The sequence below is a fragment of the Halorubrum ejinorense genome, assembly GCF_039522565.1.
Lineage (GTDB): Archaea > Halobacteriota > Halobacteria > Halobacteriales > Haloferacaceae > Halorubrum > Halorubrum ejinorense.
Genome location: NZ_BAAADQ010000001.1, coordinates 1 through 54029, shown reverse-complemented (window position 1 = coordinate 54029; position 54029 = coordinate 1). Strand labels below are relative to the sequence as shown.

58 protein-coding genes (1 of these 58 running past the window's edge) are annotated in these 54029 nt (G+C 70.8%); 37 read left to right on the top strand and 21 right to left on the bottom strand.

Going from position 1 to position 54029, the window contains the following annotated elements; translation table 11 throughout:
- From ABDZ89_RS00290 to ABDZ89_RS00265, 6 genes are all read left to right on the top strand, one after another.
- Nucleotides 1-959, top strand: partial view of a b(o/a)3-type cytochrome-c oxidase subunit 1 gene (locus tag ABDZ89_RS00290; protein WP_343775389.1) — the 3' portion only. 832 nt of this gene lie to the left of the window's left edge; 959 of the gene's 1791 nt are visible here — the last part of the coding sequence; the start codon falls outside the window, past its left edge; it ends in the stop codon at nucleotides 957-959.
- A complete protein-coding gene (locus tag ABDZ89_RS00285) occupies nucleotides 956-1171 on the top strand; it encodes a CbaC protein (RefSeq protein WP_343775387.1) in 216 nt (71 codons plus the stop codon). Before ABDZ89_RS00290 ends, ABDZ89_RS00285 begins: the two co-directional genes overlap by 4 nt.
- 91 nt (nucleotides 1172-1262) lie before the next feature.
- Nucleotides 1263-1514 (top strand): DUF7542 family protein, encoded by a 252-nt coding sequence (locus ABDZ89_RS00280; protein WP_343775385.1) that lies wholly within the window; start codon nucleotides 1263-1265, stop codon nucleotides 1512-1514.
- A gap of 90 nt (nucleotides 1515-1604) precedes the next feature.
- Complete coding sequence (locus tag ABDZ89_RS00275; protein ID WP_343775383.1) at nucleotides 1605-2003, top strand: thioredoxin family protein; 399 nt, start codon at nucleotides 1605-1607, stop codon at nucleotides 2001-2003.
- Nucleotides 2004-2088: 85 nt separating this feature from the next.
- Complete coding sequence (gene sufU / locus ABDZ89_RS00270; protein ID WP_343775381.1) at nucleotides 2089-2511, top strand: Fe-S cluster assembly sulfur transfer protein SufU; 423 nt, start codon at nucleotides 2089-2091, stop codon at nucleotides 2509-2511.
- Between the two features lie 83 nt (nucleotides 2512-2594).
- Complete coding sequence (locus tag ABDZ89_RS00265; RefSeq protein ID WP_343775380.1) at nucleotides 2595-3302, top strand: Sjogren's syndrome/scleroderma autoantigen 1 family protein; 708 nt, start codon at nucleotides 2595-2597, stop codon at nucleotides 3300-3302.
- 51 nt (nucleotides 3303-3353) lie between these two features.
- Here the strand turns inward: ABDZ89_RS00265 and ABDZ89_RS00260 are convergent, their stop codons facing one another.
- Entirely contained in the window at nucleotides 3354-3644 is a 291-nt protein-coding gene (locus ABDZ89_RS00260; protein ID WP_343775377.1) for a hypothetical protein, read from the bottom strand.
- Between the two features lie 177 nt (nucleotides 3645-3821).
- Entirely contained in the window at nucleotides 3822-5186 is a 1365-nt protein-coding gene (gene glmM / locus ABDZ89_RS00255) for a phosphoglucosamine mutase (protein WP_343775375.1), read from the bottom strand.
- A 111-nt stretch (nucleotides 5187-5297) separates the two neighbouring features.
- Here glmM and ABDZ89_RS00250 point away from each other — a divergent pair, with 111 nt between their 5' ends.
- Nucleotides 5298-5888, top strand: coding sequence for a hypothetical protein (locus ABDZ89_RS00250; RefSeq protein WP_343775373.1), 591 nt, complete (start codon nucleotides 5298-5300; stop codon nucleotides 5886-5888).
- 62 nt (nucleotides 5889-5950) lie between these two features.
- Here ABDZ89_RS00250 and ABDZ89_RS00245 read toward each other — a convergent pair whose 3' ends face one another.
- The 4 genes from ABDZ89_RS00245 to ABDZ89_RS00230 all read right to left on the bottom strand — a co-directional run bounded on the left by ABDZ89_RS00245 (nucleotide 5951) and on the right by ABDZ89_RS00230 (nucleotide 8278).
- Nucleotides 5951-6559 carry a DUF7504 family protein gene (locus ABDZ89_RS00245; RefSeq protein WP_343775371.1) on the bottom strand — a complete coding sequence of 203 codons (609 nt, stop codon included), beginning with the start codon at nucleotides 6557-6559 and terminating at the stop codon, nucleotides 5951-5953.
- 43 nt (nucleotides 6560-6602) lie between these two features.
- Nucleotides 6603-6995 (bottom strand): DUF8057 family protein, encoded by a 393-nt coding sequence (locus ABDZ89_RS00240; protein WP_343775368.1) that lies wholly within the window; start codon nucleotides 6993-6995, stop codon nucleotides 6603-6605.
- Nucleotides 6995-7690, bottom strand: coding sequence for an RAD55 family ATPase (locus ABDZ89_RS00235; protein ID WP_343775366.1), 696 nt, complete (start codon nucleotides 7688-7690; stop codon nucleotides 6995-6997). The genes ABDZ89_RS00240 and ABDZ89_RS00235 overlap by 1 nt, the downstream gene beginning before the upstream one ends.
- A 114-nt stretch (nucleotides 7691-7804) precedes the next feature.
- Nucleotides 7805-8278: a chemotaxis protein CheW gene (locus ABDZ89_RS00230; RefSeq protein ID WP_343775362.1), complete on the bottom strand. Its 474-nt coding sequence runs from the start codon at nucleotides 8276-8278 to the stop codon at nucleotides 7805-7807.
- Between the two features lie 102 nt (nucleotides 8279-8380).
- Here ABDZ89_RS00230 and cheB point away from each other — a divergent pair, with 102 nt between their 5' ends.
- From cheB to ABDZ89_RS00185, 9 genes are all read left to right on the top strand, one after another.
- Nucleotides 8381-9475: a chemotaxis-specific protein-glutamate methyltransferase CheB gene (cheB, locus tag ABDZ89_RS00225; protein ID WP_343775360.1), complete on the top strand. Its 1095-nt coding sequence runs from the start codon at nucleotides 8381-8383 to the stop codon at nucleotides 9473-9475.
- Nucleotides 9475-11847, top strand: coding sequence for an ATP-binding protein (locus ABDZ89_RS00220; protein WP_343775358.1), 2373 nt, complete (start codon nucleotides 9475-9477; stop codon nucleotides 11845-11847). The genes cheB and ABDZ89_RS00220 overlap by 1 nt, the downstream gene beginning before the upstream one ends.
- Entirely contained in the window at nucleotides 11844-12668 is an 825-nt protein-coding gene (locus ABDZ89_RS00215; RefSeq protein ID WP_343775355.1) for a CheR family methyltransferase, read from the top strand. Before ABDZ89_RS00220 ends, ABDZ89_RS00215 begins: the two co-directional genes overlap by 4 nt.
- Complete coding sequence (locus ABDZ89_RS00210) at nucleotides 12668-13879, top strand: HEAT repeat domain-containing protein (RefSeq protein WP_343775352.1); 1212 nt, start codon at nucleotides 12668-12670, stop codon at nucleotides 13877-13879. Before ABDZ89_RS00215 ends, ABDZ89_RS00210 begins: the two co-directional genes overlap by 1 nt.
- Entirely contained in the window at nucleotides 13880-14752 is an 873-nt protein-coding gene (locus ABDZ89_RS00205; protein WP_343775349.1) for a CheF family chemotaxis protein, read from the top strand.
- Between the two features lie 108 nt (nucleotides 14753-14860).
- Nucleotides 14861-15574, top strand: a complete 714-nt coding sequence (locus tag ABDZ89_RS00200; protein ID WP_343775347.1) for a ribulose-1,5-bisphosphate 5-phosphatase — start codon at nucleotides 14861-14863, stop codon at nucleotides 15572-15574.
- Entirely contained in the window at nucleotides 15571-16260 is a 690-nt protein-coding gene (locus ABDZ89_RS00195; RefSeq protein ID WP_343775345.1) for a ribulose-1-phosphate aldolase, read from the top strand. The genes ABDZ89_RS00200 and ABDZ89_RS00195 overlap by 4 nt, the downstream gene beginning before the upstream one ends.
- Before the next feature lie 91 nt (nucleotides 16261-16351).
- Nucleotides 16352-17323, top strand: coding sequence for a ribose 1,5-bisphosphate isomerase (locus tag ABDZ89_RS00190; RefSeq protein WP_343775344.1), 972 nt, complete (start codon nucleotides 16352-16354; stop codon nucleotides 17321-17323).
- A complete protein-coding gene (locus tag ABDZ89_RS00185; protein WP_343775343.1) occupies nucleotides 17320-18570 on the top strand; it encodes an ATP-dependent ribose-1-phosphate kinase in 1251 nt (416 codons plus the stop codon). Before ABDZ89_RS00190 ends, ABDZ89_RS00185 begins: the two co-directional genes overlap by 4 nt.
- A gap of 37 nt (nucleotides 18571-18607) precedes the next feature.
- Here the strand turns inward: ABDZ89_RS00185 and ABDZ89_RS00180 are convergent, their stop codons facing one another.
- The gene (locus tag ABDZ89_RS00180; RefSeq protein ID WP_343775341.1) at nucleotides 18608-19855 is read right to left on the bottom strand and encodes a hypothetical protein; all 1248 of its coding nucleotides are present in this window, start codon (nucleotides 19853-19855) and stop codon (nucleotides 18608-18610) included.
- A 99-nt stretch (nucleotides 19856-19954) separates the two neighbouring features.
- Nucleotides 19955-21064 (bottom strand): asparaginase domain-containing protein, encoded by a 1110-nt coding sequence (locus ABDZ89_RS00175; protein ID WP_343775340.1) that lies wholly within the window; start codon nucleotides 21062-21064, stop codon nucleotides 19955-19957.
- A gap of 281 nt (nucleotides 21065-21345) precedes the next feature.
- Between ABDZ89_RS00175 and ABDZ89_RS00170 the strand changes: the two genes are divergently transcribed.
- From ABDZ89_RS00170 to ABDZ89_RS00160, 3 genes are all read left to right on the top strand, one after another.
- Nucleotides 21346-21567 (top strand): DUF8028 family protein, encoded by a 222-nt coding sequence (locus ABDZ89_RS00170; RefSeq protein ID WP_343775339.1) that lies wholly within the window; start codon nucleotides 21346-21348, stop codon nucleotides 21565-21567.
- Between the two features lie 180 nt (nucleotides 21568-21747).
- On the top strand, nucleotides 21748-23406 hold the full coding sequence (locus tag ABDZ89_RS00165; RefSeq protein WP_343775338.1) for a DUF255 domain-containing protein: 1659 nt from the start codon (nucleotides 21748-21750) through the stop codon (nucleotides 23404-23406).
- A 158-nt stretch (nucleotides 23407-23564) separates the two neighbouring features.
- The gene (locus ABDZ89_RS00160) at nucleotides 23565-24371 is read left to right on the top strand and encodes a TrmB family transcriptional regulator (RefSeq protein WP_343775337.1); all 807 of its coding nucleotides are present in this window, start codon (nucleotides 23565-23567) and stop codon (nucleotides 24369-24371) included.
- Nucleotides 24372-24472: 101 nt separating this feature from the next.
- Here ABDZ89_RS00160 and mptA read toward each other — a convergent pair whose 3' ends face one another.
- The gene (gene mptA / locus ABDZ89_RS00155; RefSeq protein ID WP_343775336.1) at nucleotides 24473-25399 is read right to left on the bottom strand and encodes a GTP cyclohydrolase MptA; all 927 of its coding nucleotides are present in this window, start codon (nucleotides 25397-25399) and stop codon (nucleotides 24473-24475) included.
- Between the two features lie 225 nt (nucleotides 25400-25624).
- Here mptA and ABDZ89_RS00150 point away from each other — a divergent pair, with 225 nt between their 5' ends.
- Together ABDZ89_RS00150 and ABDZ89_RS00145 are read left to right on the top strand one after the other, a co-directional pair.
- Complete coding sequence (locus ABDZ89_RS00150) at nucleotides 25625-25918, top strand: 50S ribosomal protein L21e (protein ID WP_343775334.1); 294 nt, start codon at nucleotides 25625-25627, stop codon at nucleotides 25916-25918.
- A 1-nt stretch (nucleotide 25919) separates the two neighbouring features.
- Nucleotides 25920-26276: an RNA polymerase Rpb4 family protein gene (locus ABDZ89_RS00145; RefSeq protein WP_343775331.1), complete on the top strand. Its 357-nt coding sequence runs from the start codon at nucleotides 25920-25922 to the stop codon at nucleotides 26274-26276.
- Between the two features lie 69 nt (nucleotides 26277-26345).
- On the opposite strand, the gene ABDZ89_RS00140 is transcribed toward ABDZ89_RS00145, so the two are convergent.
- Together ABDZ89_RS00140 and ABDZ89_RS00135 are read right to left on the bottom strand one after the other, a co-directional pair.
- Nucleotides 26346-27062, bottom strand: coding sequence for a class I SAM-dependent methyltransferase (locus tag ABDZ89_RS00140; protein ID WP_343775328.1), 717 nt, complete (start codon nucleotides 27060-27062; stop codon nucleotides 26346-26348).
- The gene (locus ABDZ89_RS00135; RefSeq protein WP_343775325.1) at nucleotides 27020-27868 is read right to left on the bottom strand and encodes a hypothetical protein; all 849 of its coding nucleotides are present in this window, start codon (nucleotides 27866-27868) and stop codon (nucleotides 27020-27022) included. The genes ABDZ89_RS00140 and ABDZ89_RS00135 overlap by 43 nt, the downstream gene beginning before the upstream one ends.
- A gap of 103 nt (nucleotides 27869-27971) precedes the next feature.
- Here ABDZ89_RS00135 and ABDZ89_RS00130 point away from each other — a divergent pair, with 103 nt between their 5' ends.
- The 7 genes from ABDZ89_RS00130 to ABDZ89_RS00100 all read left to right on the top strand — a co-directional run bounded on the left by ABDZ89_RS00130 (nucleotide 27972) and on the right by ABDZ89_RS00100 (nucleotide 34362).
- A complete protein-coding gene (locus ABDZ89_RS00130; RefSeq protein ID WP_343775322.1) occupies nucleotides 27972-28604 on the top strand; it encodes a DUF655 domain-containing protein in 633 nt (210 codons plus the stop codon).
- A 69-nt stretch (nucleotides 28605-28673) separates the two neighbouring features.
- Nucleotides 28674-29573: a 16S ribosomal RNA methyltransferase A gene (locus tag ABDZ89_RS00125; RefSeq protein WP_343775320.1), complete on the top strand. Its 900-nt coding sequence runs from the start codon at nucleotides 28674-28676 to the stop codon at nucleotides 29571-29573.
- Nucleotide 29574: 1 nt separating this feature from the next.
- The gene (locus ABDZ89_RS00120; protein ID WP_343775317.1) at nucleotides 29575-30780 is read left to right on the top strand and encodes a mechanosensitive ion channel family protein; all 1206 of its coding nucleotides are present in this window, start codon (nucleotides 29575-29577) and stop codon (nucleotides 30778-30780) included.
- Nucleotides 30777-31400: a HemK2/MTQ2 family protein methyltransferase gene (locus ABDZ89_RS00115; RefSeq protein WP_343775315.1), complete on the top strand. Its 624-nt coding sequence runs from the start codon at nucleotides 30777-30779 to the stop codon at nucleotides 31398-31400. The genes ABDZ89_RS00120 and ABDZ89_RS00115 overlap by 4 nt, the downstream gene beginning before the upstream one ends.
- Before the next feature lie 78 nt (nucleotides 31401-31478).
- The gene (locus ABDZ89_RS00110) at nucleotides 31479-32495 is read left to right on the top strand and encodes a 5-methyltetrahydropteroyltriglutamate--homocysteine methyltransferase (protein ID WP_343775313.1); all 1017 of its coding nucleotides are present in this window, start codon (nucleotides 31479-31481) and stop codon (nucleotides 32493-32495) included.
- The gene (locus tag ABDZ89_RS00105) at nucleotides 32495-33568 is read left to right on the top strand and encodes a methionine synthase (RefSeq protein ID WP_343775311.1); all 1074 of its coding nucleotides are present in this window, start codon (nucleotides 32495-32497) and stop codon (nucleotides 33566-33568) included. The genes ABDZ89_RS00110 and ABDZ89_RS00105 overlap by 1 nt, the downstream gene beginning before the upstream one ends.
- A gap of 44 nt (nucleotides 33569-33612) precedes the next feature.
- Nucleotides 33613-34362 (top strand): sugar phosphate isomerase/epimerase family protein, encoded by a 750-nt coding sequence (locus ABDZ89_RS00100; protein ID WP_343775309.1) that lies wholly within the window; start codon nucleotides 33613-33615, stop codon nucleotides 34360-34362.
- Nucleotides 34363-34371: 9 nt separating this feature from the next.
- On the opposite strand, the gene ABDZ89_RS00095 is transcribed toward ABDZ89_RS00100, so the two are convergent.
- The 3 genes from ABDZ89_RS00095 to ABDZ89_RS00085 all read right to left on the bottom strand — a co-directional run bounded on the left by ABDZ89_RS00095 (nucleotide 34372) and on the right by ABDZ89_RS00085 (nucleotide 37814).
- A complete protein-coding gene (locus ABDZ89_RS00095; protein WP_343775306.1) occupies nucleotides 34372-35256 on the bottom strand; it encodes a DUF7547 family protein in 885 nt (294 codons plus the stop codon).
- 78 nt (nucleotides 35257-35334) lie between these two features.
- Complete coding sequence (locus ABDZ89_RS00090; RefSeq protein WP_343775303.1) at nucleotides 35335-36615, bottom strand: GNAT family N-acetyltransferase; 1281 nt, start codon at nucleotides 36613-36615, stop codon at nucleotides 35335-35337.
- Nucleotides 36616-36710: 95 nt separating this feature from the next.
- Nucleotides 36711-37814 carry an NADH:flavin oxidoreductase/NADH oxidase gene (locus tag ABDZ89_RS00085; RefSeq protein WP_343775300.1) on the bottom strand — a complete coding sequence of 368 codons (1104 nt, stop codon included), beginning with the start codon at nucleotides 37812-37814 and terminating at the stop codon, nucleotides 36711-36713.
- 113 nt (nucleotides 37815-37927) lie between these two features.
- On the opposite strand from ABDZ89_RS00085, the gene ABDZ89_RS00080 reads away from it, so the two are divergent.
- Nucleotides 37928-38089 (top strand): DUF7331 family protein, encoded by a 162-nt coding sequence (locus tag ABDZ89_RS00080; protein ID WP_343775298.1) that lies wholly within the window; start codon nucleotides 37928-37930, stop codon nucleotides 38087-38089.
- Between the two features lie 111 nt (nucleotides 38090-38200).
- Here the strand turns inward: ABDZ89_RS00080 and ABDZ89_RS00075 are convergent, their stop codons facing one another.
- The 5 genes from ABDZ89_RS00075 to tbsP form a co-directional block, all read right to left on the bottom strand.
- Entirely contained in the window at nucleotides 38201-38767 is a 567-nt protein-coding gene (locus ABDZ89_RS00075; protein ID WP_343775296.1) for a response regulator, read from the bottom strand.
- 224 nt (nucleotides 38768-38991) lie between these two features.
- On the bottom strand, nucleotides 38992-40269 hold the full coding sequence (locus ABDZ89_RS00070; RefSeq protein WP_343775293.1) for an aminotransferase class V-fold PLP-dependent enzyme: 1278 nt from the start codon (nucleotides 40267-40269) through the stop codon (nucleotides 38992-38994).
- 135 nt (nucleotides 40270-40404) lie between these two features.
- Complete coding sequence (locus tag ABDZ89_RS00065) at nucleotides 40405-40743, bottom strand: cupin domain-containing protein (protein WP_343775290.1); 339 nt, start codon at nucleotides 40741-40743, stop codon at nucleotides 40405-40407.
- A 99-nt stretch (nucleotides 40744-40842) separates the two neighbouring features.
- Nucleotides 40843-42534, bottom strand: a complete 1692-nt coding sequence (locus tag ABDZ89_RS00060) for a YcaO-like family protein (RefSeq protein ID WP_343775288.1) — start codon at nucleotides 42532-42534, stop codon at nucleotides 40843-40845.
- A 235-nt stretch (nucleotides 42535-42769) separates the two neighbouring features.
- On the bottom strand, nucleotides 42770-43597 hold the full coding sequence (gene tbsP, locus ABDZ89_RS00055; protein WP_343775285.1) for a transcriptional regulator TbsP: 828 nt from the start codon (nucleotides 43595-43597) through the stop codon (nucleotides 42770-42772).
- Between the two features lie 265 nt (nucleotides 43598-43862).
- On the opposite strand from tbsP, the gene glyA reads away from it, so the two are divergent.
- The 8 genes from glyA to ABDZ89_RS00015 all read left to right on the top strand — a co-directional run bounded on the left by glyA (nucleotide 43863) and on the right by ABDZ89_RS00015 (nucleotide 51382).
- Complete coding sequence (gene glyA / locus ABDZ89_RS00050; RefSeq protein WP_343775282.1) at nucleotides 43863-45110, top strand: serine hydroxymethyltransferase; 1248 nt, start codon at nucleotides 43863-43865, stop codon at nucleotides 45108-45110.
- Between the two features lie 101 nt (nucleotides 45111-45211).
- Nucleotides 45212-45622, top strand: a complete 411-nt coding sequence (locus ABDZ89_RS00045; protein WP_343775280.1) for a DUF3054 domain-containing protein — start codon at nucleotides 45212-45214, stop codon at nucleotides 45620-45622.
- 215 nt (nucleotides 45623-45837) lie between these two features.
- Nucleotides 45838-46050, top strand: coding sequence for a DUF8015 family protein (locus ABDZ89_RS00040; protein ID WP_343775277.1), 213 nt, complete (start codon nucleotides 45838-45840; stop codon nucleotides 46048-46050).
- Nucleotides 46051-46141: 91 nt separating this feature from the next.
- The gene (locus tag ABDZ89_RS00035) at nucleotides 46142-47143 is read left to right on the top strand and encodes an ornithine cyclodeaminase family protein (RefSeq protein WP_343775274.1); all 1002 of its coding nucleotides are present in this window, start codon (nucleotides 46142-46144) and stop codon (nucleotides 47141-47143) included.
- Nucleotides 47144-47209: 66 nt separating this feature from the next.
- A complete protein-coding gene (locus ABDZ89_RS00030) occupies nucleotides 47210-47752 on the top strand; it encodes a metallophosphoesterase (RefSeq protein WP_343775271.1) in 543 nt (180 codons plus the stop codon).
- 140 nt (nucleotides 47753-47892) lie between these two features.
- Nucleotides 47893-49062, top strand: coding sequence for an inorganic phosphate transporter (locus tag ABDZ89_RS00025; RefSeq protein WP_343775268.1), 1170 nt, complete (start codon nucleotides 47893-47895; stop codon nucleotides 49060-49062).
- A 103-nt stretch (nucleotides 49063-49165) separates the two neighbouring features.
- The gene (locus ABDZ89_RS00020; RefSeq protein WP_343775265.1) at nucleotides 49166-49585 is read left to right on the top strand and encodes a universal stress protein; all 420 of its coding nucleotides are present in this window, start codon (nucleotides 49166-49168) and stop codon (nucleotides 49583-49585) included.
- A 75-nt stretch (nucleotides 49586-49660) separates the two neighbouring features.
- A complete protein-coding gene (locus ABDZ89_RS00015; protein ID WP_343775262.1) occupies nucleotides 49661-51382 on the top strand; it encodes an aldehyde ferredoxin oxidoreductase family protein in 1722 nt (573 codons plus the stop codon).
- A gap of 52 nt (nucleotides 51383-51434) precedes the next feature.
- Here ABDZ89_RS00015 and ABDZ89_RS00010 read toward each other — a convergent pair whose 3' ends face one another.
- Together ABDZ89_RS00010 and ABDZ89_RS00005 are read right to left on the bottom strand one after the other, a co-directional pair.
- On the bottom strand, nucleotides 51435-53099 hold the full coding sequence (locus ABDZ89_RS00010) for an ATP-binding protein (protein ID WP_343775259.1): 1665 nt from the start codon (nucleotides 53097-53099) through the stop codon (nucleotides 51435-51437).
- On the bottom strand, nucleotides 53096-53914 hold the full coding sequence (locus ABDZ89_RS00005) for a DUF5806 family protein (protein ID WP_343775256.1): 819 nt from the start codon (nucleotides 53912-53914) through the stop codon (nucleotides 53096-53098). Before ABDZ89_RS00005 ends, ABDZ89_RS00010 begins: the two co-directional genes overlap by 4 nt.
- Between the last annotated feature and the right edge of the window lie 115 nt (nucleotides 53915-54029).

Genomic DNA, 54029 nt, shown 5'->3' with positions numbered 1-54029 from the left:
CGACGCCGGTCGGGATCCACCACCAGTACCTCGATCCGGGGATCGCGGAGGGGTTCAAGTTCATCTCGATGACGAACACGATGTTCCTCCTGTTGCCGAGCCTGCTCACCGCGTTCACCGTCGTCGCGAGCGTGGAGTACGGCGCCCGCAAGAACGGCGGCACCGGACTGCTGGGCTGGCTCACGAACCTCCCGTGGCGGAAGCCGGAGTTCACCGGCATGATGCTCGCCGGCCTGATGTTCGCCGCCGGCGGCTTCTCAGGCATGGTCAACGCGGGGATGAACATCAACTACCTGATCCACAACACGCTGTGGGTCCCCGGACACTTCCACCTCACCGTCGGGACCGCGGTCGCGCTGACGATGATGGCCGGGACCTACTGGATCTGGCCGCAGATCAGCAACAAGCCGATCTACAGCAGCCAGATCGGGCTGTTCCAGGTCGTGCTCTGGTTCATCGGCATGGCGCTGATGTCGAACGCGATGCACGCGCAGGGACTGCTCGGTGTCCCGCGGCGGACCGCCGAACCGGAGTACTCCGGGTTCGACTACCCGACGATGTTCGGCGGGTTCGAGGAGCTTAACATCCAGATCGCGATCGGCGGGACGCTGCTTTTCGTCTCGACGATCCTCTTCCTCGGGAACCTCGCGTTGACGATGGGGAACCCGAAGGTCTCCGGGCTCGCGGAGCCGCTTCCGAACCCGGTCTCCGGCGCGGAAGACGCCCCGAAGGTGCTCGATAACCTCCGGCTGTGGGTGAGTATCGCGGTCGTCTTAGTCGTCCTCGCGTACGCGCTCCCGATCGCGGCGATCGTCCAGCGCGGCGGACTGCTCGGCCCCGGCGTCGGCACGTATCCCGTGTGGCTCTCGCCGGTCCTCGACGCGCTCGCGAACGTCGCGACCGCGGCGTTCGGCACGGTCGCCGACGCCTCGGCCTCGGTCGTCGAGGTGATCCGATGAGCGTCGACATCAGCCGCGGCGGCCTGCTGGTGACGCTCGCGGTCTTCGGCGTGATCGTCTACGAGTTCCGGACGGTCCTCGACTTCCTCGGCGTCGAGCTGCCGCTGATCCCGTACATGGCGGCCGTCTTCGCGCTCGCCGGCGTCACGGTCTGGCTCATCACCCTGACGGGCGGCTGGCGGACCGACCCCGAGCGCGATAAGCCGGCGTAAGCCGCCTCCCGGCCTCGGTCCGCGCTCCTTCTGGCGACCGCGCTCCTTCTGGCGACCGCGACGGTTATGACTGTACAGCGCAAGACGGGGTATGGACGAGACGCGCGTCACGGTTCGGTGCCGCGACTGCCCGTTCGCGACGGCCCACGACAGGCTCCGCGACGCCCGAACCGCCGTCGACGAGCACGAGTCGACGACCGGACACGACGTCACGTGGGAGATCGAGTCCCTCGACGCGGGCGTCTCGCGGGCCGGCGCGGACGCCGGCGTCTGTGGCCGTCCCGAGTGCGTGAACGACGACTCCCCGCTCGTCGACCCCGACCCGCCGGAGCCGGAGTCGTAGCCCCGGTCGGCGTGTAGCCCCGGACAGCGGCGTTTCGCGCGATCGGCGACCGACGCGAGGATTTATACCCCGACGCGCCCAATAATGTATATGGAATCCAATACTGTGTCCGACGGCGCCGACACGGCCGGGCCCGCGGACGCGAACCGGTCGACGGCGCCGGGGCGACCGGTCTCGCTGGCCGACGAGGACGCCCTCGACGCCTTCGTCGACGACGCGCCGGTCGCGCTCGTGGAGTTCTACACCGACGGCTGCGGCATCTGCGCGAGCATGGAGCCGGTGCTCGGCAACGTCGCGCGCGGCGTCGCGGCCGACGTCGCGGTCGGCCTCGTTAACCCCCGCGACGACCCGCCGCTCGTCGAGCGGTTCGACGTCCGGAGCGTCCCGCTTTTCGTCCTCTTCGTCGACGGCGAGCCGGTTGCGCGGCGGGCCGACGGGTTCGTTCCGGGCGACGACCTCGCGGCGTGGATCGACGAGCACGCGCCCTGAGATCGCCGCGAGCCGCCGTCGAACGGACCGGTCCGTCCCTCTCGACGGAACCCTTTTGAGCCGGAACGGCGTACTCGGAACTAACATGGGACTGGGCTCGGACATGTACCGGCAGCAGATTCTCGACCACTACAAGAACCCGCGCAACTACGGGGAGCTCGAGGACCCGGACTACACCCACGTCGGTGAGAACCCCTCGTGCGGCGACACGATCCGGATGGACGTTCGACTCGACGACGACGAAGAGACCGTCGAGGCGGTCCGCTTCACCGGTGACGGCTGCGCCATCTCGATGGCCTCCGCGAGCATGCTCTCCGAGCGGCTCCACGGCATCTCCGTCGACGAACTGGACGACCTCGACACCGACGACGTCACGGAGATGCTCGGCGTCGACATCTCGCCGATGCGCGTGAAGTGCGCGGTGCTCGGCCGGCAGGTGGCACAGGACGGCGCGAAGATCCACCGCAGCGAACTCGATCCCGACGACCGCACGATCACCGAGGAGTAGCGCCTCCCGTTCGGCGGCCGTCGACTCCGGCCGCTCGTCCCGAGCCCACCGGACTTTTGCCCGCGAACCACGTTCACCCGCCCATGAGCGACGGCTTCGACAAGGAAGCGGAACGCGAGAAGCTCCGCGAAAAGCTCGCGGACGACGAAGAGAAGCGCGAACACACCCAACGGATGTCCGAGCTCCTGTTGAAGGGCGCGACGATGACGAACCGTCACTGCGAGGACTGCGGCGACCCGATATTCCGACACGACGGCCGCGAGTTCTGCCCCTCCTGTGGGAACGAGGCCGGGAACGCGGCACGCGCTGGCGGCGACGCCGCCCCCGCAACTGACGGCACCGCGACCGACGGAACTGCGACCGGCTCTGACGCGCCCCCGCGCGTCGATGCCGGGGCCGACGCGAACCCGTCCGAGGGCGCGGTCGACGCGGGCGCGGTCGACGCGGGCGCGACGACGCCGGCGGACACCGCCGGCGGGGGGCGAGCGGAGCCGAACCCCCCGGGCGCCGACCGCGGCGCGACCGGGACCCCGGAGGCGCCGTCGTCGACCGGAGCGTCGCCGCAGTCCGCGTCACGGGCCGCCGAGCCGCAGCGACCCGCGGAGTCGCGGCCGACGCCGTCGCGGTCCGGGAGCGACGTCGAGGGCGTCGCGGCCGCTCGCGCGTCGCTGACGCGCACCCTGAACAAGTTCGCTCGCGCCGCCGAGGAGACCGACGACCCTCGACGCGCCCGCGACCACCTCGAAGCCGCGCGCGAGGCGGCCGAGACGCTCGCGGCGCTCGACGGCTAACCGCCGACCACAACAGACGCGAAGGCTGCTTCCCGACGACTCGACGCCGGTTTACACTCGCACCGGCGAACCGGCCGGCTCCATCTTTTCCCACTTCGGCGCGTCGTCGGACAGCAGCGAGCCAACGATCCTGATCACGGCGTCGACGCCGTCTAATCCGTCGACCTCGCCGCGTTCGACGCGGTCGGCGAACCGTTCCAACTCCGCGACGGTCACGGTCCCGGCGGCCACGGCGCCGGTGACGGTCCGCGTGTCGCTTTCGAGGACGGTGAGTAGCTCCGTCGAGGCGGTCGTGCTGCAGGAGTCGGTGCGGGGTTCGACGTCGGGGGGTGTGGCGGCCATCTCGATTATTACTACACATCGAGTTAATATATTACTACCGGTACCCATACGAGATCTGTCATCACCGTTCGAGCGACGTAGACTCCTCTGGGAAGGCTCCCCGGAACGGCGGCGTCCATCGGCGTCGCTGCCGAACTTCTGTCTATCGCGCCGGCAGAAGGGGCGACCGCGTCCCGTCTATCGCCCGCTCTCGACGGCCACGCGCATGTCCGTCGCCAGCCGCTCCGCGCGCTCGGCGTCGGCCGACTCCGCGTAGATGCGGATCTTCGGCTCGGTGCCCGAGGGTCGGACGAGCACCCACGCGTCGCCGTAGTCGAGCCGGTAGCCGTCGGTCGTGTTCGGCTCGGCATCGGCGGTCTCGACGTGCGCCCGAGCCGCCGAGAGCATCTCGTCGCGCTCGTCGTCGTCCTCGTACTCGACGTTCGCCCGCACGAAGTGGTAGTCGGCGTACGGCGCGACGACCTCGCTGACGGGTGCGCCGTCGGCGGCCGCGAGCAGTTCGAGGAAGCGAGCGCCGATGTACGCCCCGTCGCGCGAGAGCCGGTACGGCGGGAAGAACACCCCGCCGTTCCCCTCGCCGGCGATGGGGACGTTCGTCCCCTCGTCGTGAAGCTCTCGGGTCCGAGTGATGATGTTCGTGGCGCCGATGGGGGTCAGCTCCAGGTCCGCGCCGTTGGCGGCGCAGACGTCGACGAGCCGCTGGGAGACGTTGACCGCGCTGACGACCGCGTCGCCGGGTTCGAGGCAGGCGTCCGCCATCGCGGCGAAGGAGGTGTCGCCGTCGACGAACGACCCGTCCTCGCCGACGAACACCGCTCGGTCCGCGTCGCCGTCGTGGGCGACCCCGACGTCTGCGTCCGAGGTCGCGACCAGCCGCGAGAGCGCTTCCAGGTTCTCCGGAACGGGCTCCGAGTCGCGGCCGGGGAAGTGGCCGTCCGGCGTCGCGTTCACGGTCAGCACCTCGCAGCCGAGTTCGCGGTAGATCCGGGGCGCGGCGACGGACGCGGCACCGTGGCCCGGGTCCACCGCGACGGTGAGGTCGGCGTCGGCGATCGACTCGCGGTCGACCGCGGCGATCAGCTGGTCGGCGTAGTCGTCGACGACTCCCTCTATCGGCGTCGTCTCGCCCGCGGCCCGCCAGTCCGCGTGGTCGTACTCGTCGTCGAGCACCCGCCGCTCGATCCGCTCTAACACGTCGACCGACAGCTCCACGCCGTCGTCGCCGACGAGCTTGATCCCGTTGAACTCCGGCGGGTTGTGGGAAGCGGTGACGAGGACGCAGGGCACGCCGGTCGCCTCGCAGTAGTTGCCGACCGCGGGCGTGGGGACGACGCCCAGCCGATCGACGTCGCAGCCGACCGCGGCGAGGCCGCTCGCGGCCGCGTTCGCGAACAGCTCGCCGGTGGTCCGGGTGTCGCGAGCGACGGCGACGCGGTCGGCGTCCCACACCGTCCCGGCCGCCTTCGCGATGTCGAGGACCAGCGCGGGCGTGAGGTACCGCAACGCGACCCCGCGGATGCCGCTGGATCCGAACAGCTCCATGGGGAGCCATGCGCCGGCCGACGGGAAAGCGGTTCCGAAGCGACCCCGGTGTGAGCGGGTCGGGCCGCGCCGACGCGTGCGGTTCATGCCGGTGGCGCCCGTTCCAATCGTATGGACCACACGCGACGCGACGCGCTCGCCGGGGCCGCGTTCACGCTCTCGGCCGCGACCGCCGGGTGTCTCGATTTCGCCGCTGGCGAGGGACCGCAGGGTCCCGAGGGAACGCCGGCGACGCTGACCTGTGACGACGACGGGTTCGTCCGCCTCGATCGACCGTTCGACGCGTCGGTCGCACAGACCGTCGTCGAGACGGACGAGACCAGCCTGGAGCTGTCCACGGAGGGACTGACGGAGACGTACGGCCAGTCGCTCCGGGTCGTCCTCCGGAACACGGGCGACGCCCCCGCGCCCACTCTCGGCGAGCTCGCATACTCCATCCAGCGCGAGACGGAGGCGGGGTGGCTCGACGTCCGCGGCTCGACGACCGGCGAGGCGGTCGAACTGCCCCGTACCGAGGAGTCGATCGACACGAGCTCGGCGTACTCCTGGAACCTCACGCTGACGGAAGCCGGGATCGCGGACGCGGTCGACGGCGTCGATCTGACCGTGTGTCCGGAGCTCGGGCCCGGAACCTACCGGTTCGTGTACTGGGGGATCGTCGACGCCCCGCCGATCGGCGCGGAGTTCGAACTGGTCGGGTGAGTCCGGCGGACGGTTCGCGGGCGGACGACCTGCGGGCGAACGACTCGCGGGCGGTGACTCGGTTAGAACGACTGCCAGTCGGAGGGCTGGCCGACGCGACCGCGGACGCGGAACTCACGCGAGTCGTCGTCGACCCGGGTCTCTAAGACGATCTCGAACGGCTCGTGGAGGGTGTGGACCACCTGCTCGTCGTGGGCGGTCGAGCCGACGACGCCGACGAACGGCCACCCCTCGCCGGAGGTCTGTGAGGTCATCACGCGGGTGAACCGATAGATTCGCTCGGGGTCCCAGTACATCAGCAGTTGGGACAGCGAGTAGATGCCGACCGCGCGGTCGCGGCCGGCGGAGGACTCGACGATGTCGGTGAACTTGATCCCGATGTCGGTGAGGTTCCCCGCGCTGCCGACGTACTTCGTCATCGGCGTGTCGTCGCGCTTGTCGCCCTGCTCGTGAGTGACGCAGTCGATGACGATCACGTCGTCGCCGTCCCGCCCCGTGAGCTCCTCGTAGTCGCCGCGGACCTTCTCGGCGGTCCGTCCCGTCGAGATCACGACCGGGCCGTCGGACCACGTCCCGAGCAACCGATTGAACAGGTCGTACTTCCCGCTCATCGGTGGACCGCTGATGAGGACGCTGTCGGCACCGCGGACAGCGTCGGGAAGCACGGTCATATGTCCAGTGTGAGAGAGTGTCGGGTAAAACCCTTCCGAGGGATCACTTTCGAAGCATGGAGGGGAGGTCTAGCGAAGACGGCGGACCCTCCCGCGGTCCGTCAGTAAGTGTCAGTTCGCGTATCGCACCGGGTAACGCGGCGGGAACGGGCACTTCACGCGGCGCCCCGACCCCGTCGACGAGCGAGGCCCACACCGCCTCGTCGTCTGGGTCGTCGCGCTCCGCTCTCGCCTCCAGCGCCTTCGTCCGCCCCTCGTCGTACGCCAACTCGACGATGCTCTGGTCGTACGCGCCCGGGAACGCCTCCAGCACCCGGTCCAGCTCCTGCGGGCGCGGGCTATCGACGCCGGCGGCGACCCCGAGCGCGAACGCGCGCTCGATGGCTTCCTCGCGGGAGAGGTCGTCCCACTCCGTCCCGAACGTGCGGTCGTACATCAGTGCGTCACCGTTACCGCCGAGCCGACACGGAGTCCGCTATCGGTGAACTCCACGTCCTGGATGTCGGTGTCGACGTCCGTGCCGCGCATCTTCAGCACCTGTACGCCGCGTCGCATCCCCTCGTCTTCGAGGTAGTTGTGCATGAAGACGACGCCGTGCGCGAGGTAGTGCTCCTCCGAGTAGGCGCTCGGGTCGGTCATCTCGGAGATGAGGAGCGTCGTCGCGTCGGTCCGCTTCAGCGACGAGAGCAGTTGGATCATCGTGTCCTCGTCGTCGTCGAGGAGGAACCGCAACAGCATCGTCGAGTCGAAGACGACCCGGTCGATGTCGCGGGAGTTGATGAACCCCGTGAGCCGGTTGGTGACGCCGGAGCGGTCGCGGCGGTCGCCGGGGAGCCCGAAGAACCGTCTCCCGTCCGACGAGAAGGAGTCGAGGAAGGTGACCCGGTCGGAGTCGAGCGCGCGGTCGAACCCGAAGTCGTAGCCGCTCATGTCCTCGCGGATCCCCTCTTTGGTCTCGTGCATGCTGATGTACAGCACGTCCTCGCCGTTCCGGGCGCCCTGTGCCGCGAACTGCGAGCAGAATGTCGTTTTGCCGCTCCCGGGCGGACCGCTGACCACGTACAGGCGGTCCTCGGGGAGGCCGCCGTCGACGAGGGCGTCGAACCCCGGGACGCCGCTTGAGACGCGCATACGTACGTAACCCATTAGACGGCTGATAAGCGTTGGCACCCGGTTCTCACGGGTGAGAACCGATCGCCCTGCGTCGAGCCGATGCCCCGCGCTGCCCTCGGACGGCGCGCCCGCCTACGCCTCCGCGGCCTCGACGTCCTCCAGCTCGGTCGCGAGCTCCTCGTCGACGTCCGGCGAGACCCACACGACGAACCGGTCGTCGGACTTGACGATGCCGCGAACGCCCTCGTCTTCGACGGTCGTGCTCTGGTCGACGTCCTCCGGAGAGACGTCGCGGACCTGGAACACCTCGTCGACCATCCAGCCGACCGTTCCGCCCTCGTCGATCTCGCCGTCGTCGAACACGACGATCCGCTCTCGCGGGCCCTCCTCGTCGATGTCGAACAGGGTCTTCGGGTCGACGATCGTCGTCGTCCGCCCGCGCAGGTCCATCACGCCCTCCACGTGGTCCGGCGAGTTCGGAATTCGCGTGAGCTCGCCCGCGTCGACGATCTCGTCGATGACGCCGATGTCCAGACAGTACGTCCCGTCGCCCAGGCCGAACTCCAACACCTTGGTCGGTTCGGCGTCCGCCTCTGTGGCTGCCATGTCGACACCTGCGGCGAACCGACAAATAATCGTGTCCCCTGAATTATCAGGGGTGATTACTGGGTCCGTGGATTTATGCTGATTCTGGGCCCGCTGTGGGATATGAGCAGGACGACGGATCGGCGCGGCGGTCGGGACGGGTCGCCGCGGGTGGTGGTCGTCGACGACTCCCCGTTCATGCGGGGGCTGATAAGCGATCTCTTAAGCGATGCCGGGGTCGCGGTCGTCGGCGAGGCGGGGGACGGAGAAGAGGCGCTCTCGGTGGTCGCCGAGACGCGCCCCGACGTCGTGACGATGGACGTCGAAATGCCCGGAATGGGCGGGCTCGAAGCCGTCGAGCGGTTGATGGACGAGACCCCGACACCGGTGTTGATGCTGTCGGCACACACCGACGAGGGCGCCGAGGTCACGTTCGAGGCGCTCGATCGCGGGGCGGTCGACTTCTTCGCGAAACCGGGCGGCGAGGTGTCGACCGGCGTCTCTCGAGAGTCCGATCGACTCGTCGAGGCCGTCCGATCGGTCGCGGACGCCGACCTCGACGCGGCGACCCGCGATCGCGACGATCCGGGTTCGACTCGGTCGCGCCCGACGGGGTCCGACTCCGACGCCGGTACCCCCCACCTCGACGGGCCGCTGACCGTTGTCATCGCCGCGTCCACCGGCGGTCCGAACGCGGTCGAGCGCGTGCTGTCGGCGTTACCGATGGGCGACTGTCGCGTGGTGATAGTCCAGCACATGCCCGAGGCGTTCACGTCGCGGTTCGCGGACCGGCTCGACGCCGCCTCCGCGTACGACGTGCGGGAGGCGAGCGACGGCGCGCGGATCGGGGCCGGCGAGGCGCTGGTCGCCCGCGGCGGGAGCCACACGCTGATCGACAGCTACCGCTCGGGGCGGCTCCGGGTCAAACTCGACGAGGACGACGACTCTCACACCGTCACCCCCGCGGCCGACGTGACGATGCGGTCGGCCGCCGAGGTGATCGACGACCCGCTCGTCGGCGTCGTGTTGACCGGAATGGGGTCGGACGCCGCGGACGGGATCCGCGCGATGGCCGACGCCGGGGCGCGCACCCTCGCACAGAGCGAGGACACCTGCGTCATCTACGGGATGCCCAAACGCGCCGTCGAGACGGGCGGCGTCGACGAGGTACACGACCTCGACGACGTCGCCGGCGCGATAGTCGGGGGTGAGGCCTGATGGACTCCCACCGCGCCGCGTTCGTCGCGGAGGCCGAAGACGGGATCACCGACCTCAACAACGCGCTGCTCGCCTTGGAGGCCGACCCGGAGGACGCCGAGGCGATGGACGACGTGTTCCGCGTCGCCCACACCCTGAAGGGCAACGCCGCGGCGATGGGGTACGAGGACGTCTCCGACTTCGGACACGCCCTGGAGGACCTGCTGGACGCGGTCCGGCAGGGCGACCGCGAAGTGAACCCCGAGCTGATGGACCTCCTCTTCGAGGGCGTCGACGCCGTCGAGGCGATGGTCTCGGAGATCGCCGACACCGGCGAGGTGTCGACCGACCCGTCGGACCTCGAATCGCGGCTACGCGAGATGGAGGAACACGGGACCGTCGGCGGCGACGAGGGCGACTCCGGAAGCGACGCGAGCGCGGCGTCGGAAAGCGGGAGCGAGGCGTCGGAACGCGACGACTCGACGGCCGCCGACGCGGCCGGCGCGGCCGAGGGCGAAGAGGGGGGCGCCGAGGACGACGAGGAGAGCGACGAGGGCGCGCCCGACATCTCGGTGCCGGAGCCGCCGGCGGCCGCCGGCGACCTTCCGGAGCCGGTCACGTACGCCGACGTGAACATCGGCGACGCGCAGATGGCGGGGGTCGACGCGGCGCTCGTCCTCCAGGCGCTCGACGAGCAGTTCGACGGCCACGAGACCGACCCGTCCCCCGAGGCGTTGGAGGACGGCGAGTACGACGAGCGGTTCGACGCCTTCGTCGGCGGCGCCGACCCCGACGTCGTCGGCGAGGGGCTCCGGGCGCTCACGCAGGTCGAGTCGGTGACGGCGGTCGCGGTCGGCGAGTCGAGCGACTCGAAAGCTGAATCGAGCGACTCAGAGGCCGAATCGAGCGACTCAGAGGCCGCAGGCGACGAAACCGCGGACGAGTTCGAGCCCGCCGACCCCGAGCCGTCCCCCGACGAGTCCGGGGATCCCGACCCGACGGACTCGACCGACGAGGCGGACTCCGAGCCCGAGGGGGCGGACTCCGGAACCGACGACTCCGGAACCGACGATTCCGGTTCGCCGTCCGGGGGATCCGACTCCAAGTCCGGCGACGAGATCAAATCGATCCGCGTCGACGTGGACCAGGTCGACGAGCTGTACGGGCTCGTCGAGCAGCTGGTGACGAGCCGGATCAAGCTCCGCCGCGAGATAGAGGGGACGGACGCGGAGTCCGACGCCTTAGACGAGCTCGACAAGCTCGCCTCCAGTCTCCAGGACACGGCGATGGACATGCGGCTCATCCCGTTCTCGCAGGTGTCCGACTCGTTCCCGCGGCTCGTGCGCGACATCTCGCGCGACCTCGACAAGCGGATCGACTTCGAGATCGAGGGCGACGACGTCGAGTTGGACCGCACGATCCTCACGGAGATGCGCGACCCGCTCGTCCACGTCCTGCGGAACGCGGTCGACCACGGTATCGAGTCGCCGGCGGAGCGCGAGGCGGCCGGCAAGGACCCGACCGGCCACGTGTCGCTCACGGCCGAGCGCGAGCGCGACCACGTCATCATCGAAGTCGCGGACGACGGCGCGGGGCTCGATCCCGACCAGCTCCGGGACAAGGCGGTCGCCGAGGACGTCAAGAGCCGCGAGGCGGTCGAGGCGATGGAGGACGACGAGGTGTACGACCTCGTCTTCCACCCCGGCTTCTCGACCGCGGAGGAGGTCACCGACGTCTCCGGCCGCGGCGTCGGGATGGACGTGGTCCGGACGACCGCTCGCGACCTCGACGGCTCGGTCTCGATCGACAGCGAGCCCGGTGAGGGGAGCACGGTCCGCTTCCGGCTCCCCGTCACCGTCGCCATCGTGAAGGTGATGTTCGTCGACGTGGGCGGCACCGAGTACGGAATCCCGATCAAGTCGATCGCGGAGGTCGCCCGCGCCGACGACATCGAGGAGGTCCACGGCGACGAGGTCGTCCGACACGAGGACGACCTCTACCCGGTCGTCAGGCTGAACGAGCGCCTCGGCGAGATCGACTCGACGGCGGCCGAAGCGTCCGCGGCCGAAGCGTCGGCGCCGGCAACGCACGCCCCCGACGGAGGAGTCACCGTCGAGGAGGGTGTCGACGCCGCTGGGGGCGGACCCGGCGCGGCCGAGGCCGGCGACGACGGTCTCGGCGGCGACGCCGGAGACGAGGGCGATCAGGGGATGCTGGTGCGGATCCGCGAGGAGACCAGACAGGTCGCGCTCCACTGCGACGCGGTCCTCGACCAGGAGGAAGTGGTGGTCAAACCGCTCGACGGCCCCCTCTCGGGGACGCCCGGCCTCAGCGGCACGGCCGTCCTCGGCGACGGGGACGTCGTGGCCGTCCTCGACGTGGTGAGCCTATGAGCCGATCGACGGACCGGAACGGCGAGGACGCCGCCTTCGAGGGCGTCCTCAGACAGATCGACGACACGGTCGCGTTCGAGCCGGGGTACTACAACGAGTCGTACCTCGACCGGCGGATCACGGCGCGGATGCGGCGGCGAGACACGGAGTCGCACGCCGAGTACGAGCGGATCCTCCGGGAGGACGCCGAGGAGCGGCAGGCGCTGATGGACGCGCTCACGATCAACGTGACGGAGTTCTTCCGCAACCCGGAGATGTGGGACGTCCTCCGCGACGTGTTGCGCGAGCGGACCGCGAACCAGCGGCGCGTTCGCGTCTGGTCGGCGCCGTCGGCGGACGGCCGCGAGCCGTACTCCGTCGCGATGCTGGCCTGTGACGACCCCGAGATCGACGAGTCTCGCCTCGAGGTGCTCGGCTCCGACATCAGCGAGGAGGCGCTCGACAGCGCCCGGAACGGCGAGTACCACACGACGCGGACGACCGACATCGCCGAGGAGCTCGAACCCCTCGCCGATCCCGACCGCTACGTCGAGCGCGACGAGGACACGTTTCAGGTCAGGCCGGCGGTCCAGCGGCTCGTCGACTTCGAGACCCACGACCTGATCAGCGACGGCGCGCGAGACCCCTTCGACGTGGTGTTGTGTCGGAACCTGCTGATATACATCGACGTCGACCACAAGGCCGCGCTGTTCGACACGCTGGAGGCGTCGCTCGCCGAGGACGGCGTCTTAGTGCTCGGAATGACCGAGAGCGTCCCCCCGAACCGGTCGGACCGCTACGAACCGATCGACAAGCGGCGGCGGGTGTTCCGGAGGCGCTGATGTCGCTGTACCAGCACGCTCGGGAGGGGAACACGGAGCGTCTCCGAGACGCGCTCGACAGCGACAGCGCGGCGGTCCGAAAGCGTGCCACGGAGTTCCTCGGCGACGTCGCCGACGGCGGCGAGCAGGCCACGGTCGACGGGCTGTTGCGCGCCGCCACGTCCGACGACGATCCGGAGGTCCGCGGGGCCGCGATCGACGCGCTCGACGAAGTCGGCGAGGGGGCGCTCGAACAGCTCCTCGAGGAGCTCACCGGTGGCGGCAGCGGCTCCGAGGCGGAGTGGGTCACCGCTCGCAAGTTCGCGCGGGCGCTGGAGGCCGACCGACCGGAACTCCGCATGGCCGCGGCGAACGCGCTCGGCCGGCTCGACGACGCGAGCGGACTTCAGGCGCTCGTCAAGGCGCTCGAGGACGACGACCCGCGAGTCCGCCTGCGCGCGGCTCAGGCCTGCGGGACCTTCGCCGACCCGCGGGCGATCCCCGGACTGCGGGACCGGCTCGACGACGACCCGCGGGTCCGCCGCGCGGCGGCGAACGCGCTCGGAACCATCGGGACAGACGAGGCCCTCTCGCCGCTTCTGGACCTGCTCGACGACGGCGACGAGTCGATCCGACGCATCGCGGCCGGCGCGCTCGGGAAGGCGAGTAACCCGGAACCGGTCGAACCGCTGGCGCGGGCGCTCGGCGACGAGAGCGCCGTCGTTCGCAACGCGGCGGTGTACTCCGTCATCGAACTGCTCTCGAACGTCCCGACCCAGCAGAGCCACGCGGTCCGCGACCAGGTCGTCTCGGAGCTGAAGGCGGCCGACGACGCCACCGTCGTCGAGCCGCTCGTCGAGATCCTCACCGACGGGCAACAGAGCCGCCAGCGCCGGAACGCGGCGTGGATCCTCGGTCGGGTCGCGGACCCGGACGCGTCGCTTGCGGTCGAGGCCCTCGCGGACGCGCTCGCCGACGACGACCCGCAGACCGCCCAGTTCGCGGCCACGAGCCTGAAGAGCCTCGGCGGCCCGGTCGTCGAGGACCGACTGCTGGACAAGCTCGGTCCGCAACACCCCGAGGAGGCCCGCGCGAAAGCGGTGTTCGTCCTCGGGCAGATCGGCGGACAGGAGACGCTCAACCGACTCGAAGAGTACGCCGACGACGACAGTCAGGCCGTCAGAAAGCGCGTGTTCTCGGCCGTCTCGAAGCTGCGCGCGGGGGGCCGGTAAATGGCTCAGAAGGACAGCGAGTACAAGATCACCGACACGCAGGCCAAGTTCGCGGTCGCGGTCCGCGAAGGCCGCAAGGTGAGCGACGTCTCGTGGACTCCGGGGCGCGTGCTGCTGTCGAACCGGCGACTCATCCTCGCCGGCAACGACGGTAAGCGCACCGTCCCGCTGTCGAAGCTCGAACGGCTCGGCGGTCGCCACGACGCGAACCAGTCGGTCGCGCGCGTCTCCAACTACGTGAGTTTCGACCTGGGCGAGCAGGTGTTACTCGTCGCCGCCTCCGACCACGAGCCGTTCGAGCGCGACGTCTACCGCGCGCTGCTCGACCAGAAGACGGTGATGGCGAAACACCCGGCCATCGAGGGCGGGGTCGTTCAGGACACCGAGTGGGAGCAGGCCCGCGTGAAGATCGACGAGAACGGGCTCAACGCCGCCTTGGAGCGCGGCGCCTTCGTGAAGTTCGACCTCGACGACATCAGCGGCCTCGACGCCGCGAAACGCACCGTGAACGGCGAGAAAAAGCCCGTCATCGAGGTGTCACACACCGACGACGAGGGGACGAGCATCGAGACCCACGTCGCCGGCGACCCGAACCGGATGCGGTTCGTCGAGTCGTGGCTCCGCAAGGGCGAAGAGCGGAGCTCGACGAACGTCGACCTCTCCAGCCGCGACCGCGAGGTGTTGATGGCGCTGTACTCCGGCGTCTCGCCGTTCGAGATTCCCGCCTTCCTCGGCATGGACGTCGACGACGTCGAGGAGACGTTCGAGCGGCTCGTCGACCTCGAAGTCGTCGAGGAGGTCCGGATCCGCCGGGAGGTCGCGCTGAACTCCCGCGGACGCAACATCGCCAGCGAAGCGATGAACGAGCAGTAGCGGGTCCGGCGGGTACGAGGCCTGCGGGTGGTCCCCGAACGGGCCGTTCCGTGCTGGTTCGCGGCCGCGTCGAACCACGCTTAAGTCGGTGCCGCGCGGAGTCCGGCCATGAGCTACGAGGCGGTGTGTTTCGACCTCGACAACACGCTGTATCCGTACGCCCCCTGTAACGAGGCGGGCAAGCGGGCCGCGCTCGCCGCGCTCCGCGAGCGGGGGTACGATCTGGACCGCGAGTCGTTCGACGACCTGTACGCGACCGGGCGACGGGCGGCGAAACGGGAGACGCGAACCACCGCCGCCTCCCACGACCGTCACATCTACTTCAAGCGGGGGTTGCGCCGCCACGCCGGCGAGCGCGACGCCGCGACCGCGCTGGCGGCCGGCGACGCCTACTGGGACGGCTACGTCGCGGCCATGTCGCTGTGTGACGGCGTCGAGGCCGCGTTCGACCGGCTCGCCGCCGAGGGCGTCGCGGTCGCCGTGGTGACGAACCTCACGACGCGGGTCCAACTGCGCAAGCTGGCGAGCCTGGGGATCGACGACCGGGTGGACCTCCTCGTCACCTCCGAGGAGGTGGGCCGCGAGAAGCCGAGCGCGCTCCCGTTCACGACCGCGCTGTCGACGCTCGACCGCCGGCCCAGCGAGACGCTGATGGTCGGCGACAACGTCGACGCCGACGTGGTCGGCGGGAACGCGGTCGGGATGGACACGGCGCTTTTCGTCGCCGACGGCGACGCCCCGCCCGCGGCGGCCCTCGACGGCGACCGCTCCCCTGACCACCGGCTCGACGCCCTCGCCGACGTGACGGAGGTGGCGACGTGACCCGCGACGGCGCCGACGCCGACCCGGGCGCGAACTCGGACCTCCTGCGCGAGGCACGCGAGGCGGTCGTCGAGTACGCACCCGCGCTGGCGGACCTGACGCCGGCCCGGACCGGAAACCTGAGCGTCCGCGACGGCGACCGCGTCGCGGTCACGCCCACCGGCGTGCCCTACGACTCCTTCGACGCCGCCGACGTGCCGGTCGTCTCGCTCGACGGCGAGCGGCTGGCCGGGCGGATGGCGCCCTCCAGCGAGGTGCCGATGCACACGGGCATCTACAAACACGACCGACCGGGCGCCATCGTCCACACCCACTCGCCGTGGGCGACGACGATGGCGACGCTCGGCCGGAAGCTCCCGCCGGTCCACTACATGATCGCGGCCGTGGGGCGAGAGGTCCCGCTGGCCGACTACGCGCCGTACGGCACCGAGGAGCTGGCCGCGAACGTCGTCGCTGCGATGGCCGAGGCGGACTCCGACGCAGCCATCCTCGCGAGCCACGGGCTCGTCGTCACCGGCCCCGATGTCGGGACGGCCGTCGAGAACACCCGCCACGTCGAGGACCTCTGTCGGCTCTACCTGCGCGCGTCCGCCGTCGGCGAGCCGACCGTCCTCACCGACGAGCAGCTGGCGACCGTCGAGGAGCGGTTCGAGAGCTACGGCCAACAGCCGGGCGACGACGACTGATCCCGGCGGTCCGCCACCGCTCACGCCGACGCGCCTCGCCTCCCGGACGCGGAGCCGGTTTTATAAATACCGGGCGGGTCACGGGATCGGTATGACAGACACCGATCCGGCGCCGGCGGTCGGCGAGACCGCGGAGTCGATCGCGACGATGGAGATCCGAGGCGCGGCTACCATCGCCTCCGCGGCCGCCGAGGCCCTGGCGGACCAGGCCGAGGCGGCGGCCGACGCGGAGCCGACCGCGAGCGACCCCGAGGCGTTCCGCGCGTCGCTGCGCGCTGCCGGTCGGACGCTCCGCGAGACGCGGCCGACGGCCGTCTCGCTGCCGAACGCGCTCCGGTACGTCCTCCAGCGGATGGAGGGGGACTCGGTCGACGCGCTCCGCGACAGCGTCGTCGACGCGAGCGAGGCGTTCGTCCGCCAGCTCGACCGCGCGCAGGAGGACCTCGGACAGGTGGGCGCGAACCGCCTCGCCGACGGCGACACGGTGATGACCCACTGTCACTCGACGGACGCGCTCGCGTGTATCGAGGCGGCCGTCGAGCAGGGGAAGTCGATCTCGGCGGTCGTCAAGGAGACGCGCCCGCGCCAGCAGGGGCACATCACCGCCGAACAGCTCCGCGACATCGGCGTCCCGGTGACGCTGATCGTCGACTCCGCGGCGCGGCGCTACCTCGACGAGGTCGACCACGTCGTCGTCGGCGCCGACTCGATCGCCGCGGACGGCGGCGTCATCAACAAGATCGGCACGTCGGGACTCGCCGTCAACGCCCGCGAGCGCGGGGTCCCCATCATGACCGCGGCCCAGACGATCAAGCTCCACCCGGAGACGCTGACGGGCCACACCGTCGAGATCGAGATGCGCTCGGAAGCGGAGGTGATCGAGTCGGAGGAACGCGAGGCGATCGGCGAGATCACCGTCGAGAACCCGGCCTTCGACGTGACGCCGCCGCGGTACATGGACGCGATCGTCACCGAGCAGGGGCAGTTCCCGCCCGAGAGCATCGTGACGCTGATGCGGGAGCTGTTCGGCGAGGGCGCCGCCGAGCCCTGGGCGGAACCATGAGCGGACGCGACGACGCGTCCGAGCCCGACGACGGCGGCGTCGACGACTGGGACGAGACGGTCGCCGAGTGGGACCGCGAGGTCGACGACTGGGAGGGCGACGCCCCGAGCGACGGGCGCGACTCGGAGGCCGCCTCGGCCGACGACGCGAGCGATTCCGACCCTGCGGACCCCCGTTCGGAGGCTACCGACTCTGAATCCGCCGACCGGGACGGCGGCACTCGCGACGGCGATGCCGGAGGCGTCGACCCGGCGGTCGACCGCGACCCGGACCTGACGCCGGGCGACTCCGACCGCGTTCCGAAGGTGATCGCCGCGGGCCACATCAACTGGGACGTCACGATCCACGTCGATCAGCTCCCGGAGGCCGACGGCGAGACCCGGATCGAGCGGCTCGAACAGTCCGGCGGCGGCAGCGCCGCGAACGTCGCGGTCGGGCTGGTCGATCTGGGCGGGCAGTCGGTCGTCTACGGCAGCGTCGGCGGCGACGAGTCGGGCGCGCTGGCGCTGCGCGAGCTGTCGAAGGCCGGCGTCGACCCCGGGCAGGTGCTCGTCGACGCCGCCGAGCCCACCTCGGTGAAGTACGTGATCGTCGACGGGGACGGGGAACTGCTCATGCTCGCCAACGACGGCGCAAACGAGTCCTTCTCGGCCGCCGGGCTCGACCGAGACACGCTGGCGGCCGCCGACCACCTCCACCTCACCGGCCAGCAGCCGGCGACCGCGGCGGCGCTCGCGACCGCAGCGGGCGAGGTCGATGCCACCCGGAGCTTCGACCCCGGTCGCCGCGTCGCCGACCGCGAGTTCGACGCGGCGCTCCACGCCACCGACGTGCTGTTCCTCAACGACCGCGAGGCCGAGGCGCTCGCGAACGCCACCGACATCGACCCGTGGGAGCCCGACGACCGCGTGGTCGCGATCAAGCTCGGCGACGAGGGCGCGACGGTCCGGACGCCGCACGGCAGCGTCTCGCACCCGGGGTTCGACGTCGAGCCGGTCGACACGACCGGCGCCGGCGACGCCTTCGCCGCCGGGTTCCTCGCGGCCGCGCTGCGGGAGCCGGAGATCACCGGTGACGGCTTCTCACACGACCCCCGCGACTATCAGGTACCGCTTCTCGTCGGCAACGCCTGCGGGGCCGTCGCGACCGAGTCGGTGACCGCGCGCACCGACCTCTCGTGGGACCGCGTCCGCGAGACGATGGGCGAGTCGCCGGAGACCGACCTGCTGATCGAAGTACGGGCCTGACGCGACCGCCGCACTGCCGCGCCCCGAACGCCCGGCCTTACCCCTCGTAGTCGAACGCCACCGCGAGGTCGTCGGCGCCGAAGAAGACGAACCGATACCGACCGGGAACGAGGTCCGGACAGACCCGGAAGGCGTCCGCGCGCGGGCCGTCCTCGACGAGTCCAGTCTCGGTCATCTCGAACTCCCACTCCAGCGTCCCGCCCGGCGGAACGGCGATCGCCAGGTCGTTGTACCCGACGCCGGGGTCGCCGTCGGTGCCGCGGAGCTCGGTCCAGCCGCCTTCTGTCCGGAGCTCTAGGTTGTACTTCGCCCGACTGCCGACGGACGCCGCGTCGCCCGAGACGTTCGTCAGTTCGATCCGGAACCGGTCCCCGCGGGCGACGGTGAGGTCGTCCGCGTCGCCGTCGCCTCCGCTCCCGGCGGCGTCCGTCGGCTCGTCTCCGGTGGCGTCGCCGAAGTCGGTCACGACCCGGAGCGCGAGTGAGCCGTCGTCTCCGTCGCCGTCCGAACCGATTCCCCCGCCGCTACCCCAGTTGACGCCGCCCTCGTACAGCTGCGGATGTCGCTCGAAACCGTCGGCGTCGCAGTCGAACGACGCCGGCAGACTCGACGGCTCCCCGTCGGGGCGAATCCCGCCGCGGAGTCGCTCGGGGTCGAGAATACCGTCGTCGCTTCGGAGCGTGCCAGTCTCACCCCAGCCGTCGGTGATCGAGAGCCGCGCCGCGTCGGGGAGCGGCCCGCCGGTGACCCGGACGAACGCACCCGAGTACGTGATCGCTTCGCCGCAGGCCACGTCGTCGTCGCCGGGTCCCAGCACCGTCGCGTCCGCGACGAAGGTCCCGTCCTCGACGCCGGCCCCGTCGAACGTGATCTCGTCGTAGCAGGTGTTCGGCCCGACCGACTCGACGTAACAGAGCACCGACTCCGCGAAGTCGGTCTCGGCGACGAACTCCTCCGCTTCCTCGGGCGCCTCGGCGAGCAGCCACGAGGGATCGTCGTCCGCGGTGAAAAGCGCACAGAACCCCAGCCGTTCCGTCCGTTTCCAACTGGCCCCCGAGAGGGCCGCACCGGTCTGCTGGACGACGAACGAGTGCTCGTCGCCGCCGTCGTCATCGTCGTCGCCGTCGCCGCCGTCGGTTCCGTTTCCGTCGGTGCCGCTCCCGTCGGTGCCGTCGCTCCCGTCTCTGCCCGTGGCCGGCCCCCCGGCCTCGGTACACCCGGCGAGCGCGACGACGCTTCCGGTGCCGATCCCGTAGCAGGCCGCTCGTCGCGTGAGGTCGCTCATGCTTCCGGGCACGCGGTCGACGCATAAGGCCCTCGTGTAAACGAAAACGCGCGTCTCACCCATCGCGATCGCCGACGAAATCGGGGGTGTCCCCGGCCCTCACGCCGGCGGCGCGAACAGCGCCTCGATCCCGTCTCGGTCGAGGTCGGCTGCGAGGCCGAGCGCGAGCGCGACGCGCGCCTTCGCGGCCGGCAGGTCGCCCGCGAACGTCACCCCGTGGTCCGCGAGCGTGACGGCGCCGCCCGGGGTCCCGTACACCGGCTCCGTCGGCCCGGCGGGCGGGCGGCCGGCGACGACGACCGGAACGGACTCGACCGCCTCGCCGAGCGCGTCTCCGAGCGCGCCGGTGACGTTTCCGAGGCCGGTCCCCTCGACGACGACCCCACCGACATCCGCGTCGAGCGCGCGTTCGAACGCGCCCGCGCCGACGCCGGTCCCCGAGTGGATAACGGGGACCTCCGGCACGTCCGCCGGGCCCTCGATCGCGTCCGTGAGGGGCTCGACCGAGACGCCGCGTTCGGGTGCGCGGAGGACCCTCGACGCGGCCCGGGTGAACGTCGCGACCGGCCCCGACCCCGGCGAGGTCATCGTCGACAGCGCGTTGCTGTGGCCCTTCACGGCGTCGCGGGCGGCGTGCAGTTCGTCGTCGAACGCGACGTGGACGCCCGCCGCGAACCGGTCGTCCGCGGCCGCCCGCACGGCGAGCGCGAGGTTCGCCGGCACGTCGCTGGACGGCTCGTCGAGCCGTCGCTGCGCCCCCGTCACGACGACCGGCGCGTCGAGGTCCGTGAGGAGGTCGAGCGCGAACGCGGTGTCCGCGAGGGTGTCCGTCCCGTGGGTGACGACGACCCCGTCCGCGTCGCCCGATCCCTCCGCCGTCCCGCCGCTGTCGCCTCCGACCTCCCCTTCGCCGACCGCGTCGCGAACGGCGTCGGCGGTCGCGAGCACGTCGCCCCACCGGACGTCGAACCCGGGCTGTGAACACACCTCTCTGGTCGTCACCCGCGCGTGGTCGGCCGCGGCCGGCACCGCCTCGACGAGGTCGGCGCCGGTCTTCTCGGGCGCCGCGCCGCCGTCGCTCGGCTCGGAGGCGATGGTGCCGCCGCAGGCGACGACGGCCACCGTCGGCCGGCCGCCGTCGGTGCGCGCCGCCGAACGGTCGCCGTCTCTCCGGTCGTCGCGTCGGTCGGATCGAGCGGTCTCGGTCATACCCTCACTTCGCCCCCGGACGGACAAAGCGGTTGGTGACGCGGCAGTCGGTCGGCCTCGGGTTCGTCGGTCCGAAGCGATCGAACCGGTCCGGAGCGGGCGGATCGGTCCTGGCGGGGGCGATCGGTGTCGATCGCGAAACAAAGGGTTAGAGAACGCGATAAACGATTAGAGTTGCTCTGAATCGGTTTTAAAACGTCTCGATCGAACGAGAAACGAGGTGAAATTCGGCGAACCCTCGTCGGGGTATATGTGGGGTCCCGTCGTACGGAGAAGCGTCCATGTCAACCCCCGCTCCGACGCAGATCGCCTCCGGCGAACGACTCGCCGGACTGATGACCGGCACCGTCAAGGCCGCCGCCTTCTGGGCGGCGATCGCCATCCCGGCCACCTACCCCGTCCTGCTGTACTCCGGTCTCGACGACGGTACCGGGCGGCTGTTCGTCGCCCTGCTGTTCGCGAACGCCCTCGCGCTCGCGCTCGGTCACGACCACAAGCGCTGACGGTCCGAACGCCGAATCGCTCGTCCGAACGCCGACGCGTCGCTCGGACACCGGCGCGACGCCCTCCCGCCCTCCTGCGTCCGTTCTCTCCGCCCGTCTCCTCCGGCTTCGATCCCCTAGTGCTCGCTCCGCGCCTTCCGCTCTCGAAGCGCTTACCCACGCCCCGGTCCGACTGCGGGTATGAGCGACGAGACCCGCGTCGAGTGGCGCGACTGGGGCCCAGAGGCGTTCGCCGAGGCCGACGAGCGCGACTGCCCGGTGCTGCTCTCGCTGTCGGCCACGTGGTGCGAGGGCTGTCACGAGATGGACGCGATCACCTACGCGGAGCCGCGCATCGCCGCCAACGTCAACGAGGGGTTCGTCCCCGTCCGCGTCGACGTGGACCGCCACCCGCGGGTCCGCGAGCGGTACAACATGGGCGGGTTCCCGACGACCGCCTTCCTGACTCCCGAGGGAGAACTGCTCACGGGCGCGGGCTACCTCGACGTCGACGGGATGCGACAGGTCCTCGAGTCCGTCCGGTCGATGTGGACCGAGAAGGGCCGCGACGCCGGGCGCGTCCCGCGCGCGCTCAACGCCGACCTGCCGCCCCGCGGCGAGTTGACCGACGAGATAGAGAGCCACCTGGCGGGTCAGGTGGAGGTGAAGTACGACGACGACTACGCCGGCTGGGGGACCGACGCGAAGTTCCCGCTGCCCCGCACCGTCGAGTTCGCGCTGAAGCGGGACCGGAACCGCGCGCTCCGGACGCTCGACGCGGTCCGCGACCACCTCACCGACGACGTCGACGGCGGCTTCTTCCGGTACGCCGGCACGAGCGACTGGGGCGACGTGGCCTACGAGAAGCCGCTCGACACGAACGCCGCGGTGACGCGGGCGTTCGCGAACGCGTTCCTCCACACCGGCGACGAGGCGTACCTCGACCCCGCGCTCGACGCCGTCGAGTTCCTCACCGACGACCTCTGGACCGGCTACGGCGTCGGCGGGAGCCTCGGGCCCGGACTCGGTCGCGCGTACTACGCGGCGCCCGCCGAGGAGCGCGCCGACTTGGACGAGCCGCGCCGCGACCTGACGGTCTTCGCCGGCGGCAACGCGCTCGCCGCGGACGCCCTGCTCGCGGTGACCGCCTACACCGACGACGAGCGCGCCCGGGGGTACGCCGACCGGATACTCGACGGGCTCGAACGCGACCTGATCGACGCCGACAGCGGCGAGGTGACGCACTATCGCGGCAGCGACGAGGCCGGCGAGTCCGACCTGCTGGAGGACGCCGCCCGCGTGGTCGAGGCGTACGTCCGCGCCGCCGGGGTCCGCGGCGAGGGGATCGATGTCGCCCGCGCCGTCGCCGACCGAGCGATCGGTCGGCTCCGCGTCGACGGGTCGTTCGTCGACGGGCCGCGCTCGGGGCCGGGACTGCTCGACCGGTCGTTCCGCCCGCTCGACGCCAACGTCGAGATGGCGACGGCGCTCGCCGACCTGGCCGCGTTCACCGGCGAGGACCGCTACCGCGAGGTCGCGCGGGAGACGGCCGAGGCGTTCGCCGGCGCCACCGAGCGGCTGGGCGTCCAGGTGGCCGGCTACGGGAGCCTCGTCGGTCGGCTGCGCCGCGGCACGACCGTCATCGGGGTCGGCGCCGACCCCGGAAGCGACCTCCACCGCGCCGCGTGGCGGGTCGCCGACCACGAGAAGGTGGTCGTCCCGAACGCCGACGACGCCGACGGCTCTCTCCCCCGGTCGGTCCCGTCGGGAACCGCGGTCGTCTTCGCCGGCGACGACGCCTCCGAACCGGCGGAAACCCCCGACGAGTTGATGGATCAGGTCGGCGAGGTGCTGAGCTAACGCCTGCCGTCGGGTTGATCGGGCGCGTTACCGGGACTGCGTCGAATCCACCGCGGGATCGCCGAAACGACCCAGCGCGGTGTCCGGCGCGCTCCCGCGCTCCGGTCCGGATCGTAAACGGGCGACGTGTTTATACGGATGCCGCGGCATCCCCGGGTATGGCATCTCTCCGCGATCTGGGGCTCTCCGAGTACGAGGCCCGAGCGTACCGCGCGCTCCTCAGGACGGGGCCGACCACGGCGAAGGACCTGTCTCGGGCCAGCGAGGTTCCGATGGGGCGCATCTACGACGTGCTCAACAGCTTGGAACAGCACAACCTCGTGCGCAGTCAGGCCGCCAGCCGGCCGAAGAAGTACGTCGCGGTCGAACCGGACGCCGCGCTCGAGCGCCTCCTCGACGAGAAGAAGCGAGAGCTCCAGACGCAGGCCGAGCAGTACGAGTCGGTGGTCGACGACCTCTCGTCGGAGCTCGACGCCGGCGAGCCGGTCGACGGGCAGTTCTGGACCGCGGCCGTCGGCGCGGAGGAGGCGACCGACCTCCTCTTAGAGCGGATCTCCGCGGCCGAGCGACGGGTCGTCGTGGTTGCGGGCGCCCCCGCGACAGGCTTCGACCTCGGCACGATCGGCGAGCGCGTGACCGCGGAACTGGAGTCCGCGCTCGAACGCGGCGTCGAGATACGAGTGTTGCTGTCGCCGACGACGGTCGACGAGCTCCCGCGGAGCGTCGGCCGCCGGTACACGTCGGAGCTGACCGACATGGACGGCTTCGAGGTCAGGACGGCCCCCGGCGTCGAGGGGACGTTCAACGTGTTCGACGAGATCGAGGTGTGCATCGAGGTCCCGCACCCGCTGTCGGCGGACGAGCCGTTCGCCATGATCGACGTGAAAGACGTCGAGTTCGCGACGAGCGTGAAACAGCAGTTCGAGCCGCGGTGGTCGGAGTCGGAGCCGCTCGCGTTCGACTGACGCGACCGGACGGCGACCGAAGCGACCGGCGACCGAAGCGACCGGCGACCGAAGCGACCGCGACCAGAAGGGGTGCGACGCGAGTCGGACCGACCAGCCACCTAGCGACCGAGCTCGCCGCGGAGGTCGCCCATGGTGACCTCGCGCTCGGCGTGGGCGTTGTGCTGGTGGATCGACTCGTCGTTCGACTGTTTCATGTGGATCACGGCGTCGTCCGGGAGGTGACCGAACTCGTCGACGGTCCCCTCCGCGAGCGCCCGGACGCAGTCCTCGACGAACTTCGCGTCCGCGTGGGCCTCGTAGGTCATGTGGTCCTCGTCGGGCCGCTTCGCCATGTTGTAGATGCGCGCGCTCATCGAGTCGCGGGCGATGTCGATCACGTCCCGGAGGTCGACGTCCGGGTGACCGTCGGTCGTGATCGTCAGCGTCGCGTGGCCGCGCTGGGAGTGGCCCGGCTGCGGGACGGCGTCTAAGAACTCCTCGGTCGTCTCCTCGTCGACGCCGAGCTCGGCGAGCTTGTCTCGGGCCCGCGACTCGCTCATGCCCTGCGAGCAGGGACACACCGTCATCCCCGTCACCTCGGCGCCGATCTCCTCGCGCGTGCCGTTCTCGGTGGCGGTGGCGCTGGCGACGATCGTCGCCGTGCTCTGGGTCTCGATATCGGACGCCGGCGTGTTCTCGCGAGTGACGAGCTCGGCCGACATCGACACCTCGGCGGTGGTCGTGTACTCGTGTTTCTCTAAGAGTCGCTCCGCCGCGTCGCCGCAGACGTCCTCGACGCGGTACGCCTCGTCGCGAGTGATGTCTTCGAGAATCTCGTCGACGGTCGCGAGGTTCCGCGACATGTCGATCCCCTTCCGGCCGCTCGGGAGGTCGACGAACACCTCGAACTCCGCCATGAGAACGATCGGTCGCTTGTCGCCGCGCGCCAGTTTGACGAGTTTCTCCACGCCGGTAACGCCGACCTGCGAGAGCCCGACGGTGACGTCGGGGGCCGACGCCTGTACGTCCGGCAGCTGATGGCTCATTACGAATACGTTAGGGAGTTCGCAGGATTAGCCCTTTCGGAAGGGGGAGGTGCGTCTGGTAGTCGCACGCGCCGGCCGAGCGCGCGCGAGCCCTGCCCGATGTCCCCATCCGCTCGCGTTCCCATCCCCTCGCGTTCTCGCCCGCTGCGCGTGTGTGACGGAGCCACGCGCAGCGGGTCGTAACGCACGATTTATAACGGCGGCTGCGGAACGTATCCCAAGACCATGCCGAGTTCCAATGGGCCTCAGAAGGCGACCCGCGACAAGCTCTCGAACAAACCCCGCGACCGCGGTACCTCGCCGCCGCAGCGAGCGATCCAGGAGTTCGACGAGGGGTCGCAGGTCCACCTCAAGATCGACCCGAGCGTCCCGAAGGGCCGCTTCCACCCCCGCTTCGACGGCCGAACCGGCACCGTCGTCGGCAAACAGGGATCGGCGTTCAAAGTCGAGATCTCGGACGGCGGCAAGACGAAGACGCTCATCGTCACCGCCGCCCACATGCGGGCGCAGCAGAACTGAGATGACGATCTTCAAAGAGAAGCTCGACGAGGAGTACGTCACCACCTCCGAGGCGAAGGAGATCCTCGTGGAGATCGAAGACGAGCGCGCGGCCGACGAGGAGCGCGACCTCCGCTACGAGCTGGCGCGAGCGATCGAGCACGTCAACCGGTTCGCGAAGCTCGACGCCGACGAGTCGCGAGAGCTCGTCGAGGAGCTCACCGAACTGGAGCAGATCGACCTGCCGACCGCGGTGAAGATCACGGACCTCCTCCCCGAGGACCGCACGGAGCTCCGCTCGGTGTTCGCCCAGGAGCGCTACTCGCTCGACGGCGAGGAGCTCGACGAGATTCTCGACGTCGTCGCGAAGTACGCCTGAACGCGGCCCGACGGCGCCTTCCTCACGTTCCGCTTTCCACCATTCCCGTCCGGCCGGCGGCCCGCCGGCTCAGGAGTCGCGTCCCGCCTCGATGACGATGGTCCCGAACAGCCGGCGCTGTCCCTCGCGGACGGTCGTGGCGTCGTCGAGCGCGCGCCGCGCGGCGGCGGTCCGCTCGGCCAACAGCGCCAGCGGGTCGCCCGTTCGCGCGTCGAAGAGCCGGCCGTTCAGTCGAACGAACGCCCGAAGCGCCGCGTTCGCCGGGCGGCTCCCCTCGGGCGCGAAGGCGGCGACGACGACGGCGTCGGCGAGGGCGCACCAGCGGCGCACGACCGCGTACGAGTCGGGGAACAGCGACGTGACGAAGGTCGCGAGGACGCCGTCGGCGGCCGCGACCGGCGGGCGCTCGGCGTCGCCCTCGACGAGCGAGACGTTCTCCCACCCGCGGCGCTCGACGAGGGCCGCCGCCCGGTCGAGCATCCGGGTGGAGACGTCGACGCCGACGACCCGCCCCGTCGGACCGACGGCCTCCCGCAGCGCGGGGAGGTTGACGCCGGGACCGCAGCCGAACTCGACGACGGTGTCGCCGGGCGCGAGGTCCAGCCCGCGGACGCAGGCGGCCCGGACGCCGCCGACGGACGCCGTGGCCCGCGCGAACCAGTCGTAGACTCGCGCCCAAGCGTCGTAGCTGCGGCGGACTCGCCGCAGGCGCTCCGGGTCGCAGGCCGCCGTTCCGTCGTCGGTCACCGGTCGGCGCCCACGGCCGCGGGCGGGGTCTTCGGCCACCACTGCTCCGGGCCGTCCCGAGCGACCGTCGACTGACACTGCTCCGTGCCAGGACAGCCGCGCGGCCGCTGGTAGGCGATACCCCGTTCCGCGAGGTACGACACGTACCCGTCGTCGACGCGGTCGAGCTTCTCGTGGCACACCCATCGATCGCCGCGGGTCCCGGCCGCGACGTTCCGGTACGGACAGGTGAACGTCGTGCGCTCGACGCCCGCCTCGGAGGCCGTGTCGTCGATGTCCACCCCGACGAGCCGGTACGCGAGCCGCAGCCGGCGGACGACCGCCCCCGGCGAGGACGCCCCGAGGAACAGCCCGTACGCCAGCGCGTACCCGAAGTCGTGGAGCAGTCGCTCGCCCCGCGTCAGCGACGCCCGGTCGCCCTCCAGCCGCGACCGCAGGGTTCCGTACCACTCCGCGATCTCGCGGACGTCGTCGCGCAGCGCCGCGGCCTCCGCGAGCGCCTCGCGCCGCTCGGTCAGGATCGTCGGCCCGTCCGAGAGCCGGAACGACGGGACCGCCTCGACGTGTTCGAGCACCCGCTCGCGGAGGCAGTCGCCGTCCGCGTGCGCCGCGACGCGCCGACGGAGCTCGGGGAGCCACTCTCGCGTCAGCGCACCGTACGCGCCGTCGAGCAGGTCGTCGACCCGCGCGGCGTCGCTCGCGTCGGTCCGTCCGTCGGCCGTCCGACCGCCCGCGTCCCCGCGCTCCGCGTCCGCCGTCGCCAGCGGCCCCGCGTCCGCCTCGGGGGCGCCCCCCGGGAACGCCTCGACGAGTCGAACCAGCTCCTCCGGGTCGGGTTCTGCCATGGTATCACGTGGCACTCAACGCTCTTGAATCCGGGCGTCGCCGGTCGCGGGCGTGGTCCGTCCCGGCAGCGGTTTTTTCACCGCTCGGAGCGTTAAACGATACATGAGCCACGCCGACGGCGACGAGACGCCGGGCAACGACCGAGACGGGGGTGAGGGCGCCGCGGACGCCGGAGCGAACGGGGTCGACGACGCCGGTCCCACCGCCGTCCTGCTCGACGTGCTGCCGAACGGGCGGCCCGACGACGATCGCCCGCAGTCACGCAAGTCGCCGGTGGCGTACGGGCTCGGGGACGCCTCGTTCGCGCTGTACGAGCTCGCCCTCGACGACGACTCCGACGCATCGGTCGGCGACCGGATCGCGCTCGACGGCCCCGCGGTCGGTCGCTACCGCGAGGTGTCGTTCGACGACCTCACGCGGAACGCGGCGGCGGAGGTCGAGTACGCCGTCGAGGACGTCGTCGCTGCCGACGAGGGGCGGTTCGTCGAATTCTACAACGAGGCCGGGCCGATCACGCTCCGGCTCCACCAGCTGAACCTGCTGCCGGGGATCGGCAAGAAGCTCCGGAACGACCTGTTAGACGAGCGGAAGCGCGGGCCCTTCGAGAGCTTCGACGACGTTGAAGAGCGCATCGCCGGACTCCACCGACCGCGGGAAGTGATACTCGAACGGATCGTCGAGGAGATCCGCGAGGACGACCTGAAGTACCGGACGTTCGTCGGTCGCGAGGAGTGAGTCGACCGGATCGGCGGCGGATCGACCCCGAAACGAGACTTTTACCCGAACACCGCGTGTACCCCGGCCATGACCGACTCATCGACGGGTGAGGGCGCCGCGTACGGGCGGCGCGACCCCGACGCGCTCGCCAGGCGGGCCGGCACGCGCGCGGACCCCGACCGCGACCAGCACTTCCTCGTCGACGACCGGGTCCTCGACCGCATCCCCGGCTACCTCCCGGACGACGCCGACGCCGGTCACCTGCTGGAGATCGGCGGCGGCGCGGGCGCCCTCACTGACCGCCTGCTGGCGGCGGTAACCGCCGACGCGGGGCCCGATCCCGGCCGCGTCACCGTCGTCGAGCGCGACCGCGACTTCGCCGACTTCCTCCGCGAGGAGTTCGCGACGGCGCTGGACGCGGGGCTCCTCGACGTGGTCGAGGGCGACGCGCTCGACGTCGACCTCCCGCCGTTCACCGCCTGCGTCGCCAACCTCCCGTACGGCGTCTCCTCCGAGATCGCGTTCCGACTGCTCCCCGAGAAGAAGCCGCTCGTGTTGATGTTCCAGGCCGAGTTCGCCGAGCGCATGGTCGCGTCGGCCGGCGAATCGGAGTACGGCCGGCTCTCGGTGTCGGCGCAACACTACGCCGACGTGGAGATCGTCGAGCGCGTCCCGAAGGAGGCGTTCGACCCCCAGCCGGCGGTCGAGAGCGCGGTGGTGCGGTGTACCCCCCGCGACCCCGACTACGTCGTCGGCGACGAGGCGTTCTTCCTCCGGTTCGTGAAGGCGCTTTTCACCCAGCGTCGCAAGACGGTCCGGAACGCGGTGCGGAACACCGGACACATCTCCGGCCTCGACGAGCCTGAGGCGGTCGTCGACGCGGCCGACGAGGACCTACTCGGGCGTCGCCCCGGAACGCTAGACCCCCCGGCGTTCGCCGCGCTGGCAGAGTTGGCCCGCGAGCACGGGTCGCCGACGGAGGTGTGAGATGACCGGCTGGATCGGCCTCGTGACGGAGCTCCAGCGCGCCCTCACGAGCAACCTCCAGCGGTTCGCCGCCTCGGTGGCCGTCGTCGTCACCGTGCTGGCGGTGCGATACCTCACCCGGTGGCTGAAGCGACGCGACGATGACCTCTCCTCCACGCAGCGGTTGCTCCTGTCGGCGGCCGTCGGGGTCGCCACCGCGCTCGGCGCGATCGCGCTGATCGCGGTGTGGGACCGGAGCGGCGCCCTCCTCGAGACCGCCCAGTCGGCGTTGAGCGCCGACCAGCTGTCGAACGTCGTGTTGAGCGTGATCCTCCTCGCGACCGCCTACGCGCTCACCGACTTCCTCGGCGGTCTCATCCGCGAGATCGGCGCGGAGAGCGCGTCGATCTCCGACCACCAGCAGGAGGTCATCCTCCGGCTCACGCAGCTGACGGTGTACACGTCGGCGCTGATCGCGGTCGTCGGGCTGTTCACCGACAACGTCGGGAGCCTCCTCGTCGGCGCGGGGTTCCTCGGGATCGTGGTCGGCATGGCGGCGAGACAGACGCTCGGCGCGGTGTTGGCCGGCTTCGTGCTGATGTTCTCCCGACCGTTCGAGGTCGGCGACTGGGTCGAGATCGGCGACCACGAGGGAACGGTCACCGAGATATCGATCATGAGTACACGGCTCCGCTCGTTCGACGGCGAGGTGATCACGATGCCGAACGACACCGTCCGTTCGGGCTCGATCGTCGACCGCTCCCGGCGGAACCGCCTGCGGATCGAAGTCGAGGTCGGGATCGACTACGAGACCGACGTCGACCGCGCGATCGCGGTCGTCGAGGAGGCGGTCGCCGGCCTCGACGACGTGGGCGAGATGCCCGAGCCGAACGCCGTGACGAAGCGCTTCGACGATTCGGCGGTCGTGTTGGGGCTCCGCTACTGGATCCGCAACCCCAGCATGCGCAAGCGCTGGCGGACCCAGACGGCCGCGATGAGCGCCATGAAGCGCGCGCTCGAAGACGACGGGATCGTCATCCCGTTCCCGCAGCAGACGCTCTCCGCCCGCACGGACGACGCCTCCGGGCCGCGGCTCGACGCCTCCGTGGAGGACCGGGCCGCGAAGCGTGGCGGTTCCCGCGGTGACGGGGAGGGACAGGACGCGACCGGCGAGTCGGGGGCGGAGTCCGGTTCGACCGCGGACGACGCCGAGGGGTCGGACCGATGAACGACGCCGAGCCGGACGACGGGGAGTCTGACGACGGGGAGTCGGCGGACGGCCTCGCGGAGCGACGCGGCCTCGACGACGCCGTCGTCTACCAGCCCGCCGAGGACTCCGGTCTGCTCGCCGAGGCGGCCGTCGCGGAGGCGCACGGTCGCGTGCTGGAGGTCGGCACGGGTTCGGGATGGGTCGCCCGACGGATCGCCGACGAGCGGGGGCTCGACACCGTCGGCAGCGACCTCAACCCGCACGCGGCGCGCCAGGCCCGCGAGCGCGGCGTCGAGGGGATCGTCGCGGACCTGCTCTCCCCGTTCCGAGCGGACGCGTTCGACACGGTGTGTTTCAACCCGCCGTACCTCCCGACGGACCCGGACAACGAGTGGGACGACTGGATGGAGCACGCGCTCTCGGGCGGCGAGTCCGGCCGCGAACTCATCGATCCGTTCCTCGACGACGTCGGGCGCGTCCTGGCGCCCGACGGGGTCGTCCTCCTGCTCGTCTCCTCGCTCACCGGGTACGACGAGGTGCTGGAGCTGGTGGCGGACGCCGGATTCGCGGCCGAGCCGGTCGTCGAGGAGTCGTTCCCCTTCGAGACGCTCACCGTGCTGGCGCTGCGGCGGGCGTAGCCCGGACCGCAGCCGAATTACCTCCGGACATAATCCGCATTAGCAAATATTATACGGCGGTATATCGAACCACGGGTAATGACCGAACGAGTCGCGGCCACGCCGGGGTTGTACCCGCTCCCGGACGGAGCGAAAGAGACGCTCTCCGACCTGAAGGGCCACCAGAAGGGTGACCTCCTGAGCGGCGACGAGAGCGCGGCGATCGTCGCGGAGTACGACGAGGTGCGCGAGGCGTACGTCGGCCACCAACTCGACGCCGGCCTCGACCTGATATCCGAGGGGCAGGGTCGCTGGGACGACATGATCGCACACCCCTTAACCGTCAGCGACGCCGTCGAGACCGGTGGAATCGTCCGATACTACGATAACAACAACTTCTACCGCGACCCGCGCGTCGTCGACGACCTCGGCTTCTCGGGCGACGTGGCCGGTGAACTGTCCGACGCGGCCGACCTGCTCGCGGACGCCGACGGCGCCGCGGACGCGTCGCTCGCGGCGACGCTCCCCGGCCCGTACTCGCTCGCCGACCTCGCGACGGACGACCACTACGGCGACGCGGCCGAGTTCCAGGCGGCGGTCGCGGAGTTCCTCGCCGGCGAGGTCGAGGCGTTCCCGTCCCACGAGACGCTGTTCCTCTTGGAGCCCTCGCTCGTCACGAACCCGCCCGCCGAGGGCGACGAGTCGACCGCGACGGACGCCATCGCGACGGTCGCCGACGCCACCGACGCCGACGTGGTCGTCCAGACGTTCTACGGCGCGCTCGGCGAGAAGCTGTACGCCCACCTCGTCGACGAGGCCGGAGCGGACGCGCTCGGCCTCGACCTGGTCGCCGGCGACCGCGACGACACCGTCTACAACGTTCAGGAGTTCGGCTCGACCGACTCGCTCTCGCTCGGTCTCGTCGACGGACAGAACACGCTCGTCGAGGAGCCGGAGACGGTCGCCGAGCGCGTCGAGTGGTTCGAGTCGCAGATCCCGTTGGAGGGCTTCGACCGGACCTACCTCACGCCGAACACCGAGCTGTTCTACCTGCCCGAAAACAAGTACCGCGCGAAGCTGAACGCGCTCGCCGCCGCCGCGGAGGTGCTCGACTGATGGTCCGAAACCCAGACGCGAACCGCGACCAGTTCCGCCCGCACGACCACCCGAACGACGCGTTCCTGCTGACGACCGTCGTCGGCTCGTACCCGAAGCCGAAGTGGCTGAACCGCGCGGACGAGCTCGTCGACGACCCCGACTCGAAGTTCGACGAGTCGGACCTCGAAGAGGCCCACGACGACGCCTGTCGGCTCATCACCCACGAACACGAGCGCGCCGGGCTCGACACGGTCGTCGACGGCGAGATGCGCCGCAACGAGATGGTGGAGTTCTTCGCCGACCGCATCGACGGCTACGAGTTCAACGGGCCCGTGAAGGTGTGGGGCCACAACTACTTCGACAAGCCGAGCGTGGTCGAGGAGGTCGAGTACGACGAACCGTGGCTCGTCGACGAGTTCGAATTCACCTCGTCGGTCGCCGAGCGCCCGGTGAAGGTCCCGATCACGGGGCCGTACACCCTCGGCTTCTGGGCGTTCAACGAGGCGTACCCCTCCACCGAGGAGCTCGTCTACGACCTCGCGGACCTGGTCAACGAGGAGGTCGAGAAGCTGGTCGAGGCCGGCGCGCGCTACATCCAGATCGACGAGCCCGCGCTGGCGACGACGCCGGAGGACCACGCCATCGTCGGCGAGGCGCTCGAACGCATCGTCTCGGGCATCGACGAGGACGTCCGGATCGGCCTCCACGTCTGTTACGGCGATTATTCGCGGGTGTACCCCGAGATCAACGACTACCCCATCGACGAGTTCGACGTGGAGCTCTCGAACGGCGACTTCGAGCAGATACCCACGTTCACCGACCCCGAGTTCGAGCCCGACCTCGCGCTCGGCGTCGTCGACGCGCACACCGCGGAGATCGAGCCCGTCGAGGATATCAAAGAGAACATCCGACAGGGCCTGCGCGTCGTCCCGCCGGAGAAGCTCACGATCTCGCCCGACTGCGGGCTGAAGCTGCTCCCCCGCGACATCGCGTACGGGAAGATGGAGAACATGGTGACCGCGGTCCGCGAGGTCGAAGCCGAGATCGACGCCGGCGAGATCGACCTCGATAACCCGCTCGCCGACGACTGAGGCGGCGACGCCATTTATAAGCGCGCGCCGACCGCACTGCCGACATGGACCTCGGCCTCACGGTCGGCGACGACCTCGACCGCTTAGCGGCGTCGTCGACGCGGTTCGACTTCTGTGAACTCGGCGTCGGCGAGCCGACGCTCGTCCCGGGCGAGATCGATCCCCGACGACTGACCGACGCGCTCGCCGGCCGCGACCTGCTCGTCCACCTCCCGTACAGCCAGCGGCTGGCGACATACGTCCCCGAGGTGAACGACGCCATCGTCGACTACCAGCGCCGGCTCCTGGAAGCGGCCGGGGACCTCGGCGCGGAGAAGGCGGTCCTCCACGCCACCTCCGCCGACCGCGACGACGTGGACTTCCGGGAGACGGCGGCCGACCAGCTTCGACGCGTCGCCGACGCCGGCCGCGAAGCCGGGGTCGAGGTCGTCGTCGAGAACGTCGGCCACCAACACGCCGGGCTCCAGCTCTCCGTCCTCGGCGAGATGGCGCGCGAGACCGACACGCCGGTCTGTTTCGACGTCGGCCACGCGTACATGGAGGGCGGCAACAAGGCGATCGGGCGGTTCCTCCGGGACCACGGCGACCGCGTCTCGCACCTCCACTGTCACGACGTGCGGCGCCGCGGCGACACGCACGTTCCGATCGGGGCCGGCGAGGTCGACTACGACCTCGTCGCGTCCGAACTCGCCGACTTCGACGGCACCGTCGCGCTGGAAGTCTTCACCGACGACGCGACGCTGCTCCGCGACTCCGCCGAGCGCGTCTCCGACCGCTTCGGCGCGTCCTTCTGACGCCGCCGATCAGTTCGCCGGGTCGTCGCGGTGTTCGTCGTCGGCGTGGTCCGTGTCGTCCGAACTGTCCGCTTCGGTGTCGTCCGTGCCGTCCTGACTGGCCGCAGTCGCGTCCTCGTCCGCTGCCGGATCGGCGTCTGCCGGCGCCTCCTCCGCCGCGTCCGCCGCGTCCGCGGCCGCCGTCCGGTCGTCGTCCATCTGTTTCTTTATCGACTCCAACTCGGACTCGACGTCGACCTCCGGGGCGTCGGTCTCGGCGTCGCCGTCGGCGTCCGGCGACTCCGCGTCGGCGTCCTCGCCGGGTTCGGTCACGTCGATCCGGACCGGGCTCGCGCCGTCCTCGGTCGACTGCGCCGCGTCTCGTCGCTTTCCGCCGTCCCGGTCCGCGCTCCGCTCCGTCCCCGAGCGGCGGTCTCGCGCCGCGTCCGCCTCTCGACGCCCCTCGTCGATGCGGGACTCGATCTCCGCGGTGAGGTCGCGGGCGTCGGCGATGATCGAGCGCGAGGCGGCCTCCTCGGGGAGGTCGGCCTCCGACAGCGCGGTCCGGAGCTCCGAGAGCGATCGCGAGAGGCCGGCGGTCGCACCGTCCCGGACCTCAGAGAGGCGGTCCCCCGCGCCCTCTGCCCCCTCGGCGACGCTCCGGCCGGGGTCGGCGAGCCGGAGGGTCCCCCGAAGCAGTTCGAGGGACTTGATCGTCGTCTCCAGCAGGGCGATGATCGTCGGGATCGTGTACTGTTCGGTGAACCGGACCAGCTCCGAGAGACGGGGCGGCCGCGGGGGACCGCGGCGGTCGCGTTCGGTCTCTCGGAGGTCGGCGCGAAGCTCGCCGAGCACGTCCTCGAGCTCGTCGAGCCGCTCCTCGAGGTCGTCGTCGCGTCGGTCGCGGGAACTCATACCGCCCGCTACGGCGCGAGCGCGTAAAAAGCCCGGCAGCGCCCCGCCTCCGACCGACCGCCGCCTCCCGGCGACCGCTCAGAACCCTTCTCGGAGGAACGTCCGCCGCGGCGGGAAGAGGGCCGCGAGGTCGGCCGCGAGCGTCTCGGCGGCCGCGGCGTCGACGTCGAGCGCGGCGTTCGCGCGGAGCTCGCCGACGCTTCGATACCCGGCGTACAGCTGCGAGAGCGCGTCGATGTCCGCGGTCACGTCGGCGTCGGTGGGGTCCTGCCGTTCGTCGCCGCCGGTGTCGGCGTCGGCAGCGTCCACGCGCTCGGCGTCGACCTCGCCGTCCGCGACCTCGACCCGGATCGGTCGGTCGTGCCAGTCGACGAGCGGGTCCTCGACCGCGAGCGTGAACGCGGCGTCGAGATCGGGGTCGGGCGCCAACTCGGCGAGCGCGTCGGCGGCGTCCACGAGCCGGAACATGGGGCCGGCTCGGACCTCCTCGGTCACCGCGCGCGGGTCCTCGACGCGGTCGAGGACGCTCACGTCGACGGGGAGTCGGAGCCGGACGCGTTCGACCTGCGAGTCGTGGTCCCGGCAGAAACGGAAGATCTGGTCCCACTCGGCGGGGTCGGCGACCGCGGCGTCGGAGACGACCATCTCCGTCCCGTCGCCGTCGTCGCGCTCCTCGAACGTGTACGACAGCAGCGCGCGGAGCACGCCGTCGCGCTCGAAGCCGTAGACGAACGGGTCGGTCTTCCACCCGCGGAGGGTCCGCTCGCGCCACCACGCCTCGGTCCGCGCCATCGTGAAGTCGTAGCGCTCGGCGGTCGCGGCCAGCAGTTCGGCGGCCGCGTCGTGGTCGTCGGCGTCGAGCCGTCGGAAGTGGCCCGCCTCACCGGAATTACCGCCCGGAGCGTCCGCTCCGGCGGCCGCGAACGCCAACTGCTCGGGCGGCGCCTTCAGCCACCGGAACCGGCTCACGGTCCCCCAGCCGTACCGTCGGTAGAAGGCGTGTTCGAAGGGCCACAGCACCGAGAGGGACACCCCGTCTTCCCGGTACTCGGTCAGCGACTCGCTGAGGAGACGAGCGATGTGCCCCTGCCGCCGGTGTTCGGGCGGGGAGGCGACCGCCGAGAGGCCGGCCGCGTCGCGGTCGCGGCCCCGAACGCGGAGCGTGAAGTCGTGGTGCCCACACACCGCGACGGGGTCGTCCCCGTCGAAGAGCCCGCGGTACTCGGCGAGGTGTTCGCGGTCGTCGTCGTCGGCTTCGGGGTCGTAGGGCCCGTCCTCGGGCGAGAAGGCGTACCGCATGAACGCGCTGAACTCGTCGTCGCGCTCCTCCGGGAAGGGTCGGTAGTCGAGACCGTCCATACGCGGTCGCCACCGGCGAGCCCGATAAGTCTTCCCGGCGCCTGCGTGGGGTTCTCACGCGGTCGGGGCGACGGCGGACGGGATGACCGAGCCGTTCACTCGAACTGCCCGCGGCGGTACTGGACGGGCCACTCGACGTCCGCGTCGAGCTCGTGGGCGGCCTCCAGCGGCCAGTGGGGGTGCCGGAGCATCTCTCGACCGAGCGCGACGAGGTCGGCGCGCTCGTTCCTGACGAGGGCGTCGGCGTGGGTCGGCTCCGTGATTCCGCCGACGGCGGCGACGGGCACGTCGGCCCCCTCGCGAATCGCCTCGGCGTACGGCACCTGGTAGCCCGGGCCGGCGCTCGGGAGCTGCTGGTCGGGGTGGATCCCGCCGCCGGAGACGTCGATCAGGTCGGCGCCGGCCTCGGCGAGGAGCGGGGCCAGCCGCACCGAGTCGTCGACGTCCCACGAGTCGCGGTCGGGGAGCCAGTCCGTCGCGGAGATGCGGACGAAGACGGGCTTGCCGTCGGGCCAGACCTCGCGGACGGCCTCGACGACCTCCCGCAGGAGACGGGCGCGGTTCTCGAAGTTCCCGCCGTAGGCGTCGTCGCGGTCGTTGGTGACCGGCGAGAGAAACTGGTGGAGCAGGTAGCCGTGGGCGGCGTGGACCTCCGCGACCTCGAAGCCGACGTCGCGTGCGCGCTCCGCGGCGGCCGCGAACGCGGCGATCACCTCGTCGATCCCCTCGGCGTCCAGTCGACGGGTCGCGGCCGGATCCCCCGACTCGCTCCGGTCGCCGCTCGGGTACGGTTCGTCGGTCGCGGAGACGGTCTCCCAGCCCCGCTTGCGGTCCGCCGGAATCGGACCGCTGCCCTCGGCCGGCGGGTGGTGGGACGCCTTCCGCCCGGCGTGAGCCAGCTGGATCCCCGGCGTCGCGCCCTGCGACGCGACGAAGTCGACGACCGGCTCGAGCGCCTCGGCGTGCTCGTCGGACCAGATACCGAGACAGTCGGGCGTGATCCGGCCGCGGGGCTCGACGGCGGTCGCTTCCGTGATGACGACGCCGGCGCCTCCCGCGGCCCGAGCGCCGAGGTGGACCTGATGCCAGTCGTTCGCCAGCCCGTCGTCCGCGGAGTACTGGCACATGGGCGAGAGCATTACGCGGTTTCGGAACTCCGTGTCGCGCAGCGTAAGCGGCGTGAACAGTGTATCGGTCACGGCTCGCCGAACGACCGCCGCGACGTAAGGCCCTCCGATCCCCTGCCCGGATCGCCGCCGCTGGTTTAGGCCGACCGAAATCTATAACACCACCGGCCCCTGACGGACCGGTAATGACAACGGGAGACCGGATCGAGCGGGACGCCGAACCGGCGGCCGACGAACGGCCGACCGTCGCCGCGACCCGCTGTTCTCAAGAGCGGACCGTCTTCGCGGAACAGGGCAACACCGACGCGTGGATCGCGACCGACCTCACGGTCGACCTCGAACGGTAACTCGCCGACCGGGCCACGACTGACCCCTCTGCCGTCACTCTCCGAGCGACGCGTAGCCTTCGCGGCTCCGCGCGCCGTGTCGCCTTCGCGGCTCCGCGCGCCGTCCCGTCGTCACTCCTCCGAACGGAGCGCCGCTCCCGTCCTTCCGAGCGCGTCGGGCCGCGCGGCGACCTCCGACCTCGGGCGCCGATCGCGGACCCCGCGCTCCTCGACGAGCGACCGCACGCGATCGAGCAGCGCGACGTAGCGCCCGCGCCCGGCGCCCTTCTCGAAGTACGCGTCCGCCCCGGCCTCGAAGGCCGCCGCCTCCGCGTCGTCGCTCGGACACGTCGTGTGGAACACGACCGGGACGTCGTCGCCCCGCTCTCGGAGCCGCGCCGCGAGCTCGACGCCCGACCCCTGCTGGAGCCGGTGTTCGGCGACGACGCAGTCGACCGCGACCCACTCGTCGCCTCGCTCGACACCGGCCGCGACCGCGTCGAGCGCGTCCGGCAGCCGCTCGACTGCGTTCACCCGAAACCGTCCGTCGGCCCGCGCCGCGAACGCCGCGAAGAGCTCGGCACAGCCGGGGTTGGGCTCGACGAGGAGCACGGTGATCGGCTCCTCGTCGGGCGTCTCGGAGCGGTCGGCTGCGGTGTCGTCGGGGGCTGGGTCAGGCCGTTGGGTTGAATCGGTCATTCGTGGCGTACAGCGGCGACGGCTCGACGAGAGACGACGGGCGACAGGCGCTGTGATTATTCTTCGTCCGTTATTTGCGCGGGCCGAACATAATAATTCCGCGATCACCGTTCTCACGCCTCAAGACGACGATTGTCGGGTAATACTACCGAGCGATCGCAAGACGTGAATCGGATATTTTTGCGACGGCGCGCATCGGCCTCGCGCGGACGCCGCGAGGCCGCCTACGCGAACAGGTCGCGCGCTTCGCGGACGGCGTCGACGAGCGCGTCGACCTCCTCGACGGTGTTGTAGACGTAAAACGAGGCCCGCGCGGAGGCGGCGATACCCAGTTCGTCGTGGAGCGGCTGCGTACAGTGGTCGCCGGCGCGGATCGCGACGCCGTAGTCGTTGAGGATGCTGGAGAGGTCGTGCGCGTGGACGCCGTCGACGTTGAACGCGACGAGCCCGCCGCGGTCGTCGCCCGGCGGCCCGTAGATCTCGACCCCGCCGAGCGCCTCGAGCTCGTCGTAGGCGTACGCCGTCAGCAGGTCCTCGTGCGCTTCGACCCGGTCCATGCCGATCTCCTCGAGGTACTCGACCGCGGCCGCGAAGGCGATCCCCTGTGCGATCGAGGGCGTTCCGGCCTCGAACTTCCACGGGAGGTCCTCCCACGTGGAGTCCTCGAAGGAGACCCGCCGGATCATGTCGCCGCCGTAGAGGTACGGCTGCATGTCGTCTAAGACCTCCTCTCGGCCGTACAGGGCGCCGATCCCGGTCGGCCCGCACATCTTGTGGCCGGAGAAGGCGAGGAAGTCGACGCCGAGGTCCTCGACGTCGACCGGTCGCGTCGGGACCGACTGCGCGGCGTCGGCGAAGATCAGCGCGTCGCGGTCGTGCGCCATGTCGGCCAGTTCGCCGATCGGGTTCACAGTGCCGAGCGTGTTCGAGACGTGGACGACCGACACCATCTCCGTGTCGTCGTCGATGAGCGTCGCGGCGTCGTCCATGTCGAGTCGCCCCTCGTCGGTGACGTCGATGAAGCGCACGTCGGCGCCCGTCCGCTTGCCGATCTGCTGCCAGGTGACGAGCGACGCGTGGTGTTCCATCTCCGAGAGGACGACGTTGTCGCCGGGGCCGAGCTCTTCGAGCCCCCAGGCGTAGGCCACGAGGTTCATCGCCTCCGTCGTGTTCTTCGTGAAGACGATCTCCTCGCGCCCCTCGGCGCCGATGAAGTCGGCGACCGTGTCGTGGGCCTCCTCGTAGGCGACCGACGCCTCCTGGCTCAGCTGGTGGATCCCGCGGTGAACGTTGGCGTTGTAACCGCGGTAGTAGTCCGAAATCGCGTCGACGACCGGGTCGGGCGTGTGCGAGGTCGCGGCGTTGTCGAGGTAGACGAGCGGCGTGTCGTCGTCCGCGCCTTCGCCCGGCGTCTCCGGGTCCCCGCCGACCTTCCGATCGAGGATCGGGAAGTCGGCGCGGAGCGCTTCCACGTCGAACGGGTACTGTTCTTGGACTCCCATTACAGGCTATCGGGCCCCGAGCACTAACACACCTTCGGTCCGGTACGTCTTGCCCGTGTCGCGGACGGACGCGGCCCGCGACGACGGTTCCTCGATCGCCCCGCTCGCACCTTCGGTTCGGGTCCGGCCGCCCCGCTACTCCTGCCAGTCCGGGTTCGCCCGCGGCGGCGAGAAGATGTCGTAGCCGACGGCCGTCTCGTCGCCGCGGTTCGCCGCCGCGTGGGGCTCGTCGCCCGGGATCACGTAGGTGTCGCCCGCCTCGACGACCCGCTCTTCGCCGTCGACGACGAACGTCACCGCGCCTTCGGTGATGGTCCCGATCTGCTCGTGCGGGTGGTCGTGTTCGGGCACCGTCTCGCCCGGTTCGATCTCGAACCGCTGGATGCTCGTCTCCTCGCCGACGGCCCCCTGCGTGAGGAACACGCCGTCGACCGCCTCGGCCGACTCCGCGTCCGCGTCCGGTACGACGTCCATACGACCTCCGCCGACCCGGAGACACCTAAATCCGCGGGAGCGGGCAGTCCGGAACGTGGACGCGGCGTTGCGAGGTCTCCCCGCTCGGACCCGCCCGACTCAGGGGAACGGGTGGTACGGCCGGTCGAGCGCGGGCTCGAACCCCATCGACCGCGGCACCTCGCTGGCGCGGTCGCCGAAGAACGGGTCGCCGGTGAAAAGCGGCTGTGCGCCGGGCACGAGCACGCGCACCGCCTCGAAGCCCAGCGTCGCGAGGTCGCGCGTGGTCACTCGCGCGACGTACGGGTCGAGGCCGACGCGCTCGACGCGGTCGACGACGGCGTCGAGCTCCGCCTCCCCGGACAGGTCCGGCTCGCCGACCCCCTCCGTCGAGACGGTCGCGTCCGGGTCGAAGAACGCCGCCGTCTCGCTCGGCCGGTCCGCGTGGTGGCCGATCGCCGCGCCCTGCTCGTCGGCCGTCTCTCGGCCCATCGAGCGGAGTTCGGTCCAGTTCTGGAGCGCCTCGGCGAGGGCGCTCCGGGCCGCGGCCGCCGGGTCGAGGTCGGCGCCCGACCCCGCGGCGAACCGCGGCCAGTCCCCCTCGCGCTCGACCGCGACCGCGACGACGGGCACGTCCACGTCGGTCGTGACGAGCAGCGGCGTCACCGACAGCGACTCCGCCCGCGCCCGCTTCTCCAACTCGGCGAACCCCGGGTCGTCGACGTCCAGGCCGAGCGGCTCCGTCGTGGAGTACCAGCTCGTCATCGTCGCGTCGCGCTCGACGGTCTCGTACAGCCCCGAGAGCGCGGCGTCGGGCCCGGAGCTCCCGAGCCCGAGCCCGGTGGTGATCGGCGGCCGGTACCGGCGCTCCGGCGGCGGGAAGTGGACGAACTCCGCCGGGAGGCTCGCCGGCTCGCCCGTCGCGAGGCGCTCGCCGCGGACCCACGGCAGCCGGTCGTCGCGGTCGTACGCCTCGGCGCCGTCGGGGCGGACGAACGCCTCCGGCGTCACCGGGCTCGGGACGTTCGACGCCGGTGCGCGCGTGAACGACGCCGCCCGGTAGACGCCGGCGGCGTACCGCTCTAACCCCTCGCCGAGCGCCTTCATGAACGCGGCGTCCCAGCCCGCGGCGGCGCCCCCGCCGAAGTCGGCCGCGTCGGCGTCCGAGAACGGCGTCGTGTCCGCGATCCGAGCCACGTAGTACGGCACCGGGAACGACTCCTGTTCGCCGACCTCGCTCAGCGCGCCGAGACGGGGGTCGACGGCGCGCTCCGCGCGGCCGATCGCGTCGTCGAGCCCTCGCTCGACGTGCTCGCGCGGGAGCGCGTCGCCCGGATCCGCACCGCAGCCGCACCCCGGCACGGGCAGCAGCGTCCGCTCTCCGCCCGGCACCTCGACGACGGTGTCCGCCACCGCGTCGCCGGCGAGGAGCCGGATCGCCCGTCGCCCGGCCAGCGCGCCGGCGTAGCGCACCGCCGACCGGCGCCCCGTCGGCGCGTCGACCGGATCGGGGTCGCCGCTCTCGACGCGAGCGCGCAGGCAGTCGTGACAGGCGTCGTCGAACACCGTCACCGCGGCGTCGAGGTCCTCGAGGGGGACGCCGCCGAGTCCGCCGACCTCGACGGCGACCCACCGGTCGAGCAGCTCGTTCGCGGTCGCGAACGCCGCCGACCCGGCGGTGTCGACGACCACCGCCAGGTCGAACCCGTCGAGGAGGTCGGCCTCGACTGGCATCGCGTTCACCTCGACGTCGTCGAGCGCCGCCGCGGCCGCCTCGACCGCGGGGCCGTCGCCGACAAGTCCGATGTCCATGCCACAGTCGACGCGAGGCGCTGAAAAAAAGCCGCGGGTCCGCGACGCGCGCAGACGCCTCCGGTCTGGCCGCGGCGGGCGAAACGCGGCGGTCACGACCGACGGGAACGCGGCGACCGCGAGGAAGCGAACAACGGAGAGAGCAGTGAGAGAGAGCGGGCGGCGGCAGACGCGGCGGCGCAGCGCGAACGACGGGGCGGATTCAGGCGGGCCGCGGAGTCAGCCGGCCGCGGGGTCAGGCCGGGGTCGCGGCCATCATCTCGGCGGCCGCGGCGGCCAGTTCCTCGGCGTCGACGCCGCGGAGGCGCTCGTCGCCCAGCTTCAGGCGGAGCCGCGGGCGGCCGACGTCGATGGGGACCTTCTCGGTGTCGATGATCCCGAGGTCTTCGAGGCGCGTCTTGGTCCGCGAGAACGTCGCCTTCGACGCGATGCCGACGTCTTCGCCCCACTTCGAGATGTCGTAGAGGAGCACGTCGTTCTTCGCGGCGACGAGCAGGGAGACGGTCACCTCGTCGAGGTCGACGCCGTCGTCGCGGCCCCGCTCGACCGCCTCGAGGACGGCGTCGAAGTCAGCGCGTGCCTCGTCGCCGATCTCGGCCTCCATCGTCTCGCGGACCCGGCTGATAGCCGGCGTGCGGAGCGCGTACGGCTCCGCGTCGTCGAACGCGCTCCGGTGGTTGTCGTACACCTCGTCGACGAAGTCGCCGTCGTCGGTCGAGAGCGCGGCGACGCCGTCCCCGGCGCTCACGAGCGCGACGACGCGGGACGGCGAGACGAACAGCGCGTTGTCCACGGCGCCGTCGAGCACTCGGAGGTCCAGGTCGCCGTCGGCGATGAGGTCGGCGGCGCGGGACGCGACGACGAAGTCGTCTAACACGTCCTTGAGGGTGCGTTCGTCGGCGAGCATCGACAGCGCCGGCAGCTCGTCGCGCCCGACCGCGGTCTCGACCAGCGATACGATCGTCTCCGCCGAGGGGTCGACGACGAGGAGCTCGTCGTCGTCCCCGGCGAACGCCGCTTCGAGCGCCGCCTCGACGTCGGCCGCGAGTAAATTCGACACCATATGTCTCTCGGTATAAAAGCCAGTTGCGTATTTAATATTAACGGGATTTGAAGATCCAACAACTTACGTAGGGGGCCTCACGACGCCGAAAACCGGAGATCAGACTCATCTCCGATTGATCGGATCGCGGGCGCTCCGATTCGGGGACCGCGAGGGCGGCCTGACCGCCGGTTCCCCGGTCACGGCGGCGGCTCGAACGAGCGCGGCGAATCCCGCTCTCGACCGCGACGGAAGGATTAATGCGCGATCGCACCCGCGTTCATACATGGACAACGAGCACGTCCGGGAGGTCGACCCGGCGGTCGCCGACGCGCTGGCCGGCGAACGCGACAGACAGGAGGAGACGCTGGCGATGATCGCGAGCGAGAACCACGTGAGCGAGGCGGTACTGGAGGCGCAGGGGAGCGTCCTCACCAACAAGTACGCCGAGGGCTATCCGGGGTCCCGCTACTACGCCGGCTGCGAGTACGCCGACGAGGTCGAGGAGCTGGCCATCGAGCGGGCGAAGGAGCTGTGGGGCGCGGACCACGTCAACGTCCAGCCGCACTCGGGCACGCAGGCGAACCAGGCCGTGTACTACTCGGTGTTAGAGCCCGGCGACAAGATCCTCTCGCTGGAGCTGAACCACGGCGGGCACCTCTCGCACGGCCACCCCGCGAATTTCACCGGGCAGATGTACGAGGTCGAGCAGTACGAGGTCGACACCGAGACCGGCTACATCGACTACGAGGGGCTCCACGAGGCGGCCGAGTCGTTCGATCCCGACATCATCGTCTCGGGCTACTCCGCGTACCCGCGCACCGTCGAGTGGGAGCGCATTCAGGCCGCGGCCGACGCCGTCGACGCGTACCACCTCGCGGACATCGCCCACATCACCGGGCTCGTCGCCGCCGGCGTCCACCCCTCGCCGGTCGGCGTCGCCGACTTCGTCACCGGCTCGACCCACAAGACGATCCGCGCCGGCCGCGGCGGGATCGTGATGTGCGACGAGGAGTTCGCCGACGACATCGACAGCGCCGTCTTCCCCGGCGGGCAGGGCGGGCCGCTGATGCACAACGTCGCCGGCAAGGCCGTCGGCTTCAAGGAGGCGCTCGACCCCGCGTTCGACGAGTACGCCCAGCAGGTCGTCGACAACGCCGAGGTGCTCGCCGAGACGCTCAAGGGCCACGGGCTCTCCTTAGTCTCCGGGGGGACCGACAACCACCTCGTGCTCGCCGACCTGCGCGACTCGCACCCCGACCTCTCGGGCGGGGACGCCGAGGACGCGCTCGCGGCCGCGAACATCGTCCTCAACGGGAACACGGTGCCGGGCGAGACGCGGTCGCCGTTCGACCCCTCGGGGATCCGCGCCGGGACCGCCGCGCTCACCACGCGCGGATTCGGCGCCGACGACATCGAGGAGGTCGGCGACCTGATCTTCCGCGTCGTCGACGACGTCGACAGCGAGGACGTCATCTACGAGGTCGGCGAGCGCGTCGTCGAACTCTGCGAGGCGAACCCGCTGTACGAGTGACCGCCTGACGGGGCCCTGCTCTCGCCGGCCGCGATCGACACCCCTGCCGTGCCGCGGGACAGATCCGTGCGTAAAAGTGGGGGCGGGTCCCACGGGTCGGTATGGACGCTCCGTCGTTTCTCGCTAACCGCCTCGACCGCGGCGCCGTCCCGCTGGTCGTCGGCGACCTGATCGCGTTGGTGGTCCTCCTGACCGTCGGGACGCTCAACCATCAGACCGTCGAGTTCCTGACCGCCAATCCGCTGTACCTCCCCGGCGTGTTCGCGCCCTTCCTGATCGCGTGGGTCGCCGTCGCGCCGCTCGTCGGCGCCTACTCCGCGGGCGCGGTCGAGACCGCCAAGTCGTCGGTGCCGCTCGTCGTTCGGTCGTGGATCCCAGCCGCGCTCGTCGGGCTCGGGCTCCGCGCGTTCGTCTTCCGCGGCGGCGCGGAGCTGGCCTTCGCGGCCGTCATGCTCGTGTTGGGATCGGTCGCGCTCGGCGGCTGGCGGGCCCTGTACTTCCGCGTCCGGTAGCGCTTCGCGTTCTCGTTCCCGTTTCGAAGCCGCGCCGTCTTTCCTCCGCCACTCGCTCGACCGCTCCACTCCGTTCGCGTCCGCTCCGCTCGACCGTCTCCGGGGACGGTGATCCGCTCATAAGTTATGGGTACTATTGCTGTCCTATCGCAAGTGATCACGCCGAACCCAGAGAAAGATTTAATATCGAATTTCCACTAGTATTCAACGCACACATGACTGGATACTACGACTACGTCCTCGGGCTCATCCCGGCGGCGCTGATCGGTGTGACCGGCCTCCTCACCCTGATCGGACTGTCGCCGTCCGCGGCGCTTCCCGTCGGCGCCGTCGCCGCGGCCGCGGTGACGGCTCACGCGATGTTCGTCCGAACTCCAGTCACCGACGGCGCGCCCGCGGAGCGGTCGGGCGGAAGCGCCGCCGACTGACGATCGGGTCGCGCGACGGGCCGGCGCGGTGTCTCCCGCACCGACCGCCGCGTCCTGTACCGTTTAGTCCCCGCGCCCCGAGGGGCCGGGTATGACCGACGCCCTGTTCCTATCGAGCGCCGACGTCGACGACCTCGCGGTGCCGGCGGACTACGTAGCCGCCGTGCGCGACGCCTACCGCCAGATCGGCGAGGGCGCGCCCGCCGAGCCGCGGACGAAGCTGCTCAACCGCGACCCGCCGGGGATGTTCACCAACTACGCCGCCGTCCTCCCGGAGACGGGCGCGATGGGCGGGTACGCCTACTCGGCCGGCTTCGGCGCGGAGGACGCGTGGTTCATGACGCCGCTTTTCGACGCCGACTCCGGCGAACCGCTCGCGCTGCTCGACGGCGCGTCGATGAACCCGTTCAAGACGGGCGCCGCGGGCGCGGTCGCGGTGGATGCGCTCGCCCGCGACGACGCGACCGAACTCGCCGTGATCGGCAGCGGCGCGCAGGCGCGCGGCCAGTTGGCGACGACCGCGACCGTCCGCGAGTTCGAGTCGGTCCGCGTCTTCTCGCCGACCGCCGAGAACCGCGAGGCGTTCGCGGCGTCGTTCGACGGCCGGCTCGCGGCCGACGTGTCGGCGGTCGCGAGCGCGACTGACGCCCTCGACGACGCGGACGTGGTTATCACGGCGACGACCGCGAGCGACCCCGTGATCGCCGACGCCGACGTCGGGCCCGGGACGCACGTCACCGCGATGGGGCAGTACGATCCGACGAAGAACGAATTGCCTCCGGAGCTCGTCGCGCGGGCCACGTACGTCCCCGACCTCCGGGCGCGGGCGACGCAGGACGCCGGCTCGTTCATCGCCGCGGTCGACGCGGGCCTCGTCGACGAGGAGACGGGCATAACGGCCGATCTGGGGGAGGTCGTCGCGGGCGACCACCCCGGTCGGACGGGCGACGACGAGGTGACCGTCTTCGACTCCGGGGGGACGGGGATCGAGACGGTCGCGGCCGCGCACATGCTCTACGAGCGCGCCGCCGACGCGGGCCGGGGGAAAACCATCGACTTCGCCCCCGCGAGCGAGGCGCTGACCGGGGAGTAGGCGGCGGGCCGCGCGCCACGCGCCTCCGAGCGCAGGTTGAAGTGGCCCGCTCCCGTCCCGACGGGTATGCTGATCGGCATCGTCTCCGACACCCACGACGACCTGGCCGCCGTCGAGGCTGCCGTCTCGCTGTTCGAGCGCGAGGGCGTCGACGCCGTCGTCCACTGCGGCGACTTCGTCGCGCCCTTCTCCGTGACGCCGTTCGACGCCGGCTTCGCGTTCCACGCCGTCCGCGGGAACAACGACGGCGAGTGGGCGGTCGAGTCGACCGTCGACTCGTTCGGCACCTACCACGGGGAGGCCGGTCACCTCTCGTTCGACGGCGTGGCGGGGAGCGAGGCGACCGGGACCGACAGGGTCGACGTCGCGGTCACGCACGGGACGAGCGAGATGCTCGTCGACGCGCTCGTCGACTGCGGCGACTACGACTACGTGTTCCACGGCCACACCCACGCCCACGGCGTCGAGGCGCGCGACGGGACCGTCCGCGTGAACCCGGGCGGGCTCCCGATCCCGGTCGAGGGCGCCGACGACTCCTTCCGGGTCGCGACGCTCGACACCGCCGCGTCCGGGGCCGAGGCGGTGACACACCACCTCCTCGACGGCTGAACGCGGTTCGACCCGGGGCCGCCTCGTAGACCGGGTCGAACGTTTCACGAGCGGCGTACCGCGCGGCGGCGCGTCATAACTTATTCATATTATTACGGTCGCATCGGTGTGCTTATTCCTACTACCGGTGATTACCGACCATGGCTATCGGTCTCGTCCTTTTTGCGGGCGTCGCAGCGTCGTTGTTCGTCGGATTCAATATCGGCGGGTCGTCGACCGGCATCGCGTGGGGACCGGCGGTCGGCGCGCGCATCCTCTCGAAGACCGCGGCCGCCGCGTTGATGACGTTCTTCGTGTTTCTCGGCGGGATCACGGTCGGACGAAACGTCATGGACACGCTCGCGGGAGACATCATCACGATCCCGATAACGCTCGAAGCCGGGGTCGGCGTGCTGTTTTTCATCGGTCTCGGCATCCTCATCGCGAACGTCTTCGGCGTCCCCGTCCCGACCTCGATGACGACGGTCGCGTCTATCGCCGGACTCGGGCTCGCAACCGAAACGCTCAATTACGAAACCATCGGCTCGATCGTCTCGTGGTGGATCGTCACCCCGATCATCGGACTATGGATCGGCGCGGTGATCGGGCGCTACGTCTATCCCGAGCTCGACCGACGGTATTCGATCAGAGTCTCCGACGGACCGCTTCTGGTCCTCGACCGAAGCGGTCCGGTCCCGCGTCCCGCGTACGGACCGAACACGGACCGACGGGAGTTCGCCACTACGGCGCTCGTGTTGACCATCGGCTGTTATATGGCGTTCAGTGCCGGCGCGAGCAACGTTCCGAACGCGGTCGCACCGCTCGTGAGCAGCGGCGCGGTCGGCGAAGTGAACGCGATCGCTCTCGCGACCGTCGCGATCGGAGTCGGCGGGTTCACGATCGCGCGTCGGACGATGGAGTCGGTCGGAACGGAACTGAGCGACATTCCGCTGTTGGCCGCGCTCATCGTGATGACGACCGCCGCCACGATCACGACCGCGCTCTCGTACGCGGGAATCCCGATAAGCCTCGTGATGGCGATGGTGATGACGATCGTCGGGCTCGGATGGGGGCGGGCCACGCGTCCCGTCAGGGTCAGCGACGTGGTGACGGGCCGCTCGGACGCGGAGATATCGACGGGCGCGATCACCGCCTCGAACGGCGACACGACGAATCCCATCGGCCAACCGGAGTCGGAAGCGGCGCTCAACGCCGGTAACCTGTTCAACCCGCGAGCGATCCTGAAGTACGTCTCGATGTGGATAATCGGCCCGTCGGTGGCCTTGCTGCTCTCGTACGGGTTCTTCCTCTTCGTGCCGTTCGTCGGTTGATTCTCGTCGCCGACATCCCTACGCTACCATCTCGGAACGTGCTCGGGACACCACAGAATCACCGACCACCTGGTTTCATACTCGCCTGACGCGTAGATATCGTATGATCTCTAGCGTGCTGGTCCCGATGGACGGCTCGGAGATGGCGGAGCGGGCGCTCCGGTACGCGCTCGAGGTACACCGGGACGCCGCGATCACCGTACTCCACGTCGTCGGTGAGCCGTCATCGATGATGGGTCGTGCGACCGGGATCGCGCTCGCCGACGATCCGCAAGCCGCCGCGCAAGAAGCGGCGAGCGACCTGTTCGACCGCGCTCGCGAGATCGCGGCCGAGTCCGACCGCGAGATCGAGACGGTCGTTCGGGTCGGTCACCCCGCCCGAGCGGTGCTGAACATGACCGACGACTTCGACGCGGTCGTCGTCGGAAGCCACGGCGGCAGCCTCGCCGACCGGCTGCTCGTCGGCAACGTCGCGGAGAAGATCGTTCGGCGATCGGCGGCGCCGGTGACGGTGGTCAGGTAGGCCGCCGTCGCCCGCGGCCACGTCGACCGCGATCTCACCCCGAGTTTTATCGCCGCGCGCTCGCTCCGTACGCCCATGAGACACGCACAGGGGCCGCTCCTCACGATCGACCTGACGGAGCGGACCGCGTCGACGACGCCGATCGGCGACCGGCTCGCGTCGTTCCTCGGCGGTCGCGGGCTCAACACGTCGCTCGCGTACGACCGGATCCCGTTCGACGCCGACCCGCTCGGCCCGGAGAACCGGCTCTACCTCTCGACCGGGCCGATGCAGTACTCGGCGACCTCCTACACCGGTCGGATGGCCGCCACGGGCCTCTCGCCGCTCACGAACGGCCTGCTGTCGTCGAACGCGGGCGGGTTCCTCTCGCGGAACTTCACGGGCGCGGGGTACGCCGCGGTCGAGCTGGTCGGCGCGAGCGACGAGCTGCTCGCGGTCCACGTCCGCGAGGTCGGTCAGGACGGCGAGCCCGACGTGACCTTCGAGGAGGTGCCCGACCTCGAACAGGCCGAGGTGTCGGCCGTCTCCGACCGCTTCGCCGAGAGCCACGACCTCGAACCGGAACACGTCGCCTGCGTCGGTCCCGCGGGCGAGAACGAGGTGCGGTTCGCGTCGGTCATGACCTCCGACACGCGGGCGTTCGGGCGCGGCGGGCTGGGCGCCGTCCTCGGGTCGAAGGGCGTGAAGGCGCTGACCTTCGACGGCGAGGCGGACGCCGGTGTCGACGTCGACTGGCCCGACGAGGCGGGCGAGGTCCACCGCGAGGCAGCCACCTCCGACTCGATAATGAAACGGCAGGGGACGACGAGCGTGACGGAGCTCGCCAACGAGGTGGACGCGCTCCCGTCGTACTACTTCGCCGAGACCTCCTTCGAGGGCGTCGAGGGCATCTCCGGCGACCGGGTCGAGGAGAAGAAGTACAAGAAGGGGACCTGTTCGAGCTGCGCGTTCGCCTGTAAGCTCCCGACCCGCGACGAGGAGACGGGCGTCGAGACGGAGGGGCCGGAGTTCGAGACGGTGATGGCGTTCGGCTCGAACGCGGGCGTCGACGACGTGGTCGACGTGATGCGCGCGAACGAGCTGTGCGACGAGCTCGGGATGGACACCATCTCCTGTGGCGACGTCGTCTCGATGTTCCTAGAGAGCGAAGACGAGTTCGGCAACGCGGGGCTCGTCCGCTCGCTCGTCGAGCAGATCGCCTACCGCGAGGGGGTCGGCGACAAGCTCGCGGAGGGCGTTCACCGCGCCAGCGAGGAGTTCGGCGCCGAGGACTGGACGGTGAAGGGGATGGAGTTCTCCGGCCACGACGGCCGCGCGCTCAACGGCCAGGGCCTCGCGTTCGCGACCGCGAACCGCGGCGCGGACCACATGTACGGGGAGTTTTACCCCTACGAGTACCCGCTCGTCGACCCCGACGACGCCCTCGACCCGACGGGACTCGACGGGAAGCCGCCGAAGCTGGTCGAAAAGGAGAACCGCAACGCGGTCCTCGACTCGGCGGTCGTCTGCAAGTTCTCGCGGGGGACCGTCACCGACGACCGCCTCGCCGCCCTCCTCGACGCCCATTACGACGACCTCCAGTCGCTCGGCGCCCGGATCGTCGAGTTGGAGCGCGCGTTCAACAACGCCCGCGGCTTCGACCGCTCGGACGACACCCTCCCGTACGCGGAGGCGATCGAGGGGTTCGACGCGGCGCTCTCGGAGTACTACGCGATCCGCGGCTGGAACGACGACGGCACCGTCCCCGACCACGGCGACGGTCTCGACGCGGCGGGGCAGGCGACGGCCGACGACTGACCGCCCGCCGGGGACGCGCCGATCGCCCGCCCGCCGGGGACGCGCCGATCGCCTACTCGTCTCGTTCGGAACCGCTCGACTCGATGTCGGCGCCGCGGAACTCGAACCGGGCGCCGCCGCTCTCGCTTTCGGTGAGTTCGATCGTCCAGCCGTGCGCCTCGGCGACCTCGGCGACGATCTTCAGCCCGAAGCCGGTCCCCTCCGGGTCCGACGTCATGCCCGCCTCGAACACCTCCTCGCGGTCCGCGGGGTCGATCCCGGGGCCGTCGTCCGCGACGTAGAAGCCGTCGCCGTCCGGGAGCGCGCCGACCGTGACGGCGACGTCCGGGCCCGCGTGGGTGACCGCGTTGACGAAGAGGTTCTCCAGCGCCTGCCGCAGCCGGCTCCGGTCCGCGGCGACCACGGCGTCCGTCTCGACCGCGATCGTCGCGTCGGCGGTGTCGACGGTCCCCCAGCACTCCGCGGCGAGGTCGGCCAGCGGGACCGACTCGGTCTCGTCGATGCCGGCGCCCTGTCGCGCCAGCGCCAGCAGGTCCTCGATGAGCGCGTCCATTCGGTCGAGCGAGCGCTCGACGGCGTCGAGTTCGTCGACGTCGACCGACTGCTGTGCGAGCCGAGCCGTGACGATCTCGAGGTTCCCGGCGGCGACGTTGAGCGGGCTCCGCAGGTCGTGGCTCACGAGGCTGGCGAACTCCTCTAAGCGGTCGCGCTCGCGGGCCACCTCCGCCTCGCGCCGCCGGAGCTGTCGCTCCCGCTCGATGCGGACGAACACCATCGTCACCGTCGCCGCCCAGATGCGCGCCACGGCCAGATCGGAGTCGTCGAAGGCGTCGGGCTCCGTCGAGCCGACGTTCAACACTCCGTACCGACCGAGCGGGACGACGAGCTCGCTCCGGATCGTCGCGTCGTCTTTGTAGTGGTCGGGGTCGGCGCTGACGTCCGGCACGTAGGTCGGCTCCCCGCTCTCGAACACGTCCCACGTGATGCTCTGGTCGTCGGCGTCGAAGGTCGGGTGGTCGCCGACGACCGCCTCGGCGGTGTCGGTCCAGACGGCCGGTTCGAGCGCGTCGGTCTCCTCGTCGTACAGCCAGATCGCGACGATCGGATGGCCGAGCACGTCGTCGACGTACGTCACCGCCGCCTCGGCCGCCGCCTCTCTCTCGGTCGTCTTCAGCAGCTCCCGCGTCGCCTCGTGGAGGGATTCGAGCGTCTCAGTGCGGCGCTGGAGCGCCAACTGCCGCGTCCACTCGTTCGAGACGTCGATGGCGGTGACGACCGCGTACGCGTCGCCGTCGAGCTCGAAGGGCCCCACGCTGACTCGAACCGGCACCAACACGCCGTCGCCGCGGCGCACGGCGAGTTCGAACCCGTCGGCCAGCGACCGCGCCTCGCCGGCGCGCACGGCGTCGATCAGCGCCGCCACGTCGTGACGGGAGTCGTCGACCGCCGTCTCGTCGCTGCCGAAGTCGTCTTCGACCGCCACGTCGCTCTCGTCGCCGTCGGGCTGGAACGGCGTCACCGACGCGGCTTCCTCCCACTCCAACTCGTCCGGGTCGTGAAACACGTCTGCGACCGCGGTGCCGGTGAGCTCGTCCGGATCGAGTTCGAACACCGACTCGACGCTCGGCGTTCCGGCCCGCACGACGCCCTCGCTGTCGACGACGAGGGTCGGGTCCGGCGTCGCGTCGAGCGCCTTGGGAAACTGGTCCACGGTCACTCTTCTGCCGGGCTGTGAACGTGCCCGCACTCGGGACACCGGACCTCCTCCCCGCGGAGGTCGGCCGACGAAGCGCGCACGTCGCGCATCACCTCGCTGATCTTGTCTTCGGCCTCCAACTCGTCGGCGACCGCGAGGTCGACGCCCTCGACTTCGAGGAGGAACTTCGCGACCTCCGTCACCTCGTACATCATCTCGTCTAAGTCCTCGGCGGTGAAGAAGCCGGACATCGCGCCGTAGAGGAACGTCGCGCCCGCCTTCGTCACCTTCTCCTCGAAGGAGTAGCGGGCCTGGTTGACCGCCTGCGGCGTGTACGTGTCCGTCATGAACGGGACCAGTTCGGGGAGGTTCTCGCCGATCTTCGTCATCTCGACGCCCGTCTCCGTCCGGAAATCGGCACAGAGTCGAGCGATGGCCCACTCGCGGGCCGTGATGTACGTCCGGTCGCGGAGGAACTCGTTGACGCGCTCGTAGCGCGCCCCGTCCATCTTCGTGAACCGCTCGTACTTGCGGACGTCTCGCGGCACGTCCCCGTCGCCCTCGCCGGTCGCTTCGCCCGCCTCCGTGTCGTCGGCCGACGCGTCTCGATCCGCGGCAGCCGGCGTCTCGTTCGGTTCGTCCTGTTCGTCCGTCTCGCCCGGTCCGTCCGTCTCGCCCGGTCCGTCCGTCTCGCCCGGTCCGTCCGTCTCGCCCTCCGGCCGGCCCCCGGACCCCTCGTCGCCCTCCGCGTCGCCGCTCTCCGGAGGCGACCGGTCCGCGGCGGAGTCGCCGGTTTCGCCGGCCTCGTCGGTCGACGGACCGGTGTGATCGCTCATACGTCAGCGACTCCCGGGCGGGCAAAAGTGTTGTCGGTGGTGGCCGGCGGGTCGCGTTAAGTTTGGCGTGAATTGTGGTAGACGGCGAAGGCTTCGAGCCAGTTTTGAGCTGTCT

What these genes read in the sequence shown, in the direction of transcription:
- ABDZ89_RS00285 (WP_343775387.1), top strand. Translation starts at nt 956, where the DNA reads ATGAGCGTCGACATCAGCCGCGGCGGCCTGCTGGTGACGCTCGCGGTC.
- ABDZ89_RS00280 (WP_343775385.1), top strand. Translation starts at nt 1,263, where the DNA reads ATGGACGAGACGCGCGTCACGGTTCGGTGCCGCGACTGCCCGTTCGCG.
- ABDZ89_RS00275 (WP_343775383.1), top strand. Translation starts at nt 1,605, where the DNA reads ATGGAATCCAATACTGTGTCCGACGGCGCCGACACGGCCGGGCCCGCG.
- sufU (WP_343775381.1), top strand. Translation starts at nt 2,089, where the DNA reads ATGGGACTGGGCTCGGACATGTACCGGCAGCAGATTCTCGACCACTAC.
- ABDZ89_RS00265 (WP_343775380.1), top strand. Translation starts at nt 2,595, where the DNA reads ATGAGCGACGGCTTCGACAAGGAAGCGGAACGCGAGAAGCTCCGCGAA.
- ABDZ89_RS00260 (WP_343775377.1), bottom strand. Translation starts at nt 3,644, where the DNA reads ATGGCCGCCACACCCCCCGACGTCGAACCCCGCACCGACTCCTGCAGC.
- glmM (WP_343775375.1), bottom strand. Translation starts at nt 5,186, where the DNA reads ATGGAGCTGTTCGGATCCAGCGGCATCCGCGGGGTCGCGTTGCGGTAC.
- ABDZ89_RS00250 (WP_343775373.1), top strand. Translation starts at nt 5,298, where the DNA reads ATGGACCACACGCGACGCGACGCGCTCGCCGGGGCCGCGTTCACGCTC.
- ABDZ89_RS00245 (WP_343775371.1), bottom strand. Translation starts at nt 6,559, where the DNA reads ATGACCGTGCTTCCCGACGCTGTCCGCGGTGCCGACAGCGTCCTCATC.
- ABDZ89_RS00240 (WP_343775368.1), bottom strand. Translation starts at nt 6,995, where the DNA reads ATGTACGACCGCACGTTCGGGACGGAGTGGGACGACCTCTCCCGCGAG.
- ABDZ89_RS00235 (WP_343775366.1), bottom strand. Translation starts at nt 7,690, where the DNA reads ATGCGCGTCTCAAGCGGCGTCCCGGGGTTCGACGCCCTCGTCGACGGC.
- ABDZ89_RS00230 (WP_343775362.1), bottom strand. Translation starts at nt 8,278, where the DNA reads ATGGCAGCCACAGAGGCGGACGCCGAACCGACCAAGGTGTTGGAGTTC.
- cheB (WP_343775360.1), top strand. Translation starts at nt 8,381, where the DNA reads ATGAGCAGGACGACGGATCGGCGCGGCGGTCGGGACGGGTCGCCGCGG.
- ABDZ89_RS00220 (WP_343775358.1), top strand. Translation starts at nt 9,475, where the DNA reads ATGGACTCCCACCGCGCCGCGTTCGTCGCGGAGGCCGAAGACGGGATC.
- ABDZ89_RS00215 (WP_343775355.1), top strand. Translation starts at nt 11,844, where the DNA reads ATGAGCCGATCGACGGACCGGAACGGCGAGGACGCCGCCTTCGAGGGC.
- ABDZ89_RS00210 (WP_343775352.1), top strand. Translation starts at nt 12,668, where the DNA reads ATGTCGCTGTACCAGCACGCTCGGGAGGGGAACACGGAGCGTCTCCGA.
- ABDZ89_RS00205 (WP_343775349.1), top strand. Translation starts at nt 13,880, where the DNA reads ATGGCTCAGAAGGACAGCGAGTACAAGATCACCGACACGCAGGCCAAG.
- ABDZ89_RS00200 (WP_343775347.1), top strand. Translation starts at nt 14,861, where the DNA reads ATGAGCTACGAGGCGGTGTGTTTCGACCTCGACAACACGCTGTATCCG.
- ABDZ89_RS00190 (WP_343775344.1), top strand. Translation starts at nt 16,352, where the DNA reads ATGACAGACACCGATCCGGCGCCGGCGGTCGGCGAGACCGCGGAGTCG.
- ABDZ89_RS00185 (WP_343775343.1), top strand. Translation starts at nt 17,320, where the DNA reads ATGAGCGGACGCGACGACGCGTCCGAGCCCGACGACGGCGGCGTCGAC.
- ABDZ89_RS00180 (WP_343775341.1), bottom strand. Translation starts at nt 19,855, where the DNA reads ATGAGCGACCTCACGCGACGAGCGGCCTGCTACGGGATCGGCACCGGA.
- ABDZ89_RS00175 (WP_343775340.1), bottom strand. Translation starts at nt 21,064, where the DNA reads ATGACCGAGACCGCTCGATCCGACCGACGCGACGACCGGAGAGACGGC.
- ABDZ89_RS00170 (WP_343775339.1), top strand. Translation starts at nt 21,346, where the DNA reads ATGTCAACCCCCGCTCCGACGCAGATCGCCTCCGGCGAACGACTCGCC.
- ABDZ89_RS00165 (WP_343775338.1), top strand. Translation starts at nt 21,748, where the DNA reads ATGAGCGACGAGACCCGCGTCGAGTGGCGCGACTGGGGCCCAGAGGCG.
- ABDZ89_RS00160 (WP_343775337.1), top strand. Translation starts at nt 23,565, where the DNA reads ATGGCATCTCTCCGCGATCTGGGGCTCTCCGAGTACGAGGCCCGAGCG.
- mptA (WP_343775336.1), bottom strand. Translation starts at nt 25,399, where the DNA reads ATGAGCCATCAGCTGCCGGACGTACAGGCGTCGGCCCCCGACGTCACC.
- ABDZ89_RS00150 (WP_343775334.1), top strand. Translation starts at nt 25,625, where the DNA reads ATGCCGAGTTCCAATGGGCCTCAGAAGGCGACCCGCGACAAGCTCTCG.
- ABDZ89_RS00145 (WP_343775331.1), top strand. Translation starts at nt 25,920, where the DNA reads ATGACGATCTTCAAAGAGAAGCTCGACGAGGAGTACGTCACCACCTCC.
- ABDZ89_RS00135 (WP_343775325.1), bottom strand. Translation starts at nt 27,868, where the DNA reads ATGGCAGAACCCGACCCGGAGGAGCTGGTTCGACTCGTCGAGGCGTTC.
- ABDZ89_RS00130 (WP_343775322.1), top strand. Translation starts at nt 27,972, where the DNA reads ATGAGCCACGCCGACGGCGACGAGACGCCGGGCAACGACCGAGACGGG.
- ABDZ89_RS00125 (WP_343775320.1), top strand. Translation starts at nt 28,674, where the DNA reads ATGACCGACTCATCGACGGGTGAGGGCGCCGCGTACGGGCGGCGCGAC.
- ABDZ89_RS00120 (WP_343775317.1), top strand. Translation starts at nt 29,575, where the DNA reads ATGACCGGCTGGATCGGCCTCGTGACGGAGCTCCAGCGCGCCCTCACG.
- ABDZ89_RS00115 (WP_343775315.1), top strand. Translation starts at nt 30,777, where the DNA reads ATGAACGACGCCGAGCCGGACGACGGGGAGTCTGACGACGGGGAGTCG.
- ABDZ89_RS00110 (WP_343775313.1), top strand. Translation starts at nt 31,479, where the DNA reads ATGACCGAACGAGTCGCGGCCACGCCGGGGTTGTACCCGCTCCCGGAC.
- ABDZ89_RS00105 (WP_343775311.1), top strand. Translation starts at nt 32,495, where the DNA reads ATGGTCCGAAACCCAGACGCGAACCGCGACCAGTTCCGCCCGCACGAC.
- ABDZ89_RS00100 (WP_343775309.1), top strand. Translation starts at nt 33,613, where the DNA reads ATGGACCTCGGCCTCACGGTCGGCGACGACCTCGACCGCTTAGCGGCG.
- ABDZ89_RS00095 (WP_343775306.1), bottom strand. Translation starts at nt 35,256, where the DNA reads ATGAGTTCCCGCGACCGACGCGACGACGACCTCGAGGAGCGGCTCGAC.
- ABDZ89_RS00090 (WP_343775303.1), bottom strand. Translation starts at nt 36,615, where the DNA reads ATGGACGGTCTCGACTACCGACCCTTCCCGGAGGAGCGCGACGACGAG.
- ABDZ89_RS00080 (WP_343775298.1), top strand. Translation starts at nt 37,928, where the DNA reads ATGACAACGGGAGACCGGATCGAGCGGGACGCCGAACCGGCGGCCGAC.
- ABDZ89_RS00075 (WP_343775296.1), bottom strand. Translation starts at nt 38,767, where the DNA reads ATGACCGATTCAACCCAACGGCCTGACCCAGCCCCCGACGACACCGCA.
- ABDZ89_RS00070 (WP_343775293.1), bottom strand. Translation starts at nt 40,269, where the DNA reads ATGGGAGTCCAAGAACAGTACCCGTTCGACGTGGAAGCGCTCCGCGCC.
- ABDZ89_RS00065 (WP_343775290.1), bottom strand. Translation starts at nt 40,743, where the DNA reads ATGGACGTCGTACCGGACGCGGACGCGGAGTCGGCCGAGGCGGTCGAC.
- ABDZ89_RS00060 (WP_343775288.1), bottom strand. Translation starts at nt 42,534, where the DNA reads ATGGACATCGGACTTGTCGGCGACGGCCCCGCGGTCGAGGCGGCCGCG.
- tbsP (WP_343775285.1), bottom strand. Translation starts at nt 43,597, where the DNA reads ATGGTGTCGAATTTACTCGCGGCCGACGTCGAGGCGGCGCTCGAAGCG.
- glyA (WP_343775282.1), top strand. Translation starts at nt 43,863, where the DNA reads ATGGACAACGAGCACGTCCGGGAGGTCGACCCGGCGGTCGCCGACGCG.
- ABDZ89_RS00045 (WP_343775280.1), top strand. Translation starts at nt 45,212, where the DNA reads ATGGACGCTCCGTCGTTTCTCGCTAACCGCCTCGACCGCGGCGCCGTC.
- ABDZ89_RS00040 (WP_343775277.1), top strand. Translation starts at nt 45,838, where the DNA reads ATGACTGGATACTACGACTACGTCCTCGGGCTCATCCCGGCGGCGCTG.
- ABDZ89_RS00035 (WP_343775274.1), top strand. Translation starts at nt 46,142, where the DNA reads ATGACCGACGCCCTGTTCCTATCGAGCGCCGACGTCGACGACCTCGCG.
- ABDZ89_RS00030 (WP_343775271.1), top strand. Translation starts at nt 47,210, where the DNA reads ATGCTGATCGGCATCGTCTCCGACACCCACGACGACCTGGCCGCCGTC.
- ABDZ89_RS00025 (WP_343775268.1), top strand. Translation starts at nt 47,893, where the DNA reads ATGGCTATCGGTCTCGTCCTTTTTGCGGGCGTCGCAGCGTCGTTGTTC.
- ABDZ89_RS00020 (WP_343775265.1), top strand. Translation starts at nt 49,166, where the DNA reads ATGATCTCTAGCGTGCTGGTCCCGATGGACGGCTCGGAGATGGCGGAG.
- ABDZ89_RS00015 (WP_343775262.1), top strand. Translation starts at nt 49,661, where the DNA reads ATGAGACACGCACAGGGGCCGCTCCTCACGATCGACCTGACGGAGCGG.
- ABDZ89_RS00005 (WP_343775256.1), bottom strand. Translation starts at nt 53,914, where the DNA reads ATGAGCGATCACACCGGTCCGTCGACCGACGAGGCCGGCGAAACCGGC.